Origin of the sequence: Candidatus Magnetominusculus xianensis, assembly GCA_001541255.1 — a bacterium.
GTDB lineage: Bacteria > Nitrospirota > Thermodesulfovibrionia > Thermodesulfovibrionales > Magnetobacteriaceae > Magnetominusculus > Magnetominusculus xianensis.
Genome location: LNQR01000081.1, coordinates 1 through 57671, shown reverse-complemented (window position 1 = coordinate 57671; position 57671 = coordinate 1). Strand labels below are relative to the sequence as shown.

50 protein-coding genes (1 of these 50 running past the window's edge) are annotated in these 57671 nt (G+C 46.4%); 30 read left to right on the top strand and 20 right to left on the bottom strand.

The genetic code is table 11. From position 1 onward, the window contains the following. On the top strand, nt 1–407 hold the 3' end of the coding sequence (locus tag ASN18_RS11730) for a hypothetical protein (protein ID WP_085052934.1). 607 nt of this gene lie to the left of the window's left edge; 407 of the gene's 1014 nt are visible here — the last part of the coding sequence; its start codon lies off the left edge, out of view; the stop codon is at nt 405–407. Between the two features lie 18 nt (nt 408–425). On the opposite strand, the gene ASN18_RS11725 is transcribed toward ASN18_RS11730, so the two are convergent. Continuing rightward, nucleotides 426–1835, bottom strand: coding sequence for a lytic transglycosylase domain-containing protein (locus ASN18_RS11725; RefSeq protein WP_236861707.1), 1410 nt, complete (start codon nt 1833–1835; stop codon nt 426–428). 213 nt (nt 1836–2048) lie between these two features. Between ASN18_RS11725 and ASN18_RS11720 the strand changes: the two genes are divergently transcribed. Together ASN18_RS11720 and ASN18_RS11715 are read left to right on the top strand one after the other, a co-directional pair. Beyond that, nucleotides 2049–3671 (top strand): SagB/ThcOx family dehydrogenase, encoded by a 1623-nt coding sequence (locus tag ASN18_RS11720; protein ID WP_085052932.1) that lies wholly within the window; start codon nt 2049–2051, stop codon nt 3669–3671. Further along, nucleotides 3668–5029, top strand: a complete 1362-nt coding sequence (locus tag ASN18_RS11715) for a cobyrinic acid a,c-diamide synthase CobB (protein ID WP_236861706.1) — start codon at nt 3668–3670, stop codon at nt 5027–5029. The genes ASN18_RS11720 and ASN18_RS11715 overlap by 4 nt, the downstream gene beginning before the upstream one ends. Here the strand turns inward: ASN18_RS11715 and ASN18_RS11710 are convergent. From ASN18_RS11710 to ASN18_RS11680, 7 genes are all read right to left on the bottom strand, one after another. Continuing rightward, complete coding sequence (locus ASN18_RS11710) at nt 4996–6399, bottom strand: putative glycoside hydrolase (protein ID WP_085052949.1); 1404 nt, start codon at nt 6397–6399, stop codon at nt 4996–4998. The two genes, ASN18_RS11715 and ASN18_RS11710, sit on opposite strands and share 34 nt — an antisense overlap. Nucleotides 6400–6465: 66 nt before the next feature. Continuing rightward, nucleotides 6466–7242, bottom strand: coding sequence for a polysaccharide deacetylase family protein (locus tag ASN18_RS11705; protein ID WP_085052931.1), 777 nt, complete (start codon nt 7240–7242; stop codon nt 6466–6468). Between the two features lie 116 nt (nt 7243–7358). Continuing rightward, nucleotides 7359–8963 (bottom strand): sensor histidine kinase, encoded by a 1605-nt coding sequence (locus tag ASN18_RS11700; RefSeq protein WP_085052930.1) that lies wholly within the window; start codon nt 8961–8963, stop codon nt 7359–7361. Nucleotides 8964–9046: 83 nt separating this feature from the next. Beyond that, nucleotides 9047–9457, bottom strand: coding sequence for a response regulator (locus tag ASN18_RS11695; RefSeq protein ID WP_157072957.1), 411 nt, complete (start codon nt 9455–9457; stop codon nt 9047–9049). Nucleotides 9458–9553: 96 nt separating this feature from the next. Further along, complete coding sequence (locus ASN18_RS11690; protein WP_085052929.1) at nt 9554–10402, bottom strand: YitT family protein; 849 nt, start codon at nt 10400–10402, stop codon at nt 9554–9556. Between the two features lie 25 nt (nt 10403–10427). After that, a complete protein-coding gene (locus ASN18_RS11685) occupies nt 10428–12020 on the bottom strand; it encodes a B12-binding domain-containing radical SAM protein (RefSeq protein ID WP_085052928.1) in 1593 nt (530 codons plus the stop codon). Between the two features lie 164 nt (nt 12021–12184). Beyond that, nucleotides 12185–12511: an SdpI family protein gene (locus ASN18_RS11680; protein ID WP_236861705.1), complete on the bottom strand. Its 327-nt coding sequence runs from the start codon at nt 12509–12511 to the stop codon at nt 12185–12187. Nucleotides 12512–12792: 281 nt separating this feature from the next. On the opposite strand from ASN18_RS11680, the gene ASN18_RS11675 reads away from it, so the two are divergent. After that, nucleotides 12793–13236: a 3-hydroxyacyl-ACP dehydratase FabZ family protein gene (locus ASN18_RS11675; RefSeq protein ID WP_085052926.1), complete on the top strand. Its 444-nt coding sequence runs from the start codon at nt 12793–12795 to the stop codon at nt 13234–13236. A 9-nt stretch (nt 13237–13245) separates the two neighbouring features. On the opposite strand, the gene ASN18_RS11670 is transcribed toward ASN18_RS11675, so the two are convergent. After that, complete coding sequence (locus tag ASN18_RS11670) at nt 13246–14265, bottom strand: NAD-dependent epimerase (protein WP_085052925.1); 1020 nt, start codon at nt 14263–14265, stop codon at nt 13246–13248. A 318-nt stretch (nt 14266–14583) separates the two neighbouring features. Between ASN18_RS11670 and ASN18_RS11665 the strand changes: the two genes are divergently transcribed. Next, the gene (locus tag ASN18_RS11665) at nt 14584–15672 is read left to right on the top strand and encodes a DHH family phosphoesterase (protein ID WP_085052924.1); all 1089 of its coding nucleotides are present in this window, start codon (nt 14584–14586) and stop codon (nt 15670–15672) included. Nucleotides 15673–15688: 16 nt separating this feature from the next. Here the strand turns inward: ASN18_RS11665 and ASN18_RS11660 are convergent, their stop codons facing one another. The 3 genes from ASN18_RS11660 to ASN18_RS11650 are packed head-to-tail and all read right to left on the bottom strand — an operon-like array spanning nt 15689 to nt 21387. Then, nucleotides 15689–18889, bottom strand: a complete 3201-nt coding sequence (locus tag ASN18_RS11660) for an efflux RND transporter permease subunit (RefSeq protein WP_085052923.1) — start codon at nt 18887–18889, stop codon at nt 15689–15691. Continuing rightward, nucleotides 18890–20014: an efflux RND transporter periplasmic adaptor subunit gene (locus ASN18_RS11655; protein ID WP_085052922.1), complete on the bottom strand. Its 1125-nt coding sequence runs from the start codon at nt 20012–20014 to the stop codon at nt 18890–18892. Next, complete coding sequence (locus tag ASN18_RS11650; protein ID WP_085052921.1) at nt 20011–21387, bottom strand: TolC family protein; 1377 nt, start codon at nt 21385–21387, stop codon at nt 20011–20013. The genes ASN18_RS11655 and ASN18_RS11650 overlap by 4 nt, the downstream gene beginning before the upstream one ends. A gap of 339 nt (nt 21388–21726) precedes the next feature. On the opposite strand from ASN18_RS11650, the gene ASN18_RS11645 reads away from it, so the two are divergent. From ASN18_RS11645 to ASN18_RS11585, 13 genes are all read left to right on the top strand, one after another. Next, entirely contained in the window at nt 21727–22290 is a 564-nt protein-coding gene (locus tag ASN18_RS11645; RefSeq protein ID WP_085052920.1) for a hypothetical protein, read from the top strand. A 2-nt stretch (nt 22291–22292) separates the two neighbouring features. Beyond that, nucleotides 22293–22694 carry a hypothetical protein gene (locus ASN18_RS11640; protein ID WP_157072956.1) on the top strand — a complete coding sequence of 134 codons (402 nt, stop codon included), beginning with the start codon at nt 22293–22295 and terminating at the stop codon, nt 22692–22694. A 195-nt stretch (nt 22695–22889) separates the two neighbouring features. After that, on the top strand, nt 22890–23411 hold the full coding sequence (locus tag ASN18_RS11635) for an integration host factor subunit alpha (RefSeq protein ID WP_085052918.1): 522 nt from the start codon (nt 22890–22892) through the stop codon (nt 23409–23411). Nucleotides 23412–23476: 65 nt separating this feature from the next. Next, on the top strand, nt 23477–24442 hold the full coding sequence (locus ASN18_RS11630; protein ID WP_085052917.1) for a transglycosylase SLT domain-containing protein: 966 nt from the start codon (nt 23477–23479) through the stop codon (nt 24440–24442). An 18-nt stretch (nt 24443–24460) separates the two neighbouring features. Continuing rightward, nucleotides 24461–26305 carry a tetratricopeptide repeat protein gene (locus ASN18_RS11625; protein WP_085052916.1) on the top strand — a complete coding sequence of 615 codons (1845 nt, stop codon included), beginning with the start codon at nt 24461–24463 and terminating at the stop codon, nt 26303–26305. Continuing rightward, nucleotides 26295–28082: a tetratricopeptide repeat protein gene (locus ASN18_RS11620; protein WP_085052915.1), complete on the top strand. Its 1788-nt coding sequence runs from the start codon at nt 26295–26297 to the stop codon at nt 28080–28082. The genes ASN18_RS11625 and ASN18_RS11620 overlap by 11 nt, the downstream gene beginning before the upstream one ends. Further along, nucleotides 28079–29464 carry a DUF2142 domain-containing protein gene (locus ASN18_RS11615; protein ID WP_236861704.1) on the top strand — a complete coding sequence of 462 codons (1386 nt, stop codon included), beginning with the start codon at nt 28079–28081 and terminating at the stop codon, nt 29462–29464. Before ASN18_RS11620 ends, ASN18_RS11615 begins: the two co-directional genes overlap by 4 nt. Before the next feature lie 11 nt (nt 29465–29475). Continuing rightward, nucleotides 29476–30330 (top strand): decaprenyl-phosphate phosphoribosyltransferase, encoded by an 855-nt coding sequence (locus tag ASN18_RS11610; RefSeq protein WP_085052913.1) that lies wholly within the window; start codon nt 29476–29478, stop codon nt 30328–30330. A 3-nt stretch (nt 30331–30333) separates the two neighbouring features. Then, nucleotides 30334–31362 carry a glycosyltransferase family 4 protein gene (locus ASN18_RS11605; RefSeq protein ID WP_085052912.1) on the top strand — a complete coding sequence of 343 codons (1029 nt, stop codon included), beginning with the start codon at nt 30334–30336 and terminating at the stop codon, nt 31360–31362. 353 nt (nt 31363–31715) lie between these two features. Then, the gene (locus ASN18_RS11600; RefSeq protein ID WP_157072955.1) at nt 31716–32027 is read left to right on the top strand and encodes a hypothetical protein; all 312 of its coding nucleotides are present in this window, start codon (nt 31716–31718) and stop codon (nt 32025–32027) included. A gap of 183 nt (nt 32028–32210) precedes the next feature. Then, nucleotides 32211–33197 (top strand): D-glycero-beta-D-manno-heptose-7-phosphate kinase, encoded by a 987-nt coding sequence (gene rfaE1, locus ASN18_RS11595; protein ID WP_085052910.1) that lies wholly within the window; start codon nt 32211–32213, stop codon nt 33195–33197. Between the two features lie 9 nt (nt 33198–33206). Then, entirely contained in the window at nt 33207–34226 is a 1020-nt protein-coding gene (locus tag ASN18_RS11590) for an NAD-dependent epimerase/dehydratase family protein (protein WP_085052909.1), read from the top strand. Nucleotides 34227–34254: 28 nt separating this feature from the next. After that, nucleotides 34255–34977 (top strand): glycosyltransferase, encoded by a 723-nt coding sequence (locus ASN18_RS11585; RefSeq protein WP_236861703.1) that lies wholly within the window; start codon nt 34255–34257, stop codon nt 34975–34977. Nucleotides 34978–34979: 2 nt separating this feature from the next. Here ASN18_RS11585 and argS read toward each other — a convergent pair whose 3' ends face one another. From argS to ASN18_RS11555, 6 genes are read right to left on the bottom strand one after another with little or no spacing between them, the layout of a single operon-like run. Beyond that, nucleotides 34980–36755: an arginine--tRNA ligase gene (gene argS, locus ASN18_RS11580; protein ID WP_236861702.1), complete on the bottom strand. Its 1776-nt coding sequence runs from the start codon at nt 36753–36755 to the stop codon at nt 34980–34982. Continuing rightward, on the bottom strand, nt 36712–37083 hold the full coding sequence (locus tag ASN18_RS11575; protein WP_085052907.1) for a hypothetical protein: 372 nt from the start codon (nt 37081–37083) through the stop codon (nt 36712–36714). Before ASN18_RS11575 ends, argS begins: the two co-directional genes overlap by 44 nt. 6 nt (nt 37084–37089) lie before the next feature. Further along, nucleotides 37090–39852, bottom strand: a complete 2763-nt coding sequence (gene uvrA / locus ASN18_RS11570) for an excinuclease ABC subunit UvrA (RefSeq protein WP_085052906.1) — start codon at nt 39850–39852, stop codon at nt 37090–37092. 6 nt (nt 39853–39858) lie between these two features. Continuing rightward, nucleotides 39859–40929 carry a c-type cytochrome biogenesis protein CcsB gene (ccsB, locus tag ASN18_RS11565; protein WP_236861701.1) on the bottom strand — a complete coding sequence of 357 codons (1071 nt, stop codon included), beginning with the start codon at nt 40927–40929 and terminating at the stop codon, nt 39859–39861. Nucleotides 40930–40980: 51 nt separating this feature from the next. Beyond that, complete coding sequence (gene resB, locus ASN18_RS11560) at nt 40981–42399, bottom strand: cytochrome c biogenesis protein ResB (RefSeq protein ID WP_085052905.1); 1419 nt, start codon at nt 42397–42399, stop codon at nt 40981–40983. A gap of 30 nt (nt 42400–42429) precedes the next feature. Next, the gene (locus ASN18_RS11555) at nt 42430–42723 is read right to left on the bottom strand and encodes a hypothetical protein (RefSeq protein ID WP_085052904.1); all 294 of its coding nucleotides are present in this window, start codon (nt 42721–42723) and stop codon (nt 42430–42432) included. Nucleotides 42724–42897: 174 nt separating this feature from the next. On the opposite strand from ASN18_RS11555, the gene larC reads away from it, so the two are divergent. The 6 genes from larC (at nt 42898) to ASN18_RS11525 (ending at nt 49992) form a co-directional block, all read left to right on the top strand. Continuing rightward, nucleotides 42898–44103 carry a nickel pincer cofactor biosynthesis protein LarC gene (larC, locus tag ASN18_RS11550; RefSeq protein WP_085052903.1) on the top strand — a complete coding sequence of 402 codons (1206 nt, stop codon included), beginning with the start codon at nt 42898–42900 and terminating at the stop codon, nt 44101–44103. After that, nucleotides 44096–45373 carry an efflux RND transporter periplasmic adaptor subunit gene (locus ASN18_RS11545; RefSeq protein ID WP_085052902.1) on the top strand — a complete coding sequence of 426 codons (1278 nt, stop codon included), beginning with the start codon at nt 44096–44098 and terminating at the stop codon, nt 45371–45373. Before larC ends, ASN18_RS11545 begins: the two co-directional genes overlap by 8 nt. A gap of 50 nt (nt 45374–45423) precedes the next feature. Then, a complete protein-coding gene (locus ASN18_RS11540; protein ID WP_236861700.1) occupies nt 45424–46065 on the top strand; it encodes an ABC transporter ATP-binding protein in 642 nt (213 codons plus the stop codon). Next, nucleotides 46062–47276 carry an ABC transporter permease gene (locus ASN18_RS11535; RefSeq protein ID WP_085052900.1) on the top strand — a complete coding sequence of 405 codons (1215 nt, stop codon included), beginning with the start codon at nt 46062–46064 and terminating at the stop codon, nt 47274–47276. The genes ASN18_RS11540 and ASN18_RS11535 overlap by 4 nt, the downstream gene beginning before the upstream one ends. Beyond that, nucleotides 47273–48505 carry an ABC transporter permease gene (locus tag ASN18_RS11530; protein ID WP_236861699.1) on the top strand — a complete coding sequence of 411 codons (1233 nt, stop codon included), beginning with the start codon at nt 47273–47275 and terminating at the stop codon, nt 48503–48505. Before ASN18_RS11535 ends, ASN18_RS11530 begins: the two co-directional genes overlap by 4 nt. Nucleotides 48506–48594: 89 nt before the next feature. Continuing rightward, nucleotides 48595–49992: an SPOR domain-containing protein gene (locus ASN18_RS11525; RefSeq protein ID WP_085052898.1), complete on the top strand. Its 1398-nt coding sequence runs from the start codon at nt 48595–48597 to the stop codon at nt 49990–49992. A 7-nt stretch (nt 49993–49999) separates the two neighbouring features. Here ASN18_RS11525 and ASN18_RS11520 read toward each other — a convergent pair whose 3' ends face one another. Continuing rightward, on the bottom strand, nt 50000–50638 hold the full coding sequence (locus tag ASN18_RS11520) for a phosphatase PAP2 family protein (RefSeq protein WP_085052897.1): 639 nt from the start codon (nt 50636–50638) through the stop codon (nt 50000–50002). 101 nt (nt 50639–50739) lie between these two features. Between ASN18_RS11520 and ASN18_RS11515 the strand changes: the two genes are divergently transcribed. The 6 genes from ASN18_RS11515 (at nt 50740) to ASN18_RS11485 (ending at nt 57292) form a co-directional block, all read left to right on the top strand. After that, on the top strand, nt 50740–51294 hold the full coding sequence (locus ASN18_RS11515; protein WP_236861698.1) for a DUF4390 domain-containing protein: 555 nt from the start codon (nt 50740–50742) through the stop codon (nt 51292–51294). After that, nucleotides 51291–53399, top strand: coding sequence for a sensor histidine kinase (locus ASN18_RS11510; protein ID WP_085052895.1), 2109 nt, complete (start codon nt 51291–51293; stop codon nt 53397–53399). The genes ASN18_RS11515 and ASN18_RS11510 overlap by 4 nt, the downstream gene beginning before the upstream one ends. After that, nucleotides 53396–54739 carry a sigma-54-dependent transcriptional regulator gene (locus tag ASN18_RS11505; RefSeq protein WP_085052894.1) on the top strand — a complete coding sequence of 448 codons (1344 nt, stop codon included), beginning with the start codon at nt 53396–53398 and terminating at the stop codon, nt 54737–54739. The genes ASN18_RS11510 and ASN18_RS11505 overlap by 4 nt, the downstream gene beginning before the upstream one ends. Nucleotides 54740–54782: 43 nt before the next feature. Beyond that, a complete protein-coding gene (locus ASN18_RS11500; RefSeq protein ID WP_085052893.1) occupies nt 54783–55076 on the top strand; it encodes a hypothetical protein in 294 nt (97 codons plus the stop codon). Next, nucleotides 55076–55630, top strand: coding sequence for a hypothetical protein (locus ASN18_RS11495; protein ID WP_085052892.1), 555 nt, complete (start codon nt 55076–55078; stop codon nt 55628–55630). The genes ASN18_RS11500 and ASN18_RS11495 overlap by 1 nt, the downstream gene beginning before the upstream one ends. A gap of 351 nt (nt 55631–55981) precedes the next feature. Then, a complete protein-coding gene (locus ASN18_RS11485) occupies nt 55982–57292 on the top strand; it encodes a M23 family metallopeptidase (RefSeq protein WP_085052890.1) in 1311 nt (436 codons plus the stop codon). On the opposite strand, the gene ASN18_RS11480 is transcribed toward ASN18_RS11485, so the two are convergent. Then, on the bottom strand, nt 57273–57512 hold the full coding sequence (locus ASN18_RS11480; protein WP_085052889.1) for a hypothetical protein: 240 nt from the start codon (nt 57510–57512) through the stop codon (nt 57273–57275). The genes ASN18_RS11485 and ASN18_RS11480 overlap by 20 nt on opposite strands. Nucleotides 57513–57671: the final 159 nt, after the last annotated feature.

Here is a 57671-nt window from a genome sequence, read left to right as displayed (position 1 = left end):
AGATCAGACACGCAATGGTATTTACATTCCCCAAAAACAGGAAACCAGACACTGGAGACGCAATTTTTATATCACCAGCGGCCAGAAGCGACGGGGCTGTTAAGGGTGTTGAATATCCAATAGAAGGGATGCGCTTTCAACTTGACCCGGCCCTTACTGAGAAGGATTTCGACAGTTGGGGGTTAAACAATGAAGGAAAGATAGTTGCAAGGGCGCTGCAAAAATATGGCATGTACCTCGGCGACAACGGCGGTGCAATGGCAGTTCAGGCGCAGCTCCTTGCCCCTGACTCCGATGAAAACCAAAAAAAGTGGAATGGCTTATTCCCCGGTTTTTACAAAAATATCGAGAAAATACCAACGAACCAGTTTCGCATAGTTTATACAGGCGAGCCGATTATTAAATAACTGGCGGTCATATCTCGCCTACGTCTTTGCACCTTTGTGCTTAGACGCATTATGTTTTACGACTTTGTGCTTAGGCTTTACGGCATTACGCTTAGAGTCATGGCGCTTCAAGTCTTTGTGCTTTACGTCCTTGTGCTTTACGTCTTTCAGTTCGGATTTACTGTGTTTTATATCCGATGGGGGCAGATACATGTATGTCCCTTCTTTGAGTTTTGTGCTTACTGATTTCCCATTTATCTGCGCCAGTATGTCCTGAGGCACATTTAACCTCTTTGAGATTTTCTTTATCGAGTCAGCCTTTCTTACCCGATACATATCAAGCTGATAACGCTGATGCTCAGGTGTGTTTTCATATATCAGCCTGAACTCATCCTTCATGCCATGAGGCACTCTCAATCTGTATTTCGGCACATCGGGAGGAATGCACCACTGTTTTAACTCAGGATTGAGCTCCCTTATTTTCATTGTTGAGGTACTGGCTGCCTTGGCGATAAAACTTATTGTAGCCGGTGGCTTGACTATTACAATGTCATATTCAAGCGGGGTATCATATTCAATATCGCTAAAGCCATACCTCTCAGGGTCAATGGCTATCTCTTTTGCCGCTATAAATTTTGGCACGAAGAGTTTTGTCTCCCTTGCAATAAGCCCTGTAGTGATAAGGGTCCAGTAGCTGTCTGTGTTCGCCATTTTTAATGCCTTTTCTATTTTAATCTCACCGGCGTTATATGCCGCTAGTGCCAAGTCCCATGTGCCGAACTTCTCGAAGAGAAATCGGAGATATTTCGATGCCGCGTAGGTGGATTTTATTGGATCCTGCCTCTCATCGACCCAAAAGTCCACTTTTAAATTATAATCACGTGCCGTTGCTGCTATGAACTGCCATGGACCGGCTGCCTGAGCCGGTGACTTTGCAAAATTATTATAGCCGCTCTCTATCAGTGGCAAATAGACAAGTTCCTCCGGTAAATTATGCTGATTTAGGATTTTTTTCATAAGCGGCAGGTACTTTGAGCCTTTAACCAGCCATTGGTTAAATTTCTTTTTTATCGTGTCAGCAAAGAATGTCAACTGTGCTGAGATTGCTTCTGCGGCATTGGTGTCGTTGTCATACTGAGTAAGTCTTTTGAATCCTTTGTGTGAGAGCATTTCCTCTTTCTTAATTGAGCCATCGTTGTCTTCCTGCTCTGGAGGCGGGTGCAGCGGCGCCATAATATAAGAACGTTCCCTTACTGATTCAGAATAAGTGACACCCTTAGTGGACAGGTCACTTACGCTGCGGTGCATCAGATTGTCTTGCATTGTGCCTGGTGTTTCGCTCTTTCCTTCTGTATCATCAACAGCATTTATTAAGGCATCAGTCTTCGCAGGTAAAAGCAGCAACAGCAAAAATAAGAATGCCGCCCTGTATGCAGCAGTAATTGTCATAAAGTCCCTCCTTATATAAGGCCGAAAAAATATATGTTTGGCGAAAACGGCCATATAAACCTTTACATAATTAGCTTGTTTTTGTCAAGCAATTATTTTGAGGCATCTGGTATTTATGCCCTATACATGATATAGAGAAGCGATATAAGTTAAACACCCACATTTCTCAAATGCCCTTGCCCTGCCAGTTGCCTTTATCATCTAAGGTATTTTATGATTGAAGTTGAAAACATTAGGGGGGTAATATTGGATATCTTTTATTACCATGAGGTAACCAAGCACAAGGCAGGGCGGTATGCAAAGTCCCCAGGATACATGGATTGGGAAAACGAGCCTGTGCCATTGCGGAGTTTTGATGGGGCAGAGGTTTTAAAGCTGCCTTTTCTGGAAAAAGAACCAGATGTTTTATACGATGAGATTTTCCAGCGGCACTTGCCCTCAAAAGGGATATCGCTTTCAACTGCTGCCAACTTTTTGGAACTTTCTCTTTCTCTTGCCGCGTGGAAGTCCTATGGAGGCAGCACGTGGGCGTTGCGTATAAACCCATCAAGCGGCAATCTGCACGCCGAAGAGACATACGTGCTGATGCCCGTTTCGGAGAATTCTGCGGCACTGTATCACTACAACCCTTATTTCCATCTCTTTGAAAAGAGGGCTGGGATAGATACTACAGCGTGGAAGACAGCAAAGGATTTCTTCCCCGTTAGAGGTTTTTTTGTGGCTTTGAGCTCAATACACTGGCGAGAAGCGTGGAAGTATGGTGAGCGGGCCTTCAGATACACTTGTCTTGATATTGGTCATGCCGTTGCTGCAATGTCAGTATCTGCAAGTGTTTTTGGCTTGAAGGCCACGGTACTCTCCGGTATGTCCTGTTCGGATATAGCAGCAGTACTGGGGTTAGGCAAAACCCAGTGGATAGAATATGAGGAAGAAATACCTGAGACACTTCTTTTCATACATGAACATACCGAAGCGGAAATCCCCCGGCGCTTGCCCGATGAAATCATCGAACACTTAAAGTGCCAACACTTTGCAGGTACACCAAACCGGTTAAGCAAAACACACATTCCCTGGGAGATTATAAAAGATATATCCACCGCTACTGAAAAACCTGCAACAGAATTTCTAAAGGCCGCGTATATCACAAAAGAGACAAGGGTTTCTGTCACTTTGAAGATGGCCTCCCATGTAATACGTACCAGGAGAAGCGGTCAAAGGTACGATGGTAAGACAAATATGCCGTTTGATGTGTTCCTGTCCATACTGAACAGGACACTGCCGACATCGCTGCCTTTTAATTCCGACATATATCCAGTCGAAGGGGCCGTGTTTGTCCATTTGCTCGTATATGTCCACAGGGTTATGGGCTTGCCTCAGGGAATATATCTGTTTGCAAGAGATGACAGTGAAATTTCCGGGATGAAGCAGCGTATGTCGGCTGACTTCCTGTGGGAAGAGACAAGCGCGCCGCTTTATTTGCTTCAGAGAGGGGATTTCATAAATGTCGCTGCCATGATTTCCTGTGGTCAGGATATAGCCGGTGACGGGGTGTTTTCTATTTCAATGATTTCAAGGTTTGCAGATATAGTTAGCGATACCCCCTACATGTACCGGCGGCTTTTTGGGGAGGCTGGTATGATTGGTCAGATGCTCTATCTTGAAGCTGAAGCACGCGGCTTCAGAGGCACTGGGATAGGGTGTTTTTTCGATGATGAGGTACATAACCTGCTTGGACTTCAGGACAACTACTACCAATGCCTCTATAATTTTACCATAGGCAATGCCCTTGATGACAAAAGGCTTACCACACTTCCCCCATATTATCATTTGAAATGATGATACCATCTAAGTCTGCGTTTGTTATCTCAGCCCTGCAAAGCGGCGCCGGGAAGACAACAACAGCCCTTGCCCTGATGGCCGCCCTTACTCAGCAAGGTCTACGTGTGCAGCCGTTTAAGACGGGCCCTGACTTTATTGACCCAGGCCTGCACCGCGCACTTACCGGCACAAACTCGTGGAATCTTGACAGATGGATGTGCGGCGACAACTATGTCAGGCACATATTTACTGAGAAATCACACGGCGCCGATGTGTGTATCATAGAGGGTGCCATGGGAGTGTTTGACGGAGGGGCAGCCTCGGCTGCTGAAACTGCAAAACTCCTCTGCCTTCCCGTAGTTATCACCCTTGACGTGCGGGGGACTGCCGAGACCGCAGCAGCTCTTGTCAAAGGGATAGAGGCATTTGACCCCGACCTTACGCTTGCAGGCGTCATCCTTAACAGGACAGGAAGCGTGAGGCACTACACGAGGATTAAAGAGGCCATTGAGACACACTGCAACTGCCGTGTACTTGGCTGCCTCCCCGTTGACACTGAAATTCGCATACCTGAGCGTCACCTTGGCCTTTACACAGCCGAAGACGGTGTAATAAGCGCCGAGTTCACTAAAAAACTTGCGGAAGCCGCCAGTAGCACCATCAATATCGAAGGCCTGCTCAATTGCTCAGAGGTCTCAGCGGCCGTAACTTTCGATATTCCAATTATACCAACGCCATCTCCGCCACAGCACACACCACGCATAGCTGTTGCCAGAGACAATGCCTTTTGTTTTTATTACGAAGACAATTTCGACTACCTGCGCCGCGCCGGGGCAGAGATAGTCTTTTTCAGCCCCCTAAACGACGACAAAATCCCCGAAGGCACCGGGGCGGTCTATCTTGGCGGCGGCTATCCAGAACTCCACGCCGAAAGGCTCTCCTCCAACATGGATATGATTCACTCCATAAGGGATTTTGCCATCAAGGGAGGGGCAATATACGGCGAGTGTGGCGGATTCATGTATCTCACTGAAGGCATTATTGACCTCAATGGGAGGTTCTTTCCGATGACCGGTATTTTCCCTATAAAAACAAAAATGGCTAACAAAAGGGCTAAACTTGGTTACAGAGAGGTTACCCTCACATCAGATTCAATCATAGGGAAAAATGGCGATATACTACGGGGGCATGAGTTCCACTACTCAGCTATGGAGGCGATGCCGACCTCTGTCGAAACCATATATGAAAGCCGCGAGGGTACAGCAGGCTACAGGGTAAGAAACTGTTCAGCCGGTTACGTACACCTGCACTTTGCAAGCAGTCCGAACATAGCCGGTTCCTTTTATTTAGCAGCAGCTACCGGGGTTACCGCTTGAGCTGCCGGACGGTTGGGGGAGACTGCCAACGCCTGATTAGCAGGTGCTGCCGCCTGCATGGCTGGTGGCGCCGCCTGAACGGGGGCTTGCGCTGTCTGCGAGGACTTTTGCCTTAATCCTTCAGGATAGTAGTTGTTCTGAGGATTCCAGAGCATCCAGCCGTGAGAGCCAAACTGTTCAGCAGCCTTTATCTGCTCCCTAAGCGGCTCTCCTTTGAAGAACCTCCTGTCCCAGGCATAATCCCTGAATGCCTGTATCCAGGGCCTAAAACGATTTGGAGGTAGTTGAGTGCGCTCCTGTGCCCTCTTAAGCGACAGATAGACTATTTTATTAGGATTTTGGACAGGATTCTTGTAGCCGGGGATTCCATACTGAAACCCCGATGGATAAAGCATTGGTGACAGGTAGTCTGGGACACCGGCGAGTTCTTCGAGTTTCTGGCCAATTTGCGTATCATCTTTGTTCCAGCATACGTAGCCAAAGATGTCTGCGCCAATGTATACATTATAGGGGGCAAGCCTTCTCTTGGCCTCCTGAAGAAACCCGGTGATTGCCTTCACTCTGGCCTCCTCAGTGCTTGGCTTGGAAAACTTTGGTTTTAACGAATCGGGAAACCGCACGTAATCAAACTGTATTTCATCAAATCCGCTCTTTGCGGCCTCAATAGCTACATCAATATTGTAGTCCCATACCTCTTTTCTGAAAGGATCAACCCATGCGAGTTTTTCCTTGTCACGCCAGAGGTCTCCGCTCTGAGTCTTTACTGCAAGGTCACGCCGTGCCTCTGCCAACGGTTTGTCCTTAAATACAACAATTCGAGCTATCATATATATGCCTTTATCTTTATAAGTCTTGACCATCTCTTTTAAGTCTTTAACAAGTATCACTTTTTGTCCGCCGATTTCAGCGGCAAGCGGGATGGAACTCTTGTAGTTCAGCACACCCCAGTCGCTTTTTACGTCAATAACGAGTGCATTGATTTCTGTTTCTTCAATGAGTTTCAGGGCGGCGTTTCGCAGTTTCTTACTGGACACACCGTACATGGATAAATAAAGGGCCTTCGGTTCAAACGGTCTCAGAGGTATCTCAATTGCCGCAGTACCCTGCGAAGGGGCAACCTCAGTCCTTGTGTATCCCGGAGATTTTGCAGATATTTTGCTTGACGGTGATAATGGGACATTTAAAGCGGCTATGCCGACTTCGTTGGTCACAAGTGTAGTGTTGTCTACCTGTACGGTAGCATTTTTAATTGCTTTTTTTGACATGGAATCGATAACCTTAACATCCTGCGCGTATGCCCCGTTAAATAAAAGCGCTACGCAAAACAGTGTTGCTGCAAAATACCTGACTACTGGTTTCATCTTATTCATCTCCTGGCATCTCCTGGCATCTCCTGGCATCTCCTGGCATCTCCTGTCACCTATTTAGAATTTTAATCAATTCTCTGTTAACAACCTCTCAAACGACTTCCCCTGGTTAGAATTCTCAAGAAGGAAGCGCGGCAGCGACATCATGTTGTCACCGCTTCTGACCGGGCGCCGCTCGATAGAAAACGCAGCCGCATACCCTGCCTCAGACGCCTTGCCCATCAGATAGTCGTCGTATATCCCGAATGGCCACGCAAGCAGGTCTATCTTTGCACCAAACTCCTTCTCCAGCTTATCCTTAGATTTCTTTAACTGTGTCTCCACGAGTTTCTCGTATTCCTTCTGGTCTAGTTTCTTTTTTTCTCTCTTGAAATTTGGGTGCCAGTACGTGTGTGACTGAAAATCAAAAAGTCCCGTCTCTTTCAGCTCTTTCAATTGATTCCATGTCATGGCATATGAGGCGTTTGAGATTGCCGAAGGGTATATAAAAAGGGTAACAGGTACCTGGTATTTCTTTATAAGCGGCAGCATATCGGTATAGATAGACTTATGAGCATCGTCGGTAACGATTACCACTGCATGTTCCGGAAGGGGTTTTTTGTTTTTCAGGCTGTCAATCACCTGCCTAAGCGGGACTACGGTGTAGCCGTTTTGCTTGAGATATTTTAAGTGTGACTCGAAAACTGGTGTCGTTATAGTCATGCTGTCGGCAACGGTTGGCCCAAGCCGGTGATAGAGCAATATCGGCACCCCGGCCGCAGCTTTTTTAGTAGAGGCAGACGCCGCAGGAACGACAATCAACATAAACACAACCAGTGTTAAGGCAACCGACCATTTGATTCTCATACTAAAAATCCTCCTTGATATAATCTCAATGATAAACGAAAAATCATAAATTCTGCAAGCTATTTGTTTCGGTGAAAAAAATATTTGGCATTTTGGGAGTTTAGCAGACGCCATTTTTACTGATTGTTCAGCAGCACCTGTGAGTGGCTAAAATCAGCCGGGATAGTGGTAATGGGAAGTTTCACAGTAAATGTCGTACCGCGTTGTTGCTTGGTGCTGACGGTGATATGCCCGCCGTGCTTTGCGATTATTCCCTGGGATACTGAAAGGCCAAGCCCAGTACCCTTTCCCTTGGTCTTTGTCGTGAAGAATGGATCGAATATGTGATGAAGTATGTGGTCCGGGATTCCCTGCCCGAAGTCAGTTACTTTCACGGCCACAAAGTTGTCCTCATCAGCCATCGCTACTTCTATTTTCAAATGTCCTCCTTTGGTTGATACGTCGAGGGCATTTAAGAGCAGGTTCAGAAACACCTGTTGGAGCTGGTGTCTGTCGCCGTGTATGCGAGGGAGATTCGGCGCAATTTTTAGTTCTATATTTACGCCAGCAAGTTTTACCTGGCTTCCTGATATTTTTAATGTCTCCTCCAGCACATCTCCAATACCAATAGGCTCCATTATGCTCTCGCTCTCGCGCGCAAAGTCAAGCAGGTTGCGTACGATAAGACGCGCCCTTCCGGCCTCGTCAATCAGGTCTTTTATCATGTCGAGGCGTTCGTCGTCTGACAGTTCCAGGTAGTCCTCAAGGAGCATATGTGCGGTGAGCGTGATATTGTTAATCGGATTATTAAGCTCGTGTGCAACTCCGGCAGTCAATGTGCCCACGGCCCGCAGCTTGTGGGATTGAGAGATTATAGTCTGCTGTCTGTCATATTCCTTGACCAGTTGTTCAAGAACACCAGACAAGTCTGAGAATTCATCCCTGTAAAACGACGATGACTGAAATTTTGAGTGTCTGCTTGAGGATATCTGGCTCATATATACAGTAAAACGGTTTAGTGTCCTTAACACCCTGAAACCCAAAAGATGCAAAATAAAGGTTATAAACAAGATTAAAAATACCGCCGCATATATATGAACTACCCTGAACAAAAGCATTGACTTATCAAGGGAATCCCGTTCCTTTCTCATCAGCTCCTTTGCGACGATTACCATTTCGCCTCCGAGCGCCTGCAGCTCATCTTTTATTTTTTCCCGTCTGGCAGATAATTCAGCAGATGAGACGGTCACTGCCTGAAGGTCTTCGAGGGTTTCGAGCAGCTTGCCGTATTTATCGGTCTTCGACAACAGGTCATTGCTTCCTACTATCTTTTTGATTTCGCCATAGTGTTCTAAGAATAGGTCTTTCAACGCCCTTATATTTTTGATGGCATCCTTTAAGCCGACCCCATTCAGGAGAAAATCCTTCTCGTAGCTGCGCGCCTCTAATATATGGTATACATATTTATTTGATATCTCTACTACCTCCAAATTTCTATCCATCATAAGCAGCGTGATAACAAGCGCTATGCCGATGGAGAAGGCTATCAGGAAGGCAAATACGAAACCGATATATACATGCGCCTTAATTGTAAATCGTAGTACCCTGTCTGGTTTCCTTAATGAACTGTCACCGTCGTCTGAGGCGTCACGAATGGCCTGCCTTTCTACGGCAGCATCAAGGACGCGCTTAAGACGCTGCAGTGCGCATTTATACCATTTATCAAGACAATTGTTGAACATCACATCTCCACAATTTAGCCCACAATTTTGCGATGATTTGAAGAGCCTGCCAGTGTGCCGTCTCTTAATAAATAATGCATAGATTACTGCGGTTCATGAGAGAGGGTTAATTTTACGCCTAACGCTTCTGCTGCTTTTACGATTACCACTCGTAAGTCTTCCGGCTTGAACGGCTTTGCAATGAAATCAAAGGCACCTTTTTCCATCGCCTGACGTGCCAGCTCCATCATGGCATAGCCGGTTATCATGATTACCTTTGTTCGGCTCGATTTCTTCGTTACATACTCCAGCACCTCTATGCCGTCTATTTCGTCCATGCGAATGTCTGTGACTACTACGTCAAATTCCTTCTCGTTTATTCTCTTTATCGCCTTAGCAGGGCTCTCGAAGACCTCAACCCCACAGCCTAATTTCAGAATGGCAGGCCTCAGACGCTTGCCTACAATCGGCTCGTCGTCCAGAAGTAGTACTTCAAACTTACTGCTTGTCATCATCAACACTACATCAAAAGCTCCTGTGTTGTCAAGAAAAATATTGAATAGTACAGAGGAAGTGTACTGTAATAGGGGGCTGGTGAATAGTGTGTAAAATTATAACTGCTTTCTTTTATGCAGCGTTCCGCCAAGCACCTCATGGACGTCGAATATGCTGACAAAGGCATTTGAATCTATCTCTGAGACAATTGATTTCATCTTGGCTATTTCAAGTCTTGAGATAATTGAATAAATAATCATCCGTGACTGACCTGAGAATGCCCCCCTGCCCTGAAAAAATGTCACGCCTCTACCCAGGCGTGACATAAGCTCTTCTGCTATAATCTCTGCTCTTTGCGACACTATAAGCACGGCCTTAGTCCCATCGACGCCCTCTATGGTGATATCAATAACCTTAAATGCAAGCAAATAAGCCAACAGTGAGTACATTGCCCTGTCCCATCCAAACACCAGCCCTGCGCTCGATAATATAAATATGTTAAAAAACAGTACAACCTCGCCAACTGTAAACCCAGTTCTTTTATCCAAAAGTATGGCAACTATCTCTGTTCCATCCAAAGACCCGCCATACCTTATTATCAGCCCTGTGCCTATGCCCAGGAATATCCCCCCAAAAACCGCTGCAAGCAGCAAATCCTTTGTCAGCCCCGGCACAGGATGCAGCAGCGTTATCATCACCGACAGACAGGTTATCGCAAAAAAGGTTGAAGCTGTAAAAGACTTGCCAATATATTTATATCCTATCACAACAAAAGGCAGGTTCAGCACAAAGATAAAAACCCCAACAGGGTAGCCTGTCAGATACCCTGAAATAATAGACACACCTGTGACGCCGCCGTCTATTATGTTATTGGGTATTAAAAAAATCTCAAGCCCTACGGAAGCTATCAGTGCCCCAACAAATATCAGTATGTACTGCTTTAATATCAAAAATGTTTTGTTCATCTGCGGCAGTTACAGCTCTTACGCCCTATGATGTCTTGGATGTGACCTTAATAAAATATCTGTATATACGCCGGAAATCCCCCTTGAGCAGGGAGCGGAGACCTTTGGCAGCTATAATCGATGTCTCTCCAAGTCTGTTAAGTTCATTGTAGAGGCCGGTGAGTTTTTCTTTTTCTAACAGATTGACGAATACACCGCGTGACAGCAGGCTTATAATGGCGCGCGGCAGGCGTGAGAAGCCTGCTAAATACATCAGAAAATTTACATATGAACCGTGCGGCGTGTGCAGGTGTTTGGCATATATCTCCCGCCATTCGTCCTCTTCGGTCTGTATAATTTCATCGCGTCTTGCCTTGTTATATAGATCAGTGCCGGGGAAACACACCAGAGACGCACGCTTCAGCCAGAACGGACTTGGCAGCTTCAACACAAGTGAGAGTGTCTCAATTACGTCCTCCGGCTTTTCCCATGGGTTATCCAGGATTACGTGATAGCACGGGGGATATATCTTATGGCGGTATTTATGGAAAATCGCAGCGGCCTTGAGTATTGACTCCTCAGAGACGTTTCGCTTGTAAAGGTCCTTCGCCATTGTACTCATCGATTGAATCCCCATTTCTACGAACACGAGACCGGCATCTGTCAGGTACTGCATCTTTTCTTCTGTAACGGTCGAGGGGCTTGCCTGAATGTGAAATGGCAGACCGATGGTCTCTTTATAAATCTTTGAGAATTCCTTAATCTCCTCGTTCGAGCGGACTAAGAACGTGTCGTCAAAGAGAAATATGCTCTCAACAAACGGCAGCTCACGCTTGACCCATAGCAGTTCTTCCATAATATGGGCAAAGCCGCGCTTACGTAGGTAGCGCTGCCCTGTGTACATATCTGCCAGCGTCTTCTCTGCACAAAACGTGCAGTGGTGCGGACAGCCGCGTGTTGTCAGTGTCTTATATGAAATCGTCCGTTTGTATGAATCATTAAATGAACCCTCAAGGTGCGGCTCAAGCGGGAAGGAGCGCTTAAGCAGGTCTTTGGTCATAGGTTCAATAGATTTCTTTATATTGTCATAGACATAGTGCCCGTCAAGGGAAAAATCGTAGTGCGGCAGGTCGTCAAGGTTTTGTGTGAGCGGGCGCAGGGGATTGCGGATGACTGAGCCGTTTTTCCTGACGCAGAGGTTCTTAATATCTGAGTAATCCATACCCTGTTCAATACGGTTGACAAGCTCAAGGACGGCCTCCTCACCCTCACCAACACAGACAATGTCTGCAAAATTAAGACATTCTTCTGGCATCACAGTTGGATGTATGCCACCGACTGCCAGCGGGACGTCAAGGGCAGATTTAACCGCAGCGGCAAGCTGCATCGCCCTGTCAAGATAGTTGCTCATGAATGATATGCCGACAAGCCCTGAGCCGCGGCAGAGTTCTACAACTTGCTCGACAACGTGTTTGTCGTATTCGTATTTAAACCCATGGCGGTATTTGAATTTCTCAACACCGCCGGGCAGAAATATAAGTCTGACTTCCTTGCCATGCAGTTTTAAATACGCAGACAGGGCGCGAACACCAAAGGCAGATATATCCGGTGAGGTAGGTGCTAACAGGGTAATTGTCACCCGTTAAGTCCCCTTAAATATAAAGATGCCGTTTTATCGTCCAGAAGGTAATGGAGATACCGGCCTGTCAACATTCGCAATTCCCAATATAACATCAGTAGTAAGGTAGTATATCATTAGCAGCGTATTTTTTTCTACCTGCTGTCGGTGAAACTTTAGAGATGCTATAACCTCTTGATATATATAAAAGTAAAGACAAGACTCCCTATCAATGATAACAATAAGACACCAAGATGTATCTGCCAGATTGAGAAATTATCAACTACTGCATTGTTGTATGGGAATGCTGCCGCCGTTAGCATGTATGTCAGACTTGCGGCTATCAACGTCCAGCCTCCAAACCTGTTGCCCTTGTACCAGAAATAATCGCCTGAGAGCGTTTTTTTGTTTCTAACACCGTAGAAATTATTTCTGGGTATGATACCTATTACAAGCGGTACAGATATAAGCAGAATAATAAGGGCAGGTACGATAAACGGCTGGTCGAACACTCGTCCTCCTGTCAACCCTCTAACACTTAGAAAAATGCGAATCACGCAATATAGCGAATTGCCTATTTAATCATATAGTTCGGGGGGATGTCAAGCTGCGTGCAGGTAATTAGGGACGGTGCATGTTGATAGACTAATTCATCATCAATAAAATAGCAGCCCAAAAATGTTATACTATCGCTGCCATGAAACGCTGCCATGAAAAAAGTACTGTTGTACTCCGTTAAATAAATATCAGATGTGGGATGTGCTAAGATAATTGATATTGTGGGATATGGTAGATGAACAAGCACGAACTAGTTAAACGGCTGCCGCACGCTGAACCATTTATCTTTATTGAGAAGGTGTTGGAGATTGAAAAGGGGCAGCGCATTAAGGCATTGAAGGTGGTTACTGCGGGTGAGGAAGTGTTTAGCGCCTCAGCTGGCAGTGTTGGACAACAGTGTTTTCCTTTTGTGCTGCTTGTAGAGGCAATGGCCCAGGCCTCCGGGCTTGTCCTTGAAGCTGAGGAAATCGAAATGGCCTTTCTGACGATGATTAACGATGCACACCATGTCAAATCAGTTGTGGCGGGTGATGTACTCATCATAGAGTCGGAGCTTATTAAGAAATTCCCCCCCTTGTATATCTTCAGGACAAATGTCAGCGTTGACGGGCAGACTATCTCAACGGCTGAAATAACACTGACGTCTATTACAAAGCGCAGCGGTCAGATACAGTACTAAGACACGGTACTAAGGGATTTTATAATACTCCTTGTACCATGCGACGAATTGTTCGACCCCGGCGTCAAGCGGCGTAGACGGTGTGAAGCCTGTGTCTCTGGTGAGTTTCTCTATGTCGGCGTATGTCTCTGCAACATCACCTGGCTGCATCGGCAGGAGGTTTTTCTCTGCCTTTCTTCCAAGGGTGTCTTCGATTATTTCAATAAATTTTAACAGGCCGACAGGGTTGTTGTTGCCGATGTTGTAAAGTTTATACGGTGCATAACTTGATGATGGGTCTGGGTTTTGGGCGTCCCATTCGGGATTAGGCGCGGGGATGCGCTCAATCAGCCTGAATACCCCCTCTACGATATCGTCTATATAGGTAAAGTCACGCCTCATGTCTCCGTAGTTAAAGACATCAATTGGCCTGTCCTCAAGGATTGCCTTGATAAACAGAAACAGGGCCATATCAGGGCGTCCCCACGGGCCATAAACAGTGAAAAACCGAAGCCCAGTGCATGGAAGCCCATAGAGGCTGCAATATGTGTGAGCAAGCAGTTCGTTTGATTTTTTTGTCGCTGCATAAAGCGAAACTGGATGGTCAACGTTGTGGTGTACTGAGAAAGGAATGTGTCTGTTTGCCCCATAGACTGAGCTTGACGAGGCAAATATGAGGTGTTTTACTTTATTGTGCCGACAGCCCTCAAGCACATTGGCAAAGCCCAATATATTGCTGTCAATATAGGCGCGGGGATTTTTTATAGAATAACGAACCCCTGCCTGGGCTGCAAGATTTACAACATAATCGAATTTCTCCCCGGCAAAAAGCCTCTCCATGGCGGCTATGTCGGAGATATCCAGCTTTATAAATCGAAAATTCTCCGCACCCTCAAGCAGCTTAAGCCTGTCATGCTTTATTCGTACATCGTAGTAGTCGTTGAGATTATCTATGGCTATGACCTCAAACCCGTGCGTTATCAATCTCCTGCAAAGGTGAAAGCCTATAAACCCTGCCCCGCCTGTTATCAGTATTTTATTCTTAGTCATTTAGCTCCTATTGCGGTTTTCACCTTGTTGTTAGTTGTGGCGGCAGAGAAACTGCCATAATCTATTGTCATCATAATACCGTGTGTATATGCTAAACCATTGTGGTTCATCCTGTCAATGTTTGTGCAGCAGGTTGTCCCGCTAAAGTAAAAATGTCCTCGTATGTTAGGGTAAGCGTGTATGTTATTCTATGGAGAAAATCATCCTATGTTGAAATGCGTTTGCCCTGGGATTAGAGTCAATATTGACTATAGCCTTATAGTAAAGATATGATAATACACACTGCTGCTTTGCAGTTCTTATTAGAGAGGTGAAACAGTGATAGAACTAACTGAACAACTGAAAAAAACGATAGATGACATGGATACAGTCCCAATCGTAATAACCCAGGTTGACCCGGATGCAATAGGTTCTGCAATGCTTTTGCGTTATATAGCCATGAAGTTAGGCAAAGACGTAACAATATACTACTGCGGACACTTCGGGCATCCTCAAAACCGTACCATGTTTACGCTGTTTGACCTTGGTTCCATAATGTTTCCTATCAAGGAAATGCCTAAGGAAATCAAGTCCTGCGCTCTTGTAGACTCCTCTATGGTAAACGATTCGCGTCTTATGGGACGCGTCATAGACCCAATAATAATAATCGACCACCATGATACCGACTTGAAGACCAGAGAGGAATATGATGAAAACGGATTTATCCTGATTGAAAGAATAGGCGCAGCAACAACCCTGCTTGCAGAGCTGCTCTTTTCGATGGGCTATACACTACCCAAAAACAGCAAAGAGGCAACCCTGGGGTCACTTGCCGTATTCACTGATACGAAAATGCTTATAAACGCAACCGAACGGGATGTACTTGCGTACTCCAAACTGCTTGAGCTTGCAGACAAAGAGGTATTTCGCCAGTTGCAAAGCTATCCCCTGCCACAACGCTACTTTGAACACTTCAAAGAGGCTGTCAACAACTGGAAGATGAAAGAAGGCAGACTTGTGACCGGCATCGGCTTCGTCTCCTCTAAAGACGCCGACCAGTTGGCAATCATTGCAGATAGTCTTATAAGAATGCCTGAAATTCAGGTGGCCGTCACATGGGGAATCGTCGATAACTCCATCGTAAGAATCTCGGCCAGATGTACTGATCCTTCCATGTCATTCCACGATTTTTTGACCGAACGCTTCGGTAAAAACAGCGGCGTTAAGACATCATCTGTGGGAGTTGCAGAGGGCGGGGCATTTATCAAGCTGCCATCAGGGTTTTGGGCCGGAGATGAACTAAAGGGCGAGTTGATTTCCCTTGTGAAGCGAAAAATGGACCATCTTATCCTTGAAGAATTATCTATCAACGAGCGAGCCAACGTCAGAGACAACGACATGGGCGAGGCAAATTCCTTCGATATATGAGGGCCGAAACTCGTTATCAGCCCTCGCTGCAATCTTCCACAGGACATTCCTTATTCCTGTAGAATTCGTAATACAAAAGCGGCACGGCAATAAGCGTCAGCAGTGTAGCGCTCAGTGCCCCGAACATCATTGATATGGCAAGTCCCTGAAATATCGGGTCAAACAGCATTACCACAGAACCGACAAGCACCGCTGCCGCAGTCAGCGATATTGGCATAAAGCGGACCGCCCCTGCCTTTATTATGGCGTCTGAGAGGTTACCGCTTTCCTTCCAGTCGTGCTGAATAAAGTCTACAAGCAATATGGAGTTACGCACGATTATACCGGCAAGGGCAATAAACCCTATCATGCTTGTAGCCGTAAAAAACGCCCCCATAATCCAATGCCCGGGCAGTATCCCAACCAGAGTCAACGGTATTGGCACCATAATGATTACCGGCGTTAAGAAGTTCTTAAACCACCCCACAACAAGCACATAAATCAATATCAACACCGCTCCAAAGGCTATCCCCATATCTACGAACACATCATAGGTTATCTGCCACTCTCCATCCCACTTTAATGAATATCGTTTCTCAAGCCAGGGCATCTCAGAAAAATGCTGAGTCAGCTCATACCCTTCGCTTAGTTTTAATGCCTTTACTGCATCTTTCATTTTCAATATCGCATAGGCGGGGCTTTCCTCCTTTCCCGCCACATCACCTACGACATAGACAACTCGTCTGAGGTTTTTGTGGAAAATGGTCTTGTCCTCTGTGGTGCTGACTACGTTGACAAGCTCAGACAGAGCTACTAATTTCCCTGATGCGCTGACAACGGTCAGCCCCTTGAGTTCGTTTATGCCTGAGCGCTTGTCCCGTGGGGCCTGTAAGTATATCTCAACCGGCTCTTTGGATTTATCATCGTGAATAAGCCCCGACGCTGTGCCCCCAAGAAATACGCGCAGCGTTGAGGCAGCCGCCTCAGGGGATACCCCGGCCACTGCCGCCTTGGTCTTGTCTATTTTAAGTATGTACTTCTCTGCATCCGCCTCGACAAACCAGTCCACATCGACAACACCCGGAGTATTCTCAAATATTTCCTTTACCTGTTTAGCAAGCTCAGTCTGTCTCACAGGGTCAGGGCCATACAGCTCTGCAACAAGTGTACTGAGTACCGGGGGGCCAGGTGGGATTTCAGCTATTTTTACATTTGCGCCGAATCTCTTTGCCAGCTCCTGAATCGGGCCGCGTATGCGCTTGGCAACATCGTGGCTTTGTGCCTTGCGACTGCCTTTTTCGACGAGGTTTATCTGAATGTCTGCCTGGTTTGGCTGCTGCCTTAAGTAGTAGTGTCTGACCAGCCCGTTAAAATTAAACGGCGCTGCCGTCCCGATATAAAGCTGAAAGTCCTTGACCTCGGTAACAGTACGTATGAACTCTGAGATAGCGCGGGTTGCCGCCGCGGTCTGTTCAAGTGTCGTCCCGGCAGGCATGTCTATGATTATTTGTATCTCACTCTTGTTGTCAAAGGGAAGCATCTTCACAGTTACCAGCTTAAGCGGCAGCATAAGCAGTGTCAGCATAAGCAGCCCTGCAACAGACATAAGCCCCACAATCCTGTACCCACGGTGCTGGATTAACGGCCTGAGCATCTTTTCATAGAATGCCAGCATTGTCTTGCCCTCTGTCTTTTCAGAGCGGCCGCCATGCTTAACATTTCTTAAGACCTTATAGCTCATCCACGGCGTAACAATAAAGGCAATCAAAATAGAAAATATCATCGCCGCAGACGCCCCCACCGGTATGGGTCTCATATACGGCCCCATCAGCCCGCTTACGAAGGCCATCGGCAGCAGTGCCGCAATTACCGTAAACGTGGCAAGTATGGTCGGATTGCCTACTTCGTCAACCGCCATTACCGCCGTTTTTATGCTTGCCCCGCCTGTTTTAAAATGCCTGTGGATGTTCTCAACAACCACAATGGCGTCATCGACGAGGATTCCTATAGAGAAAATCAGGGAAAACAGCGTTACGCGGTTAAGTGTATAACCATAGACATATGTTACTAAGAGCGTCAGGGCAAGTGTAACCGGTACGGCAACGGCCACTACAATAGATTCCTTCCAGCCCAGTGTCAGCGCTATGAGAATAATAACCGACAATGTGGCTATCATCAGGTGGTCAAGGAGTTCATTTGATTTCTCTTCTGCAGACTCACCGTAGTTTCTGGTCACATTTATGTCGATGTCTTTAGGGATTATCCAGCCCTTCATCTCCTGCGCCTTTTCGATTGCCTTTTTAGCTATTGTTGTAGCGTTTGAACCGCTCTTTTTAGCCAGTGAGACGGTAACGGCCTGACGTATATCAGCGTCTGACTTATCGTGTGCTGGGGCAGTGCCGGTGAATACATAGTTAGCCGGGTCTTCAGGGCCGTCAGTGATTGTGGCAATGTTTTTTAAATATATGGCAGAAGTGCCGCTTGTGCCAACCACGAGATTGCCCACATCTTCGGCGCTTTTTAAAAACCCTCCTGTTTCGACGAGGACTTCTTTGTTATCCTTTTGGAACGTGCCGGAGGGAATCTGGGTGTTTGCTGTATTAAACATGTTTATAATTGAAAGCGGTGAAATGCCGTAGGCACGGAGCTTGACGGGGTCTATGGACACCTTAAGCTGCCTTCTTTGTCCGCCCGTGATTGTTATCTCACCGACGTTGGGGTCTTTTTTCAGCTCGTTAGCCATTTCTGCTGCGACTTGCCTGAGCTGGTAGCCATCATATTTTTCACCTGAAATCGTCAGTGTAAGAATTGGGACCTCGTCTATGGACTTGGGTTTCACGAGGGGGTTCGAAACACCAGGGGGGATTTTGTCATAATTAGACATCAGTTTGTCGTAGAGTTTGACGAGGCTTCGCTCTGTATCCTCACCGACATTAAAGCGCACGATTACCATACTCACGCCGGGCCGGGTTATGGAATACACATACTCAACTCCATTGATTTCATAAAGCAGTCTCTCCATCGGGCGGGTTACGCGCTCTTCTACTTCTTTGGCCGATGCCCCGGGGTACATCACCATAACATCAAACATGGGGACTATGATTTGCGGTTCTTCTTCGCGCGGGGTTACAATGATGGCAAATATGCCGAGAACCAGCGAGGCCGCCACTAATAACGGCGTCAGCCTTGAGTTTATGAAGGCACCGGCAATTTTCCCGGAGATGCCAATCTTTTCCATTTATTTAGCGCCTTGCGCGTAGCCGGTTATCTGCCCGCCGTCAACTGCCGTGCCTGCGGTAATGATCTCTTCGCCGTCTGTGAGGCCAGAGAGGACTTCCAGCGTGCCTGTCGCGGCAAGTTTTCTGCCGGTAGTAATCAGCCTGTATGTTACAACGCCGTTACTATCAACGACATAGACGCCGCGCAGTTGTCCTTTTTCCACGATTGCACTCTCCGGTACATCAATGGACTGGCGCTGACCACCCCTGATTGCCGCTACTGCATATAGACCACTGCGTAAGCCCTTTTGCGCAATAGCGATTTTAACTGAAAATGTCCTCGCTGTGGAATCAACCAGCGGGCTTATCTCTGTAACAGTGCCCTTTGTTTTAAGCGGCGGGGTGCTGAGTGAAAGATCAACCTGTGTGCCCTTTTTTATATCTGAGGCAAGGCCCTCGTCAACATTAATAATTACATTAAAGCTGGAGGGGTCTTCCACTGTTATAAGCGGTACGCCGGGGGCGGCCATAGCGCCCGTGTCAACCATTTTTTTCCCGACGATACCATTAAACGGCGCTGTAATCTTTGTATAGCCGGAAAACACGTGCGCCTCGCCGAGGGCAGACCGTGCGCGCTGGTGTGCCGCTGATGCCTGTGAGTATGAGATTGCTGCCAGCTTTCTCTTTGTCTCTACCTCGTCGAACTCCTGTCTGGATATGGCCTTGTCCTCGTAGAGTTTTTTGAATCTCTCATAGGTTGTGTCTGCAAGTTGTTTATTCTCCTTTGCCATGTTAAGGCCCGCCTCTGCCTCCGCCTCCCCTGCTTGTGCCTGGGCAGATTTATTGGCAAACTCACCAGCCCCGATAGTAAGCAGCGTTTGACCTGCCTTAACTGTGTCGCCCTCTTTGACGGCAATGGACTTTATCTCACCCATAATCTTTGAAGACAGTGTGGCAACGTTTTCGGCCTTTACTGTGCCGCTGATTTCGTAAATGTCATTTATGGTGCTTTTTGTTATCTTAGCGGTCTTAACGGCCGTAATTGTAGGACGGGGTATCTCCTTATTTCCGGGCTTAATCTTCTCGCCGCAGCCATATGTGAAAATAACGCTTATTAATATTGCCGTAAAGAAATGCCTTATCATTGATTCCTCCCTGAATTATCGACTCCGAAAAACTCTAAAATCCTGCCGCCTGTGTATTCAAGCGTTGCAGTTGACACAAGATACTGTCCCTCTGCAGCGGCAGCATCAGCCCTTACCTTATCGAGGGCAGTTTGAGCGTCTATCAGTGAGACCATTGGGGCAAGGGAATTGGCGTAGCGTTTTTCGATAAGCCTTACGCCCTCCTCTGCGGCACTGAGGGCATCGCGCGTTAGAGAAAGTCTCTTCTGAGACTCATCCAAAGACATCATGGCCTCATAAACCTCGTATGCGGCCTGTTTTTTTATCCCATTGAGGTGTTCGCCTGCCTCAGCGGCCTCAAGTCTTGCCTTTGCCAGTTGAGCCTCCCGTCTGAAGCCGTCAAAGACATTTAGTTTCATATATACACCAATCTGATAGCTCTTACCCTCGTCGCCAAATGGGTATCTGTGTTCGTTCAACTGATAATTACCACTGAGGGCAAGCGTGGGGAGATATTCGGCCTTCGCTATTGAAACGGATTGTTGAGCATTCTCGCGGTTTTTCTCCATTGCGGCTATATCTGCGCGGGTGAGTGCGCCCTTTAGATATACTTGTGTTGGGGCAGCCGGGGTAAAGGCGATTTTCTCATCGGCGCTGTCATAGGGCTGGTCTGCTCCTATTATCAGGCCAAGAGAGCGCTGTGCAAGACTTACGTTTTTCTCTGCGGTAACTATACGCATCTTCACCTCTGACATGGCAGTCTGTGCCTGCAAAACATCTGAAAGAAGCCCTGTGCCGGAGTCAAGTCGCACCCTGGCTATGCGCAAATGTTCTTTTGCATCCTCAAGACCTTTTTCTGCCGCTGACTTATATGCCTTTGCCGTTTTAACAGCTGTGTATGCCTTAAACACATCGAGGACTGTCGTCTCCTCAAGACGCATCTGCTGAAATTCCCGGCCTTCAGCCCTCGTTTTGGCCATATCTATGGCGATATATGCCTTCATGGAAAATACGGGCATCTCGAATTGAACAGTTGTGCGATAGTTGTTGATAGGGGCTGGGTTTTTTAAGTTGGATAAATCGGCACTGGTAAAGCGTCCCTGGTCAAGTTTAGACATAAAGAAATATGTCGGGTTGTTGGTGTTGCTGTAGCTCTCTTCGACTTCAATCTTTGGCAGCAGGCTTCCCCATGCTATGGATACATCTTTTTTGAGGGCCTCAGCCGCCCATCTTCCTGCCCTTACCCGGTGATTGTCCCTGAGGGCAGTGGCGACAGCCTCTTTGAGGGTTATGACATTTGACGAGTGTTCACTGTTTTCACAGTACGCAGGCAGCGCATTAAGCAGCAGCGCTAAGGCAATGACGGCTACATATTTTAGGCTTTGTTTAAGCATTTTACTTATCAAATCTATTACATAGCAGATATATTTGTCAACTTATTCCAGCAACAGCAACTCTATTGCTACAATTTTGTAGTATTTTTGCTGGAAGTCGCATTTTTGACAATCCATGCGAATAGGAGAATGGCGTATTTAGTGGGTTTAAAAGGCATTTATGCGAATCCTTACTATATATAGGGTATGTGCAAAACAAGAGGAAGTCATTATGAATATGAATGATTAAAAAAAAAGAGTACAGCTTGGTGGTATAAGGACGATCTCAATAAAAGAACCACCATTAATCTCTAAAATAAAGCATTTGACAACTTTTTTGCAGCTATATTATAATAGACCATGAGTGAACAATCTAAACCAGATGAAGATAAAATTCTCTTTGAGATTAATGGTCAGTGGGTCTATATCGTAGATGGATGGGACTTAAGGAATGGGTTGCCTGAAGTAGTAAAGTATGGAATATTAGAAACTGATATTCGTAAACGTTCAGAACGTGGGCAATCTGATGAATTAATTCGCTTCTTTATGTTAGTTACAACTGGTTTGATCATGGCCAAGCATGTTTTTTCGGGGCTGAAAAGAAATTTATTCTGTGATAATTGTATGGAGGGTGATAGGCAAAAATATATTCATTCATGGAAGCCTAAAAAAGACTATGAGATAAATCCTGAAGGATTTGGTCCCTATGGTAATAAAGTAAAAGAATTTGATGCTCCTAACAATCGTGTATTTGTGGTGATAACATCAAAAAACAAAAATCATATAAATCAGTTTCCTATTATAAATGGTTGGATAGAACAATGGAACTGGGTAGAGGAAGATGCTGTGCTTGATGGTGCGCCTTTAAAATGGGCTGATAGATATGAAGAAAAAATCTTTTCAAGAGAGGAGGAGAAACTATGACAATGGCTGAAAAATCAAAATGGGATGATGAGCTTGAAAAGCTTTTGAAAGAGTATCCAATGCATCCTTTTCGTCCACTTGCGTATTACGATAAGCACTTAGATTGTATTCGTGTTCAAGTAAAGGAATGTAGTTATACAGAGGAGAGGATAAATCGTTTTTTTACTCTATGGTATGCGAATCACAGCGAACCCAATAACTGTATCGGATTTACAATAAAGGGAGTAGCACATATCTTTGTAAAAATGGGGCTTCCGAAAACTTCACCGACCCCTATCGTGAAAGTATTAGATACAATATTGAAACTTTATCCTGAGCAAACGGTCAATGATACTGTTGAGCAAATCAGGGGATGTTTTACAAGTTTTTTGCAGCTACCTGTAGATGAGTTGTCTTATACGTGATTGTCTAAATATGCATTGATTTTGTAGGTTTATATATTCAACTATCTCCACGATAGTTGAATATATAAAGGGGTGTTTAGACTGTTTGATTTATAGTCGCAGGGTCTTTGCTCAATCGTTAAATATTGCTGTGTATTTTTGCTTTAACCTGACATACATATTGACTAAATCACTGAAATAAAATAAAATACCGGCATGGCACGAGGAAGCAAGGCTGATATAGTCGAAGATATAGCGTATAAGATAGGGCTTCAGAAGACAGAAGTGCGCGATATCTTTGATATAATTATAACCCTGATAAAAGAGACCCTGACAGATGGCGAGTCTATCAAGATACCTAATTTTGGTACGTTCTCTGTTAGAACTAAGAGGGCACGCTCAGGCCGAAATCCAAAAACTGGTCAAGGCATAGAGATTGCTCCAAGAAGAGTTGTGGCGTTTCACCGCTGCAGCAAACTGGCAAAATCCGTAAACAATGCGGAAGCCGTTATTAATGAAATCAGTAAGGTAGGTGTTACTTCTGAGAGAAAGAGACCACACAGAAAACATGACTGGCCTTCCCTGTGGGCGGAGTATCAGGAAATGAAAGAACAAAACCCAGACCTGACCGACACGGAGTTTGGCCGGTTGCATGGGATATCAAAGACGCTCTTAAGTGCGCGGCTTAAGCAGTTCAAGCAGGCACTCAAGACAATACCTCGTGACCGTGACGGTTAAGCCCATTGGTTAAGCTACAGTTTAGGGGAGTCTTACCTAATAATTTCAAGTTTATTCCGGTTATTTTGGCAATAGTCCTGTCCTCGGTATTATATCCATCAGGGGATTGTTTCCCAGCGGTTGAGCCTACTCTCGTTAAACGTCTTTGTTTCGGCCCGCCTCGTCTGTTTGCTCCAGGGGGTAAGGAGAATATTAAAAAAATTCTCCATTGGAAGCGTATATTCAGCGAAGAAGACATCGACTACGACACGAGACTTCTAAAATATAAAAAAAATAACGGCATTGAACTAAAAACCTCTTACCAAAATCTCATCGCAGGCTGGCACAGGTTACTTGAAGACGACCACCTGTCGATGATTCACGATAAATGCCAGGACAACGATGTCCCACCTGAGATTATATTTTTGGCTCTGGCCGAATCAATGTGGAACAAAAACGCCGTCTCTTCCTCCGGGGCAAAGGGCTACTGGCAGTTTATGCCCGCTACGGCCAAATCCTACGGCCTTATCAATTCCCGCTCAGACCACAGGGCACACCCCGAACTAAGTACCGATGCTGCCATACAACTCCTGAAAGACAACTATGATTTGACAAAGGGCTGGGACAGGTTATATAAAATTAACCCCAAAACAGTATCCAATAATGACCGCTGGCTCTGGGCATTCTGGTCATATAACAGTTCGCCAAGCACCGTAGCACGCTACTACAATAAACTACGCGGAAAACCTGCTAACTTTGCCCTCCACTCAGACAGCTATGAAAACGCAAACTATGTCAATAAAATATTCGGCATCAGAGAGGCCCTCAGGGCTTACATGAAAAAATCTGCCTTGCGTAAGCCTGCCTCCCCTGCCGATACGCTCTACGCCCAATACCTCAATACATGGTTTGAAATGCCCATGCCTGAGCGCCTCACCACCCTTGAGGAAATCAAACGCCAGTATCTTGTACAAAAGAAGCCCCATAACAAAGTCCCGCCCGATGTCTTAAAACAAATTTGGCGTATCAACAAGATTCTGTCTGCTGTTTAGTAGAATGAGAAACTCACAATGAACAATAAACGTACAATATTAATCTCCATGGCGCTTGCGGCACTGTCGTGTTTCGTTTACCTGCCTGTGTTCAATAATGACTTCGTCAGTTATGACGACTATGTCTATGTAGCCGAAAACTATAGGGTCAAAGATGGATTTACGAAAGATGGTTTAGTGTGGGCATTTACAGATTCATATGATTCAAACTGGTTTCCACTGACGTGGTGTTCACACATGCTTGATGTTGAGCTTTTTGGATTGAACCCGGCTGGTCATCATCTGACCAGCGTACTTATTCATGCTCTCAGCGCATCGTTTTTATTTCTTTTTCTTTATCACACTACAGGAAGCGCCCTCCCCAGCTCCCTTGCTGCTGTGTTATTTGCCGTTCATCCTCTGAATGTTGAGTCAGTTGCATGGGCGGCTGAGAGAAAGAATGTCCTGTCCACATTTTTTTGGATTACTGCCGCCTGTGCATACGCCGGTTATGTGAGGCGGTATAGTGCCGGGCGGCGCAGTGCAGCGTTTTTTACCGCCGCGTTAGCGTTATTTATATTCGGGCTTATATCAAAGCCTATGCTTGTTACGTTTCCATTTGTCTTGCTGCTCATAGACTATTGGCCGCTGCAGCGGTTTACAGGCACGGCAGTGTTCAGGCGGTCAATACTTGAAAAGCTCCCGTTTTTTTTCTTTACTGCGCTGTTTATCTTCATAACCCTGCGCGTGCAGCACGCCTCGATTGCCAGCTTCGAGATACTCCCTTTAAATATCAGAATTGCAAACGCCTTCACTTCCTATATTTCATACATAGGCAAGATGCTTGTGCCAACTCATCTGGCCGTTATTTATCCATATTTTGCGTTAAAGTCATATCTGCCAGCAATAGGTTCGGCGGTGCTGCTGATTTGCGTAACAGTCGCCGTGATTATACTTAGAAAGCCGCGGCCATATCTTGTCATAGGCTGGTTTTGGTATCTGGGGACGATGGTGCCTGTGATTCAAATCGTGCAAGTGGGGCTTGCCCCTATGGCTGACCGGTATGCCTATGTGCCTATGATTGGGATTTTCATTATGTTTTCATGGGGGTTGTGGGACCTGACGGCAATCAATTTAGAGGGGCAGCGCCGTCATATCCTTGTTTTTATGTCAATCTCGATACTGGTTACAGCCGTTTTCAGCGCCTTTACGTGGAGACAAACCGGTTACTGGCGGGACTCAGGCACACTATTTAAGCACGCCCTCGATGTGACCAAAAGCAACTACGCAGCCCATAACAGCTACGGCGTTCACCTGTTAAAGCAAAACAGATTTGACGAGGCACTCGTAGAGTTTTACAAGGGGCTTGAGATAATGCCCTCTGACCCGCTCCTTAATTTCAACGCATGGAGTACGCTTACCCATCTTGGAAAGGACGATGAGGCCAAAAGGTATTACGACAAGTCGCTGCCTTACTGGAGAGAAGGCCGTCAGCCTCACCTGTATAAACTCCTTGCCATTTCCTATATGAAAGACGCCAACTACGGCGAGGCGGCGCTATATTTCAGGAAATCGCTTGAGCTTAATCCCAAAGACCTCGATGTTATCAACTACCTCGGGCTTGTCCTCATGTATACGGGTAAAAATGACCAGGCGCTTTCGTATTTTAACCGGGGCCTTGCCCTTAAGCCCGGCACATGGGAGATGGTCTTCAACAAAGGACTTGCGCTAATGGCGCTGGGAAGGGCAGCCGAGGCCGCGGCAGCCTTCAGAGAGACACTTGCCATTAATCCTGACTATTCACCAGCCAAAAATAAACTCGAACTGATAGAAAAATATACCGGACAGGGGGCATTACCAGGGGGATCAATCAATGAGCGGTAGAAATCTGAGGATGCCGGTAATTGCTGCCCTCTGCCTTGTGACGTTTGGGGCATATTTTACACTCAAGGACTGCGGCTTTGTAAACTATGACGACTATAAATACGTAATAGACAACTATAACATTCAGGGCGGGCTTACCCTGGACGGCGTCCTGTGGGCGTTGAAGACTTCCTATTTCTCATATTGGCACCCGCTTACGTGGATTTCACATATGGCCGATATATCGCTCTATGGACTTAATCCGCATGGTCACCACCTCAGCAGTCTGCTGATACATGTTGGGGCAGTGACGGCTGTGTTTCTTTTCCTTAACTATGCAACGGGAAGGCTGTGGCAGAGCGCCCTTGTGGCCGCGCTCTTTGCGCTTCATCCTATAAATGTGGAGTCTGTGGCGTGGGTGTCTGAGAGGAAAAATGTGCTGTGCGCGCTGTTCTGGTTTATTACCGCTGCGGCATATGTGTATTACGCCAGGGGGCCTGCGTTCAGCCGTTATGTCATTGTTCTTTTGTGTTACCTATTTGCCCTGATGTCTAAGCCAATGGCCGTAACTCTGCCGGTTATGATGCTCATTCTTGATTATTGGCCGCTTGCCAGGGTTAGAGGCAATGGTAAGATGAACGGGTTGTTGGTCTTAGAGAAGCTGCCATTTTTTGTGCTTTCGGCGCTTTCCAGTGCGCTGACAATATACGGGCAGGCAAAGAACGAGGCCGTGGCGTCACTTACTGAGTCATCTCTGTGGTTTCGCCTCTCAAGCGCAGCGCTTTCATATATGACATACTTAGGGAAGGCCTTTTGGCCGACAGCGCTTTGCGTGTTTTATCCTTATAAAGAGATCAGCTCGCCCTGGCCGGTGGTGTTGTCTGCCGCTGCCCTTGTGGTAATCACGGGGGCTGCCGTTTGGATTAGAAAGACACAGCCTTATGTATTAGCAGGCTGGCTCTGGTTTTTGGTAACGCTTGTCCCGGTGCTTCAGTTTGTCCAGACCAGCGCTGCCCCTGTTGCAGACCGCTATGCGTATATACCATTTGCTGGTATTTTTATAATTGTCTCATGGGGGATTTTCGATTTCTTTAAGAATAACAGGACAATCATACCGGTTTTTGCCGCTGCCCTGCTCCTGCCCCTTGCGCTTTTGACATACAGGCAGACTGGTTACTGGAGAGACACCGGCACGCTTTTTAAACACGCCATCGATGTAACAGAAAATAACTTTCTGGCTTACAACCTTTACGGCACACACCTGTTGTCAACCGGAGAGACAGACGGGGCCATAGAGCAGTTCACGCGCGCCCTGAGAATCCTGCCGGACTATCCTGCCCTGAATTTCAACATGTGGAGCGCCTTGATTATAAAGGGCAAAAAGGCAGAGGCAGCGCCATATTTCGAGAAATCCCTGCCTTATTGGGCAGTTGAGGGTGAGTCCTCTGTGTTTAAACTGGGACTTTCCTACTTAAGGCAAAAGAACTATGACACGGCGGTCGAGTTTTTCTTAAAGGTATTGGTAATAAATCAACAAAATAAACTAATATATAAGTACATAGGGATGGCGCTAATGGGACTACATAGATATGAGGACGCCCTTGCATATATAGACAAGGGCCTTGAGGCATCGGCAGACAACTGGGAACTGTATTTTCAAAAGGGCCTTGTGCTAAAAGAGATGGGAAGACGTGAGGACGCCGTGTTGAACTTCAAAGAGGCGCAGCGCCTGGCACCCCATAGCCAAAATCCAGGGCCAAATATAGAAACTATGCTTAAATCGGTACAAACCCAGTGACTACTGAAAATACCGGCTACGTACCGGAAAAGGTATTCCTGATATTGGGGATTGTCTTTGGCCTGTTGTTTGTATTTGTAGTGCCGCCGTTTCAGGCCCCTGATGAGACAAACCACTTCTACCGTTCGTATCAACTGTCAGAAGGCAGGGCCTTGGCTGAGAGGCGTGGAGGCGATGTTGGGGGTATGCTGCCCGAGTCCCTCATCAAAACGGCAAAGACCCTATCTAAGGACATCCCCGGCCACCCGGAAAACAAACAGGAGGTCAGTGAAATCATCGAGGCGTTTAAAATACCAATAGACGAAGGGCGGAGGGCGTTCATTAACTTCCACTACACGGTACTCTATAGCCCTGTACCGTTTATACCACAGGCTGCGGCCATATATGCAGGGCGCCACTCAGGTTTTACAGTGCTATGGTTAGTCTACGCTGGCAGGGCTGCCAATCTGTTCGTATGGATTTGCCTGATGTACCTGTCAATCAGGACAGCGCCCGCGTATAAGTGGCTGTTTGTGTTTCTTGCCCTGATGCCATTGTCGCTGTTTCAGGGGGCGTCGCTGTCTGCGGATTCCTTTACCAATGCCGTCTGCTTTTTATTTACTGCCACAGCGCTGAGGGCGGCTTCTGACAAGGAAAATCTTAAAAAGAACCTTTTAATACTGTTTTTACTTTCTTTACCGCTTACGATGTCAAAACACGCGTATTTTCCCCTGCTGTTGTGCTTTTTTCTGATACCAAAGACCTTTTTCCCATCGGTAAGGAGTTACAGGGCTGCCTTTGCCGTATTATTCATAGTGAACCTTTCACTCAACCTCTGGTGGTCATCGAAGGTGGACTATCTCGTAGTGGCGTACAATAACGGCCTTGACGTATCACCGGAGAGACAGTTGAGCTATGTCTTAGGGCATCCGTTTACGTTTGCGGAGACGTTTATCAGGACAATTGTGAGGCAGTGCCAACTGGGTTGGTATACAGTTGTGGGGAAGATGGGGTGGCTGGATACGAATATGCCAGTGGTATATCAGGCCTCTTACGTGTGGCTGTTAGCGTTGAGTGCGTTATTTTCTGCACCTGAACCGCTTAAAGTCAGTACAACAAAAAAGCTGGTAATCTTTACGGCCATATTGTCGTGTGTCCTGCTGTTTTCCACATCAGAGTATCTGATTTGGACGCCTGTGGGCAGTCCCTACATTGACGGTCTGCAGCCGAGGTATGTGATACCGCTTCTGCCGCTGTTGTTTATTTTATTGAGCAATAATATCTTTGGACATTTATTAGTGAAGCGTCATCTCGTAGAGTTATTTTTGGGCGCTTACCTGTTGTTTTCTCTGATGCTAGCGCTATTTGTAATAGTAGTAAGGTATTATGTGCAGATAGAATGAGAATGATATAAATGAACATTTTTATAAGGCTGCTCAGGCCAAAGCACTGGGTAAAGAACATGTTCCTGTTTGCCGCACCGTTTTTCGGGGGTGAGCTGTTAAGCCATGAAACGCTGGGCAGTGCCCCGGCTGCGTTTCTGGCGTTTTCCTCAGCCGCAAGCGCCTCATATATTATTAACGACATTGCCGACAGGAAGGCTGACCGCCTGCATCCGGTAAAAAAACTAAGGCCGATTGCCGCAGGGGAGGTCTCACTGGCATCTGGCGGCGTGTTGGCTGTACTACTGCTTACGGGCTCAGCAGTTACGGCATATTTTATTGATTATGTGTTTCTTTCATATATGGGGATTTATCTGGTGATACAGGCGTGTTATTCTATGTACTTTAAGAACACTGCCGTGTTGGACATCTTTTGTATAGCGTCGGGATTTGTAATGAGGGTGCTTGCCGGTGGGGCGGCATTTCATGTGCCTATATCGGATTGGCTGTTTCTGGCGATGTTTATGATTTCACTGATGCTTGCAACTGGCAAGAGGATTGGTGAGCTTAAACTCCTCAATGAAAATGCCGCTGCACACAGGGAGAGCCTGTCCGGGTTTACACCGGCGCTGCTTAATGATATTCTCCTGATAACCGCCGCGTCGTCGCTGGTCTTTTACGCTGTTTACACGATAGAGCAGTACAAGAATTTTATATACACTGTACCCGTTGTAACCTTTGGGCTTTTCAGATACCTGATGCTTGCCAAAGAGGGCAGGGGCGACCCGACTGACGCCATGACAGGAGACAGGTGGCTTGCCCTGACAGTGATATGCTGGCTCCTGTCCATTGGTATAATAAGATATGCAAAACTGGAGGTATTTTAAACAATGAGGGTATGTTTTTACAGATACTCGTTAAGAAACAGGGGCGGCGACAGAATAGTTATCGAATACGCTAATCATCTGGCAAAGACCGGATATGAAGTCACATTTTGCCTCAATGTGCTTGACACTGTCTTTCCCATTGAGCCGTCTGTCAGGATTAAATACATAAAACTCCCCACGCCTGTTGGGACGATAATTAGCGGCGCGCTGAGAAAGCTGCCCTATGATATAGTGATTGCCGACATTATCCACCTTGCCATCCCGCTGGGGTTTCGGAACAAGGTGGTGTATATCGCGCAGGCTTATGACGCCCTGTACTATGGAAACACGGTGCAGCAGAGGGGGATTGACCTGCTTTACAGGCTATATTTCTCAGGCAAAACAGCGTGCTGCATTGCTGATTCTGAGGCGCTTGCTGAAATTCTCGGTGCAAAAATTGCCCCTGGCGGCGATAAACTAAAAACCGTTGTCATCGGCATAGACCACCGGCAGTTCTATGCTGACCCTGATGATAAATTAATCAAAGAGAGGCAGGGCAGGGCAGCGATATTTGTCCTCTCACGCGGTGATGTATTTAGAAAGGGATTTGACATAACCACCGCCGTATTAAATGAAACAGCCGGTGAGCTGAAGGACAAAGCCGAGGTCTGGGTATGCGGCGACGCCGTGGAGTTTAAGCTGAAGACGAGACATTTTGGCAGACCGGACGACGATGAACTGAGACGTATCCTGAGCAGTGCCGATATATTTCTATACCCATCGCGCCATGAGGGGTTTGGGCTTTTCCCGCTTGAGGCGATGGCCTGCGGTCTGCCAGTGCTGACAACCGGCACAGTACCATACGTCAGGGACGGCTATAATGCCTGCGTTACGCACCCCAACGCCCATGATGTTAAAAAGACACTCTTGAATGCCCTGAGAAACGATGACCTAAGAAAATCCATCAGAGAAAACGGTTTTACAACGGCAAAAGGCTACAATATAATGAAGAGCAGGCAGGAGTTTGAAGAGATAATCAGAAATCTCATATAATATCAATTATAATGATTACAATATAATTTTTTATACTAAAATAACTCCTACAACTCATGTCTTATTTATCCTTTTAATCAGGGGAACATCAATAAGTATTTCATCAGTAAAGAAAGTAGAGACTGGGTATTTGGCACAAAACCTACTCAACTACTATCTGCAAAACAAAAATAACATGGTACGTAAAAGTGAAATACAATTTCAATCCATATGAGATATATAATCCATAGTCTTAATGAAGGTGTGAGTCCGTGTCTTTAAACAGGCATTTAATAGGCTTGAGCCGTATGAGTGGGAAACTCTCATGTACGGTTCTTAAGGGGGAAAGGGTTCCTGACCTACCTGGCGAGATATTGAGTAGACTGAAGGAGCTAGTGCCGGAGGAAACACTCCGAGGTAAGTACATAAAACAGGTGGAAGTGCTGTCGCAATTGAGGGATTTGCAGGACGAGGTATGTAAGGAGGCAGAGGCAATGGCAATAATGTATGATATGGAGAGAGACGTAAGGTTCAAGCAGGGATTGGCTGAAGGGCAGCGTAAGGGTCTGCTTGGAGGAATTGAGTTGGGGCTTGAGCTGGTGGATATGGTCAGGGCGCTGGATTCTATAGATAAGTTGGAATATCTTAAAAATCTTATAAAAAGGCCGACTCGTTGGATAAGCTGAGAGGGTTTTTTAGGGAAAACATATAATTAGTAACACCCCCTTCACAGGGCTTGAGAGGGGTTTCCTTTGACATCTTAGTGCGGTTTGCCATGAATGTAGCGTTTTTTGGGAGGAAACTTCCTCTTGACAATAAAAACTGTGTAGTGTTATTTTCTCTATAATGACGCACTCCGGTAAACTGTGATGGACTATAATAAAATACTTGATAATTTTTCTGACAAGCGTATCCTTGTAATCGGAGATATTATATTAGACCACTTCGTATGGGGTAACGCAGAGAGGATTTCCCCCGAGGCACCGGTGCCTGTAGTTGATGTGCAGGACGAGACATACCTTCCCGGCGGGGCTGGAAATGTAGCTAATAATATCGCATCTTTGGGCGCTCACGTCTCGCTCTCCGGCATAATCGGTACAGGGTTCAAGGCCGATATTATGTGTTCGCTTCTCAATGAAAAAAAGATTGACATCTCCGGCGTATTCCGCGACTCACGACCAACGACGATAAAGACACGCGTGATTGCAAATAACCAGCAAATAGTACGCTTTGACAGAGAACAAAGAGAGCCGGTCGGGGCAAAAACCCTGAAAAGTCTGACCGGCTTTATCGCATCAAATATAACAAAGTTTGACGGTATTATTGTATCTGACTATAAAAAAGGTGTGATAACGGCACAGCTTGTTAAATTCCTGATGGAACAAGCTAAGGCAGCCGGGGGGCTGTTCGCAGCGGTTGACCCGAAGGTAGGCCATTTTCATTATTATAAAGGGGTCTCGTTGATAACTCCAAATAAAAAAGAGGCATCAGAAGGCTCAGGCATTTCAATCAGAGATACTCAGTCACTTGAAAAGGCAGGCCTTAAACTCCAAAAAGACCTCAAATGCGGCGCCGTCTTAATAACACGCGGCGACGAGGGGATGACCCTGTTCCATGATAACAAAATCCATCACATACCAACTGCGGCCAAAGAGGTCTTTGATGTTACCGGCGCAGGAGACACAGTAATCGCGGCGTTTACACTTGCCTACGTCTCAGGGGCATCAATGCCGGAGGCTGCCGTCACAGCTAATCACGCCGCAGGAATCGTAGTCGGAGAGGTCGGCACGGCGGCAACAACTGTTGACCAAATAAAAAAATCGCTCAACGCTGCCACTGCGCGCGCTGATGATTAAGGAGATACTATGAAGATTCTCGTAACCGGCTCAGCCGGGTTTATAGGCGGCTACCTTGTGGACGAACTCTTAGAACACGGACACGAGGTCGTCGGAATAGACAATTTCTCAAAATACGGCAAAGTGGAAAAATCATATGATGCCCATAAAGGATTCCGTTTCGTCGAGGGTGACGCTAAAGATGTTGGGCTTCTTAAGGAACTGCTTTCAGACTGTGACCAAATTGTGGCGATTGCGGCAATCATTGGTGGTATATCATTGTTTCATGAGCTGGCATATGATTTAATCGCAGAAAACGAGAGAATAACCGCAGCGGCGTTTGACGCGGCGATTTGGGCATTTCAAGACAGGAAACTTAAAAAGATAAACGTCATATCCTCTTCAATGGTGTTTGAGAGTACTTCTACCTATCCAACCCCTGAAGGAGAGCAGTTGAAGTGTCCGCCGCCGTTGTCCACATATGGATTTCAAAAGCTGGCCTGCGAGTATTTCGCAAAGGGCGCCTACGAGCAGTACGAACTCCCGTATACGATCATTAGGCCATTTAATGCAGTCGGCATAGGGGAAAAACGTGCGAAGGTGGAAAAGGAAATCCTCTCCGGTAACGTAAGGCTTGCCATGAGCCATGTCGTCCCTGACCTCGTTCAAAAGGTACTCAAGGGGCAGGACCCGCTTCACATTCTTGGAAAGGGAAACCAGGTCAGACACTACACCTATGCCGGTGACCTTGTGCGCGGCATCCGCCTGTGCATAGAAAGCCAAAAGGCACTCTGCGAGGATTTTAATATCTCAACTGACCGCTCAACAACAGTCCTCGAACTTGCAGAGTTGATCTGGAAAAAAGTAAACCCCGGTAAACCGTTCAGATATGTATGCGACGATCCATTTAAGTATGACGTGCAAAAGAGGGTTCCAGCCGTGGAAAAGGCCAGGAGGGTGCTGGGATTTGAGGCTGCAACATCGCTTGAGGCAGCCCTTGATGAGGTTATCCCGTGGATTAAGGCACAGATAGAGATAGGCGGCATATAGTGAGGTCAACATTCACGAGGGGCAATAAGTGACTAAAATCCCCCTTGCTATAATCATTCCCGTTTATAATGAAGGGCTGAATATTGGCACAGTCCTCAGTGCTATTGACAAAAATGTCTCAACTCCACATAGAATCTATCTTGTCTATGATTTTGACGAGGACGACACACTTCCTGCGGCTCAACAATTTGTTGACCAGGGACATCCGGTAACCTTTATGAAAAACCCGCAAAGAGGCGTCGTAAGTGCAATTAAAACAGGACTTAAGACCGCAGCAGGGGAGTGCCTGCTTGTGACAATGGCAGACATGTCAGACGACTATGCCGACGTGGACAAGATGTATAGATTGATAGAAGGGGGCGCAGACATAGTGTGCGGCTCCAGGTATGTCAGAGGTGGAAGGCAGGTAGGCGGCCCGTTTATAAAGAAAAATCTATCAAGGGCAGCAGGTCTGTCGCTAAAGATTATTGCCGGACTTCCCACGCACGACTCAACGAACAGCTATAAGTTATACAGAAGAAAAGTGATTGAAACATTTGAAATTGAGAGCGACGGCGGCTTTGAAATCGGCCTTGAGCTGGTGGTAAAGGCACACATTGCCGGATTCCGCATCGCTGAAATCCCTACGGTCTGGCATGACAGGGCAAAAGGCCAGTCGCGGTTTAAAATCATAAAATGGTCGCCAAAATATCTGAAGTGGTACTTATATGCAATGAAAAATGCGCTGTTCACAAGGGGAAACAGCAAATAAGGCTACATCTTGTCCGGGGTTGAGACGCCAAGTATGTTTAAGCCCTCTGCAATTACTATCTTTACACAGGCACAGAGCATCAGCCGCGCCCTTGTCAGGGACTCTTCCTCATCCAGTATCCTGTGCTTATAGTAAAATGGATGAAACAGTCCTGCCAGTTCCTGCAGGTAAAATGTAATCCTGTGCGGTTCACGTGTCCTTACCGCGTTTAGGAACGTTGTGGGATAGAAGATTAGTTTTTTTATCAGCAGCAGCTCCTCCGGGGTAGACAGGCCGCAGAGGTCTGTCGTGCCGTCAAACGTTACCGGTATTTGTCTCTCGCGTGCCTTTTCAAAGACGCTGTTAATCCTTGCATAGGCATACTGGATGTAATAAACCGGATTTTCAGAAGATTCTTTTTTCACGGTCTCCATGTCAAACTCCAGTTGGCTGTCCGGGCGACGGGTGAGAAATATAAACCGCGTAATGTCCTTACCAACTTCGTTAGTAACATCTCTGAGTGTGACAAACTCCCCAGCCCGCTTTGACATCTGAACCGGAACGCCGCCTCTTTGCAGCATTACCATCTGAACAAGCAGCACAAGCAGTTTGCTTTCGTCTCCTCCGGCGGCCTTAATAACGGCTCGAATACGCGGTATGTACCCATGGTGGTCAGCCCCCCAGATGTTAATCAGTTCGTCAAAACCCCTGTTGAGTTTTAACACATGATAGGCTATGTCAGAAGCAAAATATGTATACTGGCCGTCTGATTTTATCAGCACACGGTCCTTTTCATCCCCAAATGCCGTAGCCTTAAACCACACGGCGGAGTCCTGGTCATAGATTAATCCCTTGTCTCTGAGGCGCTTGATGGCCTCTATTACCGTGCCATTTGTGAACAGCTCCTTCTCGGACTGCCAGGTGTCGAATTCGACTCCAAAGTCTGACAGGTCTTTTTTTATCTCTGAGAGCATTGCCTTATACGCGTAGTCGATAAAAAACTCAGATACTTCGTCAAATCTGGCATTAGAGAACTTATCTCCGTTGTCTTTGTGAATCTCCCCTGCCAGTTCGTCGACGTAATCGCCGTGGTAGCCGTCTTTGGGGAAATCACAGGGCGTGTTTGTGCGTTCTTTATAGCGGCAGAAGACTGACTCACCAAGAAGTTTCACCTGTCTGCCTGCGTCGTTAATATAAAATTCTTTCTCGACTGAGAACCCTGCGGCTGAGAGCAGATTAGCAACTGCCGCCCCCAGGGCTGCCCCCCTGCCGTGCCCCAGGTGCAGCGGGCCGGTTGGATTAGCGCTTACGAATTCTATCTGGATTTTTCTCCCTTTCCCAGCATTGGGTCTTAGGTATCCTTCACCCTCTGTATAGAGCTGCTTTAGTTTTGAGTGAAGATATGATGGCTTGAGTCTGAAGTTGATAAACCCCGCACCGGCCTTTTCGATAGAGTCGAATATGTCAGGCTCTTTGATGGCTGCAATAATTGAATCCGCAATGACCGATGGGTTTTTTCTTAGTTTTTTTGCCAGCAGCATAGCCGTAGGCGTTGAAATATCGCCAAGGGCCTCGTGCTTAGGAATCTCGACCTCGACAAAATCCGTCTCTATCCCTATTTCTCTAAGTGCCTTTAACAGTATATCTTCTATCATATCTTCTGAGCGCTTAAGAGTAGCATATTTGTGTGTAAAATTAATACTGAAAAAAGGAGCGGCAGGCTCATGGGAAAACCTGTTGCTGATGCCAATTGTTCTACGTGTGGTATGTACACGATGATGGGTGTGCAGAGTTTCCATCAAGGTGTTCCTGCAGTAGATAAAACAGTGACCTGCCCATGATGCAGCACGGTGTAGGCGGCATATGTTCTACCGCTATGTACCTGCCGATGGTGTCAAAAGAATCCTCTATATTCGTCGCGGCACATATTATAAAATCAGATGCACGTCTGGCTACATTGTCAACTATACGCCCTATATTATTTACGTGCGAGTCCAGTTCCTCAATGGATTTGGGGATATGGACTGCTGAGCTGATCTGATGTTCGGCCTCCTCATCTGACAAACCGCCAAAACATCTTCCAACAAATGAGCCTATGTGCTTTAAGTCGTCGCTTAGTTCAATCATAGGGCATTACACCTGCCGTTGCACATATTTATTGAGACATGTCCCTGTGTGTGAATCTGAACATTCATATAAGTCCTCCGGCGTCCCTTCAAAAAGCAGCTCCCCCCCGGCGTCTCCCCCTTCAGGTCCAAGGTCTACTACCCAGTCTGCCTCTCTGATAACATCCATATTATGCTCTATAACCACAATAGTGTTGTTTAACGATATAAGCCTTCTCAGGACAGTCAGGAGCGCCTGAACGTCGCGCATGTGAAGGCCGATAGTTGGTTCATCCAATATGTACAGAAACCCCTTGTTTGCAGTGCCTCCAAGCGCTGCACATATCTTAAGACGCTGCGCCTCGCCTCCGGAGAGTGTTGTTGCAGGCTGTCCAATTCTCAGATACCCAAGCCCTACATCTTTCAGGAGCTGGAGTTTTTTTGAAATTGCAGGGTCATCCCAAAATATATCAGCGGCGTCGTCAACGCTCAGATTCAACACATCGCTTATTGTGAGGCCCTTGTATTTTACACGAAGCGTATCGGCAGAATATCTGTTACCCGCACAGTCGGGACATTTCACGTATAAGTCCTCGAAGAAGTACATCTCCAGCTTTTGGTAGCCCTCACCTTTACAGAGTTCACACCTGCCTCCGGCTACATTAAACGAGAAATGACCTGGGCCATAGCCATAGAGCCTTGCCTCTGTTGCTGAGGCGAAAATCGACCTTATTGTATCGAAGAATTTTAAATAAGTAGCGGGGTTAGAGCGCGGAGACCGGCCAATTGGCGACTGATCTACAAGACAGACACCCTTAAGTCTGTCAAGCCCTGTGACGCCATTATATTTAAGCGGCCTTTTCCCATAGTTTTTATTAAAATTGCCTGCCGCCGCCTGATATAGCGTATCTACTACGAGGCTGCTCTTGCCTGAGCCTGAGACGCCGCTCACTACGGTAAGCGCATTGAGCGGGATGTGCAGAGTTATGTCTTTGAGGTTATGTCCACTGGCGCCGGTTAAAACAATCGCAGGGGCGTTGTGGTTGATTTGCTGCTTTGGCGATGGCTGGTATATGCCGGAGTTATTCAGGTATCCCGATGTGATTGTCTCTGACTTTTCAAAGTCACCAATTGCCCCATTGAATACAACGCTCCCGCCCTTGCTTCCACCACCAGGGCCAAGCTCTATTACCCATTCGGCGGCACGTATTATCTCAGGGTCATGCTCAACGACAAGGACAGTGTTGCCCTGCCTAGCTAGGCCGCCGATTATCTCCGTAATCCTCTCGTTGTCACGGCTGTGAAGACCGACTGTCGGCTCATCCAAAACATAGAGGGCACCGGCAAGGCTGCACGACAGTTGATTAGCAATGTTTACGCGCTGATATTCCCCGCCGGAGAGTGTCATCGTCTGCCTGTCCAGGGTCAGATAGTCCAGCCCCACGCGGCTTAGGAGGGTAAGTTTTTGTCTGATATGCCTTAGGGCCTCCTCTATCGCCTCACGAGCGTTCACTGCCGGGGTAGTAAAAAACCCTAACAGTTCTTTTACTGTCATTGCATTCATCGCGGCTATGTTTAAGGCCATATCAGGGCCTTTTAGCTTAAAGGCAAGGACTTCTTTTTTCAGTCTTGTACCGTTACACTCTGAACAGATGACCGGCTTCCTGTATCTGTTTAAGAACACCCGAAGATGCAGTTTATGGCGTTCTTCTGAGAGAAATTTAAAGAATGCGCTTAGTCCGTGGAAAGACTTCGCAACCCCATTATTAAGCAGCATCCACTCATACTCTGACAGTTCAGCGGCAGGCTTATAAATGTCAATACCGGCGGCCTCAGCGCCCCTCAGCATCTGTGTTTTCCACCAGTCAAAGGCGGGCTTTTCCCACGGGTCTATGGCGCCGTCTGAAAGTGAGAGCTGTGGGTTTGGGACAATTAAGTCCATGTCGCCAATAAGTATATTTCCAAACCCCTTACAAGCCGGACATGCCCCAATTGGGTGATTATATGAAAATAGCAGCGGTGTAGGCTCTGGCAGCAAGGCACCGCAGGCATCGCAGGAGTTACCGTCTGAGTAGAGCAGCTCTGTCTGGCCCGTATTATCATATATGATAATCTTAATCGTACCGCCTCCCTCGCGCCATGCCAGCTCTATTGAATCGGCAAGCCTGGATTCGTCACGCACTACCAGTCTGTCGATGAGTACATCATGGCCTTCTACGGTGCCGGGCACTTTATCAGACTGGCCAAATGTCTCCATGAACTCACCGTCTTTAAAAATTCTATAAAAGCCGCGCTCTCTGAGGCTTGACAGCGGCTCATCTGTGCGAAAAAGAATAGCTGCCTTAGCGCCGTTGTGTCTGCCGATGAGAGACTTATAGATTGAATCAGTATCCCAGCGCCTGATTTCAACCCCGCACATGTGGCAAAACGGCTGTGCTGTGCGCGCGAACACAACCCTCAACAAATCATATATCTCCGTTACCGTGCCCACCGTAGAGCGTGAGGTCTTGACGGGATTGCGCTGCTGAAGGGCAATGGCAGGGCGGATGTTTCTGACCTCTTCAAGCTGCGGTCTGTCGAGCTTCTCAAGGAACAGCTTTGCATACGTGGACAGGGACTCGATAAAACGCCACTGCCCCTCGGCAAATATGGTATCAAAGGCAAGTGAGGACTTCCCAGACCCAGATACTCCGGTGATTACCACAAACTTGTCATGAGGTATTTTGACAGATATATTCTGAAGATTGTTCTGCTTAATTCCGGTAATTTCCAGCCACTTCAAAGCCGGCATAATCCTCTATGCTTCACCGTAGCTGTGCAGCCCGGACAGAAACAAGTTGACGCCCAGATATGTAAATATCACCGTAATAAATCCAATTGACGACAGCACTGCGATTTTGTTACCGCGCCAGCCGCGCAAAAACCTTGCGTGCAGGTAAAAGGCATAGACAAGCCACGAAATAAGAGACCATGTCTCCTTCGGGTCCCAGCTCCAGTACACACCCCAGGCCTGGTCTGCCCATATCGCCCCAAATATCAGCCCGCCAAGCGTAAAGATGGGAAACCCCACCGCTATTACCTTATAATTAAGATCCTCAAGAAAATCTAGCGTTATGTTAAATGTCTGAACCATACGCTTTAGTACGTATCCATACCTCCACACGAAAAACATCAGCGCAAACGCCGCCACAAAGCTCAACAGGGCGATAAACCCTGATTCATTCCTGAATGTTGCCTTAAATAAAAACCCCTTGATAAGCTCCTGCGATGTCCCAATTACCTTAAACTTTATATAGTCTGCACCCATTGCCGCGAGTACAATAAAAAATACGCTCCCTGCAACTGTCCAAAATATATATGAACTCTCCGAGCGCTTTTCTGTACTCAGTACCAGATACAACATCCCCGTAGCAAACGCCAGAGCAAATGCTGCATATGCAATAAAACTCATCGTAACGTGCGCTAACAGCCAGTTGCTCTGAAGCGCCGGGACTAGCGGCTCAATCTCTTTCGATATGCCGGTAAGGTCTATAAATCCAAGGGCAAGACCCGCCAAAGGGGTTACAAATGCCCCAAATGTCCTGTTCTTATATTTGAATTCGATTATCAGATACCCAAGCATCAGACACCAGACAAAAAATATCAGCGATTCATAGAGATTCGTCAGCGGCGCCCTGCCAATTCCCATGCCGTAGGACTCCACCCACCGAAGAATCAGCGCCGCCGTCTGCGACAAAAACGCACCTGCAGCAAGAGCCGTAGCAGTTATGCCCACAGACTTATTTTTAAACATGAAATATCCTATATAAACCATCATAGCCACAAAGTATCCAACTTCAGCTATACCAAACAGCATTGGGCTTCCCATCTACGTTACCTCCTTCACCGCATCATGCCGATATCATTCTGGCAGAGACATTTAATGTGTTAACCGGTTAAATACGCTGTTAATCACGCCCTCGTAACCGGTCTTGTTTTTATTTGCAAAGGCCGCTATTTTTATATTCACCTTTGTCTTTTCAGACTGCAATAGTACCCATATTTTTTTGTGGCTGAGAAAAAACGCACAGTACAGGCCTATGGTCATAAACAGACACCCCGCATAGACCAACAAAACGCCTGGGTCTTTTCTCACCTGAAGCCCCGTGTACTGGTATCCCCAGTTGTCAACTAACTCTACCTTGCTGCCGTCGGGCAAGTCCCATGTCTGGGGATAGCGCTTTACCAGCCAGCCAGAGTATTTATCATTATCTTCTGAGGTTAACTCTATATAAACAGCAGGGTTGTTCATGTTCTCTGTGTATGAATATGGTCGTTCGTTTTTATCAAAGGCAAGCGCCGGGGTAAAGGCAATCAGCCTGCCAGAAAACTTCGTCCCGGGGATTTTAAACGACTCCCCTACGCCAAGTGATATTTGTTCAGTCTTCCCGCCTTTAGGTGTCACGTTTAAGATTATCAAACTCCTGGTGTTTTTTTGGGGAACTACCCCATAACTAGACTGGTAAAACGTATAGCCCTTGTACTTTAATGGGGAGTTTACCCCTATGGTCTTTTTCAGTACTGTCTTGCCATCTTCTATAACAGAAAGCCAACTGGCATAGTCCTTTGGCATATCTGATAATCCATAGAACGAGGTAGAAAAATCATCGCATCGAATGGAAAACCCAAGCGGGTGTTCCTTCTCACTTTGGCGCGAGTAGGCAACGGCAGATGTCTCTCCCTCCGGCAGGATCAAATACCCGCTGAACCCAAGGGTATTGCCGATAACTGCGCCTATCAGAATAATAATTATGCTGAAATGGATGACATATACGGCATAACGCGTGCGTCTGCCCTTGTGGGCGTAGAACTGAATTGTGTTGGGGCCGCTGTTGTCTGAGGCATTGGGAGTCATGCCAAGTTTCTTTATGGCCGCTAATACTAAAGTCTTTGCGTCTTCTATGCTGCCATCTACAGATAGTTCTTTTTTTATCCCATAATTATCAAAGTCCTTCGCATCTATGGGTTTGAGCGGCTCATCGACAATGCGCTTTATGTGTGGCAGCTTGTCAATGGAGCAGATTATCAGATTTGCCGAAAAACAAATCAGTATAGACGTAAACCACCACGAATGGTACATGTCGGTAAGTCCCAGCGCAACAGCAGATTTATACACGGTCTGAGCGTTGGCAGGGCCGAATATCTTTGTGAACAGCTTTAGATTTTTCTCCGGTGATGAGTCTTGCTCAATTACCGTACCTATCATCGAAGATAGCGCTATGACTGCAATTATCACCACGGCTAACTTTACCGATGTAAAGAACTTCCATATTTTGTCTACAATATTTTTATCTGCCATAGAATATCCTTAAAGTTAACCCCATTAAATTCATAGTTTGCCCCCTACGTATTGACCAAGCACAGAGGCCGCAAGCGAAAGCGGAATGAACTTGTAGTCCAGATGAACCAAAGACCTCATTAGGATAACAAATGGAATCGGTAAATGTATATACATAAACCAATTCAGTGAGCGGACCTTCTGGCGTGCCCTGAAATATCCGAAAGGCACATTAATCACAAACGCAAAGACCAATAATATTACAGCAGCCTCAGAGGACGTAAACGACACGTTAGTTAAGTGCAATAAGTCACTTATCCAAATAACTATGCCCCATTTATCCATTATGAACACCCTTGAAGCCCATACCGTCCGCCACGCCGCACACCGAAGGACTTAATACCGGCCCCCTGCACAACCCTCACACTCGTAACTAATCGCACAGGAGATATTAACAAAATAAAGCGCCTATTGTAAACCGCTGTTTTTTCTGTAACGATAAAGTTAAAATATAAACCAATGGAAGACTTAAGAGCTGCCTATATTCAATGTGCCTCAGGGGTAAGCGGAGATATGCTTATTGGGGCGCTTCTTGACGCAGGGGTCTCGCTTGACTACCTCAGGGAGAAACTCTCCCTTTTGTTAAATTGCAGGAATGGAAGCGGGCAGGCGTCCTTGGAGGAGTTTGAGATAACCTCTGAGACAGTCTATAAAAACGGCTTCAGGGCAGTTAAGTTTGAGGTGAAGACACATGTCAGCCACAGCGTCAGCCACAGGAACTGGCAGGAAATAAAGGAGATCATCGAAGGTGCAGCGTTCGACGAGGATGTAAAAACTAAGGGGCTTAAGATATTTCACAGCATATTCGAGGCCGAGTCCCTCGCACACGGTCAGCCATTTGACCAGACACACCTTCACGAACTCGGCGGCGCTGATTGTCTGGCAGATGTGTTCGGATTCTTATTGGGCATTAAGTATCTTGGGATAGAGGAGATTGTCGTCTCCCCGATAAATGTTGGCGGTGGCACCGTAAAGACCACACACGGTACACTTGCCGTGCCTGCCCCGGCAACGGCGAATCTGCTAAAGGGCATTCCAGTTTATTCAAGCGGTGTAGAGTTCGAGCTTGCTACACCCACCGGCGCTGCAATTGTTAAGGAGATGGCAACTGGGTTTGGAGATATGCCAGGCATAATTATAACCAGCATTGGTACCGGGGCAGGAAGCCTCGACATTGCCTCAGCGCCAAATATTCTGAGGATTTTTGTAGGCCGCCAAGCCGCCCCACATGACAATGCGCCTGCCTTTGCCGCTATAGAGACGAATATCGATGACATGTCCCCGCAGCTCTATGGCGCTGTCATGGACAAACTATTTCGCGCCGGAGCCCTTGACGTATATATAACCCCAGTTATAATGAAAAAGTGCCGTCCTGCCGCCCTGCTTACCGTGATAGCGCAAGAGGATATGGTAGGACAGCTCTCAACGATAATCTTTGAAGAGACCACCACAATAGGACTGAGATACCACAGCGTATCACGTGAGATGCTCCAGCGGGATATAAGCGCCGTAGACACAAAATACGGTGAGATACGAATAAAAACAGCCCGAAGAAACGGGAAAATCCTCAACATATCAGCAGAATACGAGGACTGTAAACGAGCAGCGGAGGAGTTTTCAGTACCGGTAAAGACAGTAATCGGCGAGGCGCTAAGACATGCCTGATTTTATCAAACGGCACAAGAAGCTTACCATATTGGCAGTTGTGGTCATAGCTGCCGTCATTGCAGTATTTGCATATAACTCTCTTACAAAAAAACCCCCTTACGAGATATTAGAAACTGCAAAGACATCGTATTCAGATTTGGAGAATATAGTAGTGGAAACCGGAATAATCAAACCCCAGGTCGGCGCCCTTATTAAAATCGGGGCAAGGGCAACGGGGGAAATCATGCAGATGCTCGTGCGTGTCGGCGATACGGTAAAGAAAAATCAGTTGATTGCGAAAATCGACGACAGGGACGTAAACAAGGATATAGCGGAACTGCACATATCCCTCAGCAAGGCCATGAGCAATCTCAACAAGACTATCGTAACACATCCTCAGAAAATACGGGAGGCAGAGCAGGACCTTATCTCAAAAAAGGCCAAACTCAAAATCACCGCCCTCGAGCTGCAAAGAAAAGAGACCCTGCTGCAAAAGGGCTACCTCGCCCAGAACGACTTCGACAAGGCAGCAGCCGATTATGCCCAGGCAGAGGCCGATGTCAATAAAAACGAAGAGACGGTAAGCCGCCTGAGAAACGAACTCCTTAACGACAGAAAGATGCAGGAGGCAGATATTGCAGTAATCAAATCGAGTATAGAGAAAAACCAGATAAAGCTCTCCTATACGAACATTGTATCGCCTATAGACGGCGTCGTGTCTGAGATTCAGGGGCAGGCCGGCGAAACGGTGGTAACAGGCCTTCAGGTGGCCAACCTGGTTACAGTAATGATTCCCGACAAACTAGAGATGTGGGTATATGTGGACGAAAGCGACATAGGCGGTATCAAAAAGGACCTTGACTGCCTCTATACGGTGGACACATATCCTGATAAGGTCTACAAGAGTGTCATAAACAGAATTGACCCTCAACCGTTTGTCAAGGACAACATAGTGTACTACAAGGCAATAGTAAACATCCCACCAGAAGATGCAAAGACCGTCAGGCCGGAGATGACCACACACGTTCGTATTATAACGCAGAAGAAGAGCCGTGTTCTCACCGTCCCAAATGCCGCTGTAAAATATGAAAGCGGCAAACACACGGCCTATAAGATACTCCCCGGCGGTAAAGTAGAAAAAACGGCTGTAACAACAGGCATCAAAGGCGAGGACAAGACAGAGATAACAGAAGGCCTTGCCGAAGGAGACGAGGTGGCAGTTAAACTCGTTATAAATATTCACCCCCCTGCCGGAAAGACCGGAGACCACGGAGGGAAGCACAAATAACAGAACTGCTTGAGTTACAGGCAATACACAAGACATTTATCGCAGGTGATGTGACAGTTGAGGCCCTCAGGGGTGTAAGCCTTACGGTAAACAGAGGCGATTTCACGGCCATCATGGGCACATCCGGCTCAGGCAAGACAACCCTGATGAACATCATAGGATGTCTCGACACACCCACCTCCGGCACATATATCCTAAACGGCAGGGCAATCTCCGCCATGACCGACGACGAACTCTCAGTCATAAGAAACGAGACAATCGGATTTGTATTTCAGAATTTCTTTCTCCTTCACTATGCTACAGTTATTGAAAATATACTCCTGCCGACCCTGTACATGGATGTCCCGTCTCACGCCATGAAGGAAAAGGCGATGGAGTTACTTGCTACAGTGGGGCTTGAGGACAGGGCATACTTCAAACCACGCCAGCTCTCAGGCGGGCAGCAGCAGCGAGCCGCCATTGCCCGCGCCCTGATAAACAACCCCGCCCTGATAATCTGCGACGAACCCACCGGCGCCCTTGATACCAGAACGGCCTCTGAAATTATGAAAATCTTCACCGAACTCAACAACAGGGGGACGACCATAATACTTGTCACCCATGATTCAAACATTGCCGCATATGCACATACCACGGTTCACATAAAAGACGGCTTAATAGACGATGCCTTCAACAGGACGCCGCGCCAATGAATAGGTTTGCTAATAATATAAAAAGCGCCGCATATGCCGTGCTGTCGTTTAAGCTCAGGACATTTTTCTGTCTCTTTAGCGTATCGCTGGGGATAGCCTCGATAACGGTCATAGTGGCCTCTGTGGAGGGGGCATATAAGAAGGCGTATGACTTTGTAGAGAAGTTCGGCCCTGAGACGATACTTATCTTTGGCGGGTCTGCCGAGCAGCGGGCAAACGGTGAAAAAATGAAGGCGCTGACACTCAGCGACATAAAGGCCATCGAGGAGGCGTTCCCAACGGCAATCCTCGTCGTTCCGATGGTCATGAAATGGGACAGCGGCGTATCATACAAAAATGTAAAGCATAAGACCCTTGTCTTAGGCTCTACTGAGGACTACAGCAGGAGCTGGTCATGGCCCATTGCGGAAGGCTCTGACTTATCACACGAGGACATAGTTTTTGGAAAAAACACGTGCCTGATTGGGATGCAGGTTGCCGAGACACTCTTTAAGGGCACATCTCCAATAGGAAAGACCATTCTTATAAACACAAGAATTCCTTGTAAAGTAACAGGCGTACTTTCCGACAGGAGCGCTTCGCAGATGGGCATAAATCTCAACGACAGAATAATCATACCCATAGGCGTGATGATGAAAAAAATGTTGAGTGATACCAAATACATAAGCGCGATAAAGATAAAATACCAGCAGGGACACGCCCTCCAGCACTGGATTGCACAGATGAGGCTGTTTCTCAGAGACAGGCACCAGCTCAAAGAAGGCCAGAGCGACGACTTCACCATTGTAAGCCCGGAGGAGATAATAAAGTTCCTTGCCGCGCTAACCGGTTCGCTTGTGGTATCGCTTGGAATCTCAGGGATAGTGTCGCTTGTGGTATCGGGCTTTGTGCTGGCAAATCTGTTTTTACTGTCTGTAAAGGAGCGGACCAGGGAGATAGGGATAAGGCGGGCAGTGGGCGCTAAAAAAAGGGATATCTTTAACCAGTTCATAATAGAATCCACATTGATAACATCAGCGGGCGGGGTGCTGGGGTTTATGTTAGGGTACGGGGCCTCTAAGCTGCTTGCGCATATTGCCGACTTCCCAATGCACTTTTCATGGAAGGCATTTGCCATAGGATTTACGCTTGCCGTAGCAACGGGGCTGGTGTTTGGAGTTCAGCCGGCAAGAAGCGCTGCAAACTTAAATCCAATAGAGGCAATAAAGTGACGACAAAGTATTTACCGAAGAACATCTATCTGAACTTAACGATTGCCGTAAAGTCCCTGGGCAGCTTTAAGCTCAGGACTTTCCTTGCCATAACAGGGGTTGTGCTGGGCACTCTGTCGTTAATCACTGTGGCAAACACATCGCGTTCAATGGAGCTGAAGACGATAAAAGACCTTGAGACCTTTGGGAAGAATCTCCTTACTGTAAAAAGCGGTCTGATGCGTGGTCACGGCAGCCCGTCAGACCTTGCCGAGAGTACGAGGCTGACAATTGATGACGCAAGGGCGATAAAGGAATCCTTACCGGCAGCAAAAATCGTGGCGCCTGTGGCAACTAAGACATTCCCTGTAAGATACAGGAATACAACACTAACCGGCACGACTATGATGGGCATACCGATGGAATTTTTTCAGTTAAAGAAAATCCCTGTGGGTCAGGGAAGGCTGTTCACAGAAAAGGATACGATGGAAAAAACGGCTATTGTCGGCTCAAAGGTGGCCGAGAGGTTATTTAAAGGAGAAGACCCCATAGGGAAGACCATATTCATATCGCAGGTTGCCTGTGAAGTGATTGAAGTGCTTGTGCCGATGGCCGTTGACCTGTCGGGGATGAACGAAGACAACATCATTTATCTGCCGCTGAGTACGTTTATGAAGAGACTGAAAAACACTACAAGTATAAATCTGATATATGTAGAAGCAGTCTCTGAAGAGGCGGCAGGGCGGTTAAAAGGGGAAATAGAGGGCCTGCTAAGGCAGAGACATAATATAAAAAAAGGCGAAAAAGACGACTTTACAGTAGCAGAGCTTAAGGACATAAACTCTATGCAGACCAAGACAATGAAGATAGTGGTAACGCTTGGGATGATAACCTCGGCAATATCGTTTACTATAAGCTCGATAGGGATATTGTCAATAATGATATTGATGGTAGACGAGAGAAAGGTGGAGATAGGGATAAGGCGGGCAGTAGGGGCAAGGAAGCGCGACATAGCGATGCAGTTTTTGACAGAGGCATCATTTATATCGCTGATGGGAGCGGCAGCGGGGCTTGTGGCGGGCATAGCGCTGAGTCTGGGCATATCTGCATTAGCAAAAATACCATTTGCGGTGTCGCCGTTTGGTGTGATAACAGCATTTACGGCGTCGATTGTGACGGGGATAGCCTCAGGCATATACCCGTCTGTAAAGGCGATGGAGATTCAGCCTGTCAGTATATTAAGAAGTTGACCAATCCCATATTTTTTATAGGGGGTTGAATTATTCGGGTAAAAATGTTAATACTATCAGGACAAGATTAATTTACATAGGGGGAAGATATGGATGGGGACAATATACTTGTCATAGATGACGATAAAAACAACGTACAACAGATAAATGAAATCCTCCGTAGCGAAGGATATACGGTATATAGCGCGAAGACAAAACTTGAAGCCCTTGAGACTGCCCTTGAGATACATCCCGTTGTTGTGCTTGTAAAGTCCATGTTAATCGACGCTAGCGGCTATGAAGTAATAAGAGACCTGCGAAGCGAAGACTCACTAAAGAACCTGCCGTTTATTATGCTGTCAGAGATAGAGAAAAAATATGATGACAGATACAGAACAATATATAAGATCGTGGATACAGTAAAGCTCCCAGTTGAGAAAGACGACCTGCTTCAAAAGATAAGGGTACACGCAGAGTGGTCTGTGCCAGATGAACAGCCAGAGGAACAGGATGAACTTCAGAATGTACAATTGGATGAACAAGATGGAAACTATGGCACGCAGAGCAAAAAAATTGAGAATATTAAGTTTGGCCTGTCCAATGAGACTGATAAGACCGACGACGATACCTCCCATGCAACTGACCCACATCCTATCAGTCATGACTCTCATCCCCATATAGGAGATACACACGTCAGCCACGAAGATGACCCAGTTGGTGATGATACAACTGTAATGGAATCGGACGAAGATGAAATTCTTTATAAGCTGAAAGAAAACCGAGCTAAAAGAAAAAAACTCTTTTTAATAACGACATTGGCCGTAGTTGCAATCCTTCTGGGAGCTGGATATATGTTTTTCTTCAACGAAACACAACCCAAGATGATTGCCAAAACAACAGTACCCACACCGCCACGACCGAGGCCATCAGAACCGAAGCCATTAACCGCTGCTCAGACCACACCGGCGCCAGAATCAACTCCTGTGGTAACTCCAGCGCTGACACCTGCACCAACTCCGTCGCTGATGCCTGCTCCAGCAGCAACTCCCGCAGCGACGCCTGCGCCTACACATACGCCAACTCCAACAGCTACACCTGCACCAACGTCTTTGCCAACACCAACACCTGCACCAACGCCGCAGGCTAAAAAACCTGAGCCTGCCGAACCAGCAGCCCCCGACCAGGAAGCTGTGGCTGCCCAAAGCAGAAAGGTCAAGACTGCCGGAAAAAACCCGGCTGCCGCCAAACGCAAGGGAACGGCCTCTGCCTCAGGGTTATTTGTCATACAGCTTGGCTCGTTCAAAGATGTGGCAAACGCAAAAAGGCTCACTGAAACACTGAAAAAAGAAGGCTATAATGCCAGCATAATAACGGTAACAGACCCCAAGGGTAATACTTCTCATAAGGTGCTGGCAGGGAAGTATAAAAATAAAGCTGAAGCTATGTCTGTTATGAAAAAGCTGAAGGATACGAAGAGAATGGATGTAATACTTCGTAAGTCCAACTAATTGTATATCATTTGCTTGGGGTCTGTGGTTGGCAGATGTCGCCCTCCGGCATTAGCCGCGACATTATCCATTTTGTAACGGCAATGCCAACAAACGCCCCAGCTATTACGTCGGAAGGAAAGTGTGACCCGGTCCTTATCCTGTCAAACCCAGCCACTGTGGCAAATAAATAAAACACCAATCTATAACGCTTAAAATATGATGACAACACGCAGGCAATCGAAAAGGCAAGAGCTGTGTGCCCTGAGGGAAAGGAATCGTAGTCCGAGTGCAGCGACGGCCCAATAGCAATAAAGGCATCGGTGACTCGCGGCCTTGCCCTGCCCACAAGATGCTTTATTATTTGCACAGACAGACCGGAGGCGCACAGGGCAAAAAGAAATGTCTTACCGGGAATGTATAACGGCCTGTATAAGTAATTCCCTACTATAAACAGGATGAAAGCCGCAGTGATTTGAGGAGTGCCATGAAACAAAAAAGTACTTATCGGGCTGATTTGTTTGAGGAATGCGTTTAGAGTGGTGTGTTCAGAAAAAAACAATCTTATCGAATCAATCGTCCACTTGTCCGCATAGAGAGTAAAGACAGCCAGTACCGCCATTAATAGCAATAGCGGTACTAGTTTTCTCCGGTTTAGCGCGCTCATGTTATCATGCCTCTTTGCAAGCCACTGCGGCGCCTGTAATTATAGAGATTTAATTACCGGCATATGGTATAATAGCCACTTCTGGGAATCCTATGTTAAAAATGAATAAACTACAAGCACTAATTCTGTTAATTATTATGCTGTTTTTACCGGCGCTCAACAGCGCGCAAGAAATCGCCGGGGTCGAACACGCTGTCTCAGGCAGTAACATGACAGTAAGTGTAACACTTTCCATAGACGAAAGCCAAATCTCTCTTATTCGTGAAGGGCTGCAAAAAGAATTCGTCTTCTATATAGACATCTTCAGGCGGTGGAGTTTATGGCCTGACGAGTTTGTCAGGGGCAAGAGAATATCAAGGACCATACAGGCCAACTCCGTCAAGGGTGAATACAAGGTCATATCCTCAGATGAGACCGCTGTGCTGGAGAAAAGATTTATGTCCTTTAAGTCTATGCTTAAATGGGCGCTCATGGTGAATGACGTTAAAATCGACATGAGCGGTCTTGAGGATGACGCCCCGTACTTTATAAGGGTTACAGTAGAGTCAATAAAGAAAAAACCGCCGCAAGTCCTCGGGTATGTATTTTTCTTTGTCGATGACAAGGACTTTAAAATAAAAAAAGATACCGATGTTATTATAAAAGGCAGTAAATGACACGGGAAAGTATAGCCAAAAGAGTACTCCTGCCGGGATTGGTTGTGATTGCTGTTGTGGCCGCAGGCTTTACAGTACACGAGACATTTATCAATCCGCAGGGAGACATCACTCACAGATTGATCTTTGCAGCGCTTTTTAACATCACGCTCTTAGCCCTGCTCACCCTTGCCTTTTTCGTAAGCAGGAATCTCTTAAGGCTGTATTTCGAGAAAAAAAACAGGATAACCGGTTACAAGTTCAAGACAAAGCTGGTAACTATTTTTGTTGGCATCACCCTGCTGCCGTCTGCTATGCTGTTTATTATCTCAAGTGGTCTCGTTACCAATTACATCGACAAATGGTTTACCCCTACGGTAAGCAAACCCATAGACGACGCAAAAGACCTGGCCACGTATACATACGACATGATACGTAAAAATACATTCGAAGATGCCATCGCCATAAGCAAGGGGGCTACGCCTGCGCCGCGCTACAAGACCGCAAAATTTGACAGGACAAAAGAAGATGTATCTGAGACCATAAAAGACGCCTTTAAGGGAAAACCCGGCATAGAGGTATTTGTCTACAACGAGGCCGACATAGTAACGGCGGTGATTCCACTAAATAAAAACGGTCGCATAGACGAAGTCCTGCTGGTTTCCACTGTAGCGCCTATTGAGATAACGAGGAAAGTCGGGGAAATCCAAAAGGCCCATCAGAGCTACGTCACGCTTCATGAGTTTAAGGCCCCATTAAAGGGCAACTACCTCCTGATATTGGGATTCTTTACACTGTTGGTAGTATTTTTGGCCCTCTGGATAGCGCTGAGAATCTCCAGAGGAATCACCGAGCCTATTCAAAATCTCCTTAAGGCAACGGCAGATGTCTCAGGCGGCAACTTCAACATCTACGTAAAGCCAAACGCAGATGACGAAATCGGTATGCTGATTAAGTCCTTTAACGTGATGATAACAAAAGTAAAGCAGACCGAACTCTCTTTGCAGAGCGCCTATATCGAATCTGACAGGCGAAGGCTGTTCATGGAAAACATTATCTACAATATAAACTCGGGCGTCATATATCTCGACGCCGAAAACAAGGTGATAACAATAAACGACGCCGCCTGTGCAGTTCTCGGAGTCGAGGCTGAGGATGTCCTAAATAAACCATATACAGAGGTTATTAAAAATGTCGTCTCCGCCGAGTTTGAGATGTTCGTAAGGGGAATAAACCTGTACAATTTTTACAGCAAAAAAGAGCAGTTAAAGGTATCTATAAATGGCAGGAACATGGTATTGAGGGTATTCATCATCCAGCTCAAAGACAACGCAAAAAATCCGGTTGGAGTGCTTGTAGTGTTTGATGATTTAACGGAGTTAATCCTGGCCGAAAAGGCCCTTGCGTGGCAGGATGTGGCCAAACGCCTGACTCATGAGATAAAAAACCCCTTAACGCCGATTAAACTCTCTGCCGAGAGGCTGCTGAAACGATGGAGGCGCGCGGACGTACGGTTTTCTGAAGTTATCGAAAAATCTACCGCTACGATAATACGAGAAGTAGATGGGCTTCAACGGCTTGTAAATGAGTTTTCTAAACTTGGCACGATGCCGGACATCGAACCCTCTTTGACTGACCTTCAAGGCCTTGTAAACGAAGTCCTCGACCTCTACAGTGAGTATGAGCACATAGACATTGTCTTTGAATATAAGACAAAGATTACGACTATAAATATTGACGGAGAACATTTTAAGCGTATGCTGATAAATATTCTCGATAACGCGATACAGGCAATAGAGGAAAATGGTAAAATAGGTGTAACAGTGGCAGAGGACGAAACGGCCTCTAATATCATAATCGACATATCAGACAACGGCGTCGGTATAGACGAAAAGGACAGGGAGAAATTGTTTCAACCATATTTTTCAAGGCGAAAAAACGGAACAGGGCTTGGGCTTGCCATAGCCCACAGGATAGTCACAGAACACAAGGGCACAATAACCGTAAGCAATAATGCACTAAGGGGCTCGACCTTTAGAATTACAATCCCAGTTACAAAGAAATCACTACGAAATCAGGCCAGAAAGCAGGAGTTAGCTCAAGGCATAAGCGGGGGCGGGCGATGAACGAAACCTCTGTACTAGTAATAGACGACGAGGATGGCATCAGAGAGACGCTGAGTCTCATCTTTGAGGACGAGGGTTTTAGTGTCTCTGTGGCATCGTCTGCCGAAGAGGGACTGGAGTTTTTAAGTAAAAATGCCCCTGACGTAATATTTCTTGACATATGGCTGCCCGGCATGGACGGCATAGATGCACTTGAGGAAATCCGGCGTCTCTATACGGCAATACCGGTAATAATTATCTCAGGGCATGGTAAAATCGAACAGGCAGTTAAGGCCACGAAGATGGGCGCATATGATTTCCTTGAGAAGCCGCTTTCACTTGAAAGGGTCATCCTAAGCGCTAAAAGGGCAATCGAGCATAAAGAGCTGATAATGCAAAACGAGATGCTCAAAAAAGATACCATGCAGAAATTCGTAATTATCGGAGAGTCCCCTGCGGTAGTAAATCTGAGGAAACAAATCGAGATTGCCGGCAAAAGCAACGCCCGCGTACTGATAATGGGAGAAAGCGGTGCCGGAAAGGAGCTTGTTGCAAGAAATCTCCACCTGCAAAGCGACAGATTGAACAAACCATTTATCGAGGTCAACTGTGTGGCTATCCCGCAGGAACTAATCGAAAGCGAACTCTTTGGGCATGAAAAAGGGTCATTTACGGGTGCATTTGAAAAGAAAAAAGGTAAGTTTGAGCTTGCCGACGAGGGCACACTGTTTCTTGATGAAATTGGAGATATGTCCATGACTACGCAGGCAAAAGTCCTCAGAGTCATCGAGACACAGGAGTTTCAGAGAGTAGGCGGCAGCAAGAACATAAAGGTTGACGTAAGAATAATTGCGGCAACAAACAAGGACCTGCACAAGGAAGTAAAAGAAGGCAAGTTCAGAGAGGACCTGTACTTCCGCCTAAATGTTATCCCAATAATCGTCCCACCGCTGCGCGAAAGAAGAGACGACCTGCCGATTCTTATTGAGCACTTTATGAATACATTTGCAACCGAGTACGGCAAATCCCCGCGGCACATAGAGCCGGATGCGATGAGGATATTGCAGGGACACGACTGGCCGGGAAATGTGCGCGAGTTGAAAAACACACTCGAACGGCTCTTTATTATGACTCAGTCAAGGGTGATTAAGGCCGCAGATGTGGCAGCCTTTAACAGTTCGACAGTGGACTACTTTGCTTTTGAGACACTAAAGGATGCACGCGACAGCTTTGAGCGCGACTATATACTCAAGCAGCTGGAAAAGCACAAATGGAATGTCTCCAAGACCGCCGAGACCCTTCAAATAGAAAGAAGCAATCTGCACAGAAAGATAAAGGGCTTCGGTATTGAAATCCCGTGAGATATTATGATACTATTAGTGTAGAGGTGAACGGGAGGAAAAGATGAGTGATGCTGACGATAGAAAAAAAATTGCTTTTGATACATTAAAAAAAGCATTAGAATCTGAAGCTATACCAAAGATATATTTTAACAATGCGGTGTTTTTTTTGAATCCAGGTGATATTTCAATATTAATGCAAAGGGATGGCAGCTCTGTTGCTGTCATAAATATGTCTCTTCCTGTTGCTAAAACTGTCGCGGCACATCTTGGTTCTATTATTGCTGAGGTTGAAGAGAAAACCGGCAGTAAAATAATGACGCTTGATGATTCTATGACGGCATTAGGTTTGAAATAATGAGTTGTTTCATCTATGGAAATATTGCCCCACCCCCCGTAATGCATGTGAATCTTGCCGAGGAAAAGATATTGCGTTATTCACAATATCCCAAAGGATGGTGCTACGGGCAAGGCGTTCCCCCCTCTTACAAGGTCGTAAAGCAGGCGATTGAGCTGCTTCATACGGCACAGACATATTTTTTTTTCACGGCTTCTACGATAGGCGCTGATGGTGAAATACAATTAATAGTATATCACGATAATGATAGATTACAGTTTAGCATTACTGAAAATAAGGGGATAGAGTTCGAACACGAAAGGAAGGTAGAGCTGTCGAGGCCCTTTCTGCCAGAGTATGAAACCGAAGAGATATGTTATGAAGAAAGCATTACGTTTGATGATGCGATAACAAAAATTAATCATTTTGGAAGGGAAATATGGAGTACCCATACATCCACCTTATCAAACAAGAGTGGATTATACCGAGTCCTGATGGAAGAAGGCTCAGTAGTTACGCATTCAAGAATTCTTCAGACGGGTCAGGTATATCCTGCATATCCGTTAGCTGTATAAAGGAAACTACAGGCAATATTTGTGAACACATTAGAAAGTACTACCGAGCTTTTGTGGGCGACCCAATAATATTCTGGGCTTTTAGCATGGACGACTTACCTGAAGAGGCGTGTTTTAGTCAGGAGAAAGGTAAAATCAACGATGATGAATGTCATGGTAATGTTAAGCACTTAACTGACAAGAAGGCTGGAAAAATTATAAAGAAACAACCCTTATACAAGTTAATGCTTTGCATAAGCTCAAGTGTCCTTCCTTTTGATGAACGCTATTTGAATTACAGAGACAGAGTTAGCTAATATGATGATACCAACTAAAATAACGTGAGGTATATATGAAATCAGGCTCAAAAATATGAAATTAGGCTCTACTAAACTTGGTAAGACGGTATCTCTGGCGCTGGCAATAGGATTTCTGCTTGTAGCCGGTATTTTTGCCTATACTATATTTGCAGCAAAACCCCCTCTGCTTGCCGGGATAGAGGGATTTGAAAAACTGCCTATAAAGAAAGTAATCTCTTTCAAGGCGCAGAGTAATAGAAAGATTAAATCCGTCGAGGTAGTAGTAACTCAGGACGGTAATGCCGTCACGCTCCTTAGTGAACACCCTGATAAGCCAAATGCCGAGTTCAACGTCACAGTCGAGCCAAAGGTTCAGGGCCTTAACGATGGTGAGGCGGAGGTGACAATAAAGGCAAGGGCCGGGCTGTTTGCTAAAACCGTTAAGACCTTCCCAACAGCGATACGCAGCGCACCGCCTGCCATGTCTGTCATCGACAGCTCATATATCACCGACCAAGGCTCAGGATTAGCCATTCTTATTGACGCCAAAAGGTCAGACAAGGTTTATATAAAGGCTCTGGAACGGGAGTTTATGGCAACTAACTCCATTTATACAGACAAGAACCGGTTTTTTGTAATAATCCCCATAGACATTGAAACCCAGGGAACCCCTGTAGTAACCGCATTTGCCGAGGACGCCGCTGGCAATACCGTCTCTGCCCCTGTGCAGACGATTTATAAGCCAAAGGTTTACAAGAAAGATGTCATAGTGATAAAAGATGATTTCATAAGGAAACATATATTGCCATTTCTCCAAAAAACCGAAGGGGATATGCCGCTTTTAGACGCCTTTTTAGAGATCAACGAAAAAAGGAGAAAAGAAACGGAGGCCAAGGTCACTGAAGTGACAAAAAAGAGCGCCGATAAAATCCTCTGGAACGGACCATTCATTCAGATGAAAAACAGCAAGGTGTTTGCGGGCTTCGGAGACCAGAGGAGCTACCAGTACGGCGGTAAAGAAGTAAGCCGCAGCCGTCATATGGGCTTTGATCTTGCCTCGTTAGCCAACAGCCCTGTATACGCGGCGAACTCAGGGGTGGTTGCCTTTGCCGGTGAGCTTGGCATATATGGAAATGCCGTTGTAATCGACCACGGGCTTGGACTGATGTCCCTCTATGGGCACCTCTCCTCGATAGATGTAAAAGAAGGCGCAGCCGTAGAGAAGACAACCGTAATTGGAAAAAGCGGAATGACCGGCTTTGCAGCGGGCGACCATCTGCACTATGGCGTCCTGCTACACGGCGTATATATCTCACCGGTTCACTGGTGGGATAAACTGTGGATAAATAAACGTGTCCTTGATGTTATGAACAACAAGGGATAGGCGTGATATCGGGATTCAGTCCCCTCGTCCCACAAAACCTTATAAACCAAGACGTTTTCTTAATTTCCTGAGATGTAAGGTTTTCCCTTCCCTCAGCCTTTGACCGTTCAAGGGCAACGGCATAATCCCCAACATCAAAGAAAAAGTCATTAAGCCTTTCATCGAACTTTTTCCCAATAATATCTTCCAGTTGTTCGACCGTCATGTCTTTAAGCAACATGCTCACCTCCACCAACGCACATGTAATCTCTCTGTCATTTTAATGTAGCAAATAGTGAGATATGGTATCATACTAAAATGCAATCATATGCGTAAATTTGTCATTCCTGCGGAAGCAGGAATCCAGTCTTTCATATAACGCTGTAAGGACTGGATTCCC

Coding starts and splice junctions, on each gene's coding strand:
- ASN18_RS11725 (WP_236861707.1), bottom strand. CDS start 1,835: ATGACAATTACTGCTGCATACAGGGCGGCATTCTTATTTTTGCTGTTG.
- ASN18_RS11720 (WP_085052932.1), top strand. CDS start 2,049: ATGATTGAAGTTGAAAACATTAGGGGGGTAATATTGGATATCTTTTAT.
- ASN18_RS11715 (WP_236861706.1), top strand. CDS start 3,668: ATGATGATACCATCTAAGTCTGCGTTTGTTATCTCAGCCCTGCAAAGC.
- ASN18_RS11710 (WP_085052949.1), bottom strand. CDS start 6,399: ATGAATAAGATGAAACCAGTAGTCAGGTATTTTGCAGCAACACTGTTT.
- ASN18_RS11705 (WP_085052931.1), bottom strand. CDS start 7,242: ATGAGAATCAAATGGTCGGTTGCCTTAACACTGGTTGTGTTTATGTTG.
- ASN18_RS11700 (WP_085052930.1), bottom strand. CDS start 8,963: ATGTTCAACAATTGTCTTGATAAATGGTATAAATGCGCACTGCAGCGT.
- ASN18_RS11695 (WP_157072957.1), bottom strand. CDS start 9,457: ATGATGACAAGCAGTAAGTTTGAAGTACTACTTCTGGACGACGAGCCG.
- ASN18_RS11690 (WP_085052929.1), bottom strand. CDS start 10,402: ATGAACAAAACATTTTTGATATTAAAGCAGTACATACTGATATTTGTT.
- ASN18_RS11675 (WP_085052926.1), top strand. CDS start 12,793: ATGAACAAGCACGAACTAGTTAAACGGCTGCCGCACGCTGAACCATTT.
- ASN18_RS11670 (WP_085052925.1), bottom strand. CDS start 14,265: ATGACTAAGAATAAAATACTGATAACAGGCGGGGCAGGGTTTATAGGC.
- ASN18_RS11660 (WP_085052923.1), bottom strand. CDS start 18,889: ATGGAAAAGATTGGCATCTCCGGGAAAATTGCCGGTGCCTTCATAAAC.
- ASN18_RS11655 (WP_085052922.1), bottom strand. CDS start 20,014: ATGATAAGGCATTTCTTTACGGCAATATTAATAAGCGTTATTTTCACA.
- ASN18_RS11650 (WP_085052921.1), bottom strand. CDS start 21,387: ATGCTTAAACAAAGCCTAAAATATGTAGCCGTCATTGCCTTAGCGCTG.
- ASN18_RS11645 (WP_085052920.1), top strand. CDS start 21,727: ATGAGTGAACAATCTAAACCAGATGAAGATAAAATTCTCTTTGAGATT.
- ASN18_RS11640 (WP_157072956.1), top strand. CDS start 22,293: ATGGCTGAAAAATCAAAATGGGATGATGAGCTTGAAAAGCTTTTGAAA.
- ASN18_RS11635 (WP_085052918.1), top strand. CDS start 22,890: ATGGCACGAGGAAGCAAGGCTGATATAGTCGAAGATATAGCGTATAAG.
- ASN18_RS11625 (WP_085052916.1), top strand. CDS start 24,461: ATGAACAATAAACGTACAATATTAATCTCCATGGCGCTTGCGGCACTG.
- ASN18_RS11620 (WP_085052915.1), top strand. CDS start 26,295: ATGAGCGGTAGAAATCTGAGGATGCCGGTAATTGCTGCCCTCTGCCTT.
- ASN18_RS11610 (WP_085052913.1), top strand. CDS start 29,476: ATGAACATTTTTATAAGGCTGCTCAGGCCAAAGCACTGGGTAAAGAAC.
- ASN18_RS11605 (WP_085052912.1), top strand. CDS start 30,334: ATGAGGGTATGTTTTTACAGATACTCGTTAAGAAACAGGGGCGGCGAC.
- rfaE1 (WP_085052910.1), top strand. CDS start 32,211: ATGGACTATAATAAAATACTTGATAATTTTTCTGACAAGCGTATCCTT.
- ASN18_RS11590 (WP_085052909.1), top strand. CDS start 33,207: ATGAAGATTCTCGTAACCGGCTCAGCCGGGTTTATAGGCGGCTACCTT.
- argS (WP_236861702.1), bottom strand. CDS start 36,755: ATGGAAACTCTGCACACCCATCATCGTGTACATACCACACGTAGAACA.
- ASN18_RS11575 (WP_085052907.1), bottom strand. CDS start 37,083: ATGATTGAACTAAGCGACGACTTAAAGCACATAGGCTCATTTGTTGGA.
- uvrA (WP_085052906.1), bottom strand. CDS start 39,852: ATGCCGGCTTTGAAGTGGCTGGAAATTACCGGAATTAAGCAGAACAAT.
- ccsB (WP_236861701.1), bottom strand. CDS start 40,929: ATGGGAAGCCCAATGCTGTTTGGTATAGCTGAAGTTGGATACTTTGTG.
- resB (WP_085052905.1), bottom strand. CDS start 42,399: ATGGCAGATAAAAATATTGTAGACAAAATATGGAAGTTCTTTACATCG.
- ASN18_RS11555 (WP_085052904.1), bottom strand. CDS start 42,723: ATGGATAAATGGGGCATAGTTATTTGGATAAGTGACTTATTGCACTTA.
- larC (WP_085052903.1), top strand. CDS start 42,898: ATGGAAGACTTAAGAGCTGCCTATATTCAATGTGCCTCAGGGGTAAGC.
- ASN18_RS11545 (WP_085052902.1), top strand. CDS start 44,096: ATGCCTGATTTTATCAAACGGCACAAGAAGCTTACCATATTGGCAGTT.
- ASN18_RS11535 (WP_085052900.1), top strand. CDS start 46,062: ATGAATAGGTTTGCTAATAATATAAAAAGCGCCGCATATGCCGTGCTG.
- ASN18_RS11525 (WP_085052898.1), top strand. CDS start 48,595: ATGGATGGGGACAATATACTTGTCATAGATGACGATAAAAACAACGTA.
- ASN18_RS11520 (WP_085052897.1), bottom strand. CDS start 50,638: ATGAGCGCGCTAAACCGGAGAAAACTAGTACCGCTATTGCTATTAATG.
- ASN18_RS11515 (WP_236861698.1), top strand. CDS start 50,740: ATGAATAAACTACAAGCACTAATTCTGTTAATTATTATGCTGTTTTTA.
- ASN18_RS11510 (WP_085052895.1), top strand. CDS start 51,291: ATGACACGGGAAAGTATAGCCAAAAGAGTACTCCTGCCGGGATTGGTT.
- ASN18_RS11505 (WP_085052894.1), top strand. CDS start 53,396: ATGAACGAAACCTCTGTACTAGTAATAGACGACGAGGATGGCATCAGA.
- ASN18_RS11500 (WP_085052893.1), top strand. CDS start 54,783: ATGAGTGATGCTGACGATAGAAAAAAAATTGCTTTTGATACATTAAAA.
- ASN18_RS11495 (WP_085052892.1), top strand. CDS start 55,076: ATGAGTTGTTTCATCTATGGAAATATTGCCCCACCCCCCGTAATGCAT.
- ASN18_RS11485 (WP_085052890.1), top strand. CDS start 55,982: ATGAAATTAGGCTCTACTAAACTTGGTAAGACGGTATCTCTGGCGCTG.
- ASN18_RS11480 (WP_085052889.1), bottom strand. CDS start 57,512: ATGTTGCTTAAAGACATGACGGTCGAACAACTGGAAGATATTATTGGG.